The 57,671-nt window shown below is 45.6% G+C and carries 46 protein-coding genes (1 of these 46 only partly in view); 18 read left to right on the forward strand and 28 right to left on the reverse strand.

Going from position 1 to position 57,671, the window contains the following annotated elements; all coding sequences use genetic code 11:
• Positions 1–309: 309 nt before the first annotated feature.
• On the reverse strand, positions 310–1,101 hold the full coding sequence (locus tag HDC91_RS12570; protein ID WP_255476722.1) for a lytic transglycosylase domain-containing protein: 792 nt from the start codon (positions 1,099–1,101) through the stop codon (positions 310–312).
• Positions 1,102–1,322: 221 nt separating this feature from the next.
• On the opposite strand from HDC91_RS12570, the gene HDC91_RS12575 reads away from it, so the two are divergent.
• Together HDC91_RS12575 and HDC91_RS12580 are read left to right on the forward strand one after the other, a co-directional pair.
• A complete protein-coding gene (locus tag HDC91_RS12575; protein ID WP_183552668.1) occupies positions 1,323–2,738 on the forward strand; it encodes a pseudouridine synthase in 1,416 nt (471 codons plus the stop codon).
• A gap of 284 nt (positions 2,739–3,022) precedes the next feature.
• Positions 3,023–4,156, forward strand: a complete 1,134-nt coding sequence (locus HDC91_RS12580) for a lactonase family protein (protein WP_183552670.1) — start codon at positions 3,023–3,025, stop codon at positions 4,154–4,156.
• 83 nt (positions 4,157–4,239) lie between these two features.
• Here the strand turns inward: HDC91_RS12580 and HDC91_RS12585 are convergent, their stop codons facing one another.
• The 8 genes from HDC91_RS12585 to ileS form a co-directional block, all read right to left on the reverse strand.
• Entirely contained in the window at positions 4,240–4,734 is a 495-nt protein-coding gene (locus tag HDC91_RS12585; RefSeq protein WP_183552672.1) for a lipocalin family protein, read from the reverse strand.
• Between the two features lie 78 nt (positions 4,735–4,812).
• Positions 4,813–5,946 (reverse strand): N-acetyl-alpha-D-glucosaminyl L-malate synthase BshA, encoded by a 1,134-nt coding sequence (gene bshA / locus HDC91_RS12590; protein ID WP_183552674.1) that lies wholly within the window; start codon positions 5,944–5,946, stop codon positions 4,813–4,815.
• 181 nt (positions 5,947–6,127) lie between these two features.
• Positions 6,128–6,538, reverse strand: a complete 411-nt coding sequence (locus HDC91_RS12595) for a hypothetical protein (RefSeq protein ID WP_183552676.1) — start codon at positions 6,536–6,538, stop codon at positions 6,128–6,130.
• Between the two features lie 87 nt (positions 6,539–6,625).
• Positions 6,626–6,865, reverse strand: a complete 240-nt coding sequence (locus HDC91_RS12600; RefSeq protein ID WP_183552678.1) for a hypothetical protein — start codon at positions 6,863–6,865, stop codon at positions 6,626–6,628.
• 109 nt (positions 6,866–6,974) lie between these two features.
• Positions 6,975–7,667, reverse strand: a complete 693-nt coding sequence (locus HDC91_RS12605; RefSeq protein ID WP_183552680.1) for an SIMPL domain-containing protein — start codon at positions 7,665–7,667, stop codon at positions 6,975–6,977.
• Positions 7,668–8,464: 797 nt separating this feature from the next.
• Complete coding sequence (locus HDC91_RS12610) at positions 8,465–9,070, reverse strand: lipoprotein signal peptidase (protein ID WP_183552682.1); 606 nt, start codon at positions 9,068–9,070, stop codon at positions 8,465–8,467.
• Entirely contained in the window at positions 9,071–9,448 is a 378-nt protein-coding gene (locus tag HDC91_RS12615) for a TraR/DksA C4-type zinc finger protein (RefSeq protein ID WP_129878235.1), read from the reverse strand.
• Positions 9,449–12,832, reverse strand: coding sequence for an isoleucine--tRNA ligase (gene ileS, locus HDC91_RS12620; RefSeq protein WP_183553485.1), 3,384 nt, complete (start codon positions 12,830–12,832; stop codon positions 9,449–9,451).
• A 483-nt stretch (positions 12,833–13,315) separates the two neighbouring features.
• Here ileS and HDC91_RS12625 point away from each other — a divergent pair, with 483 nt between their 5' ends.
• Complete coding sequence (locus HDC91_RS12625; RefSeq protein ID WP_183552684.1) at positions 13,316–14,962, forward strand: M28 family metallopeptidase; 1,647 nt, start codon at positions 13,316–13,318, stop codon at positions 14,960–14,962.
• A gap of 114 nt (positions 14,963–15,076) precedes the next feature.
• Here HDC91_RS12625 and HDC91_RS12630 read toward each other — a convergent pair whose 3' ends face one another.
• The gene (locus HDC91_RS12630) at positions 15,077–15,694 is read right to left on the reverse strand and encodes an HAD family phosphatase (protein WP_183552686.1); all 618 of its coding nucleotides are present in this window, start codon (positions 15,692–15,694) and stop codon (positions 15,077–15,079) included.
• Positions 15,695–15,799: 105 nt separating this feature from the next.
• Between HDC91_RS12630 and HDC91_RS12635 the strand changes: the two genes are divergently transcribed.
• Together HDC91_RS12635 and HDC91_RS12640 are read left to right on the forward strand one after the other, a co-directional pair.
• A complete protein-coding gene (locus tag HDC91_RS12635; RefSeq protein WP_183552688.1) occupies positions 15,800–17,332 on the forward strand; it encodes a CotH kinase family protein in 1,533 nt (510 codons plus the stop codon).
• Between the two features lie 10 nt (positions 17,333–17,342).
• Complete coding sequence (locus HDC91_RS12640; RefSeq protein WP_162430701.1) at positions 17,343–17,537, forward strand: hypothetical protein; 195 nt, start codon at positions 17,343–17,345, stop codon at positions 17,535–17,537.
• Here the strand turns inward: HDC91_RS12640 and HDC91_RS12645 are convergent.
• On the reverse strand, positions 17,531–18,307 hold the full coding sequence (locus tag HDC91_RS12645) for an SDR family oxidoreductase (RefSeq protein ID WP_183552690.1): 777 nt from the start codon (positions 18,305–18,307) through the stop codon (positions 17,531–17,533). The two genes, HDC91_RS12640 and HDC91_RS12645, sit on opposite strands and share 7 nt — an antisense overlap.
• Before the next feature lie 125 nt (positions 18,308–18,432).
• Between HDC91_RS12645 and HDC91_RS12650 the strand changes: the two genes are divergently transcribed.
• Positions 18,433–18,618: a hypothetical protein gene (locus HDC91_RS12650; protein ID WP_183552692.1), complete on the forward strand. Its 186-nt coding sequence runs from the start codon at positions 18,433–18,435 to the stop codon at positions 18,616–18,618.
• A 27-nt stretch (positions 18,619–18,645) separates the two neighbouring features.
• Positions 18,646–19,371: a DNA repair protein RecO gene (gene recO / locus HDC91_RS12655; protein WP_183552694.1), complete on the forward strand. Its 726-nt coding sequence runs from the start codon at positions 18,646–18,648 to the stop codon at positions 19,369–19,371.
• An 11-nt stretch (positions 19,372–19,382) separates the two neighbouring features.
• Here the strand turns inward: recO and HDC91_RS12660 are convergent, their stop codons facing one another.
• Entirely contained in the window at positions 19,383–19,895 is a 513-nt protein-coding gene (locus HDC91_RS12660) for a hypothetical protein (RefSeq protein WP_183552696.1), read from the reverse strand.
• Positions 19,896–20,037: 142 nt separating this feature from the next.
• On the opposite strand from HDC91_RS12660, the gene HDC91_RS12665 reads away from it, so the two are divergent.
• Entirely contained in the window at positions 20,038–20,985 is a 948-nt protein-coding gene (locus tag HDC91_RS12665) for a hypothetical protein (RefSeq protein WP_183552698.1), read from the forward strand.
• Between the two features lie 26 nt (positions 20,986–21,011).
• On the opposite strand, the gene HDC91_RS12670 is transcribed toward HDC91_RS12665, so the two are convergent.
• The 8 genes from HDC91_RS12670 to HDC91_RS12705 all read right to left on the reverse strand — a co-directional run bounded on the left by HDC91_RS12670 (position 21,012) and on the right by HDC91_RS12705 (position 30,137).
• Positions 21,012–22,106 carry an AI-2E family transporter gene (locus tag HDC91_RS12670; protein WP_183552700.1) on the reverse strand — a complete coding sequence of 365 codons (1,095 nt, stop codon included), beginning with the start codon at positions 22,104–22,106 and terminating at the stop codon, positions 21,012–21,014.
• Positions 22,107–22,221: 115 nt separating this feature from the next.
• The gene (locus HDC91_RS12675; protein WP_162430694.1) at positions 22,222–22,464 is read right to left on the reverse strand and encodes a hypothetical protein; all 243 of its coding nucleotides are present in this window, start codon (positions 22,462–22,464) and stop codon (positions 22,222–22,224) included.
• Positions 22,465–22,703: 239 nt separating this feature from the next.
• Positions 22,704–23,624, reverse strand: coding sequence for a sugar transferase (locus tag HDC91_RS12680; protein WP_183552702.1), 921 nt, complete (start codon positions 23,622–23,624; stop codon positions 22,704–22,706).
• The gene (locus tag HDC91_RS12685) at positions 23,625–24,434 is read right to left on the reverse strand and encodes a class I SAM-dependent methyltransferase (protein WP_183552704.1); all 810 of its coding nucleotides are present in this window, start codon (positions 24,432–24,434) and stop codon (positions 23,625–23,627) included. It abuts the gene before it with no gap.
• 6 nt (positions 24,435–24,440) lie between these two features.
• Positions 24,441–25,094: an FkbM family methyltransferase gene (locus tag HDC91_RS12690; RefSeq protein ID WP_183552706.1), complete on the reverse strand. Its 654-nt coding sequence runs from the start codon at positions 25,092–25,094 to the stop codon at positions 24,441–24,443.
• Positions 25,091–26,422, reverse strand: coding sequence for a flippase (locus HDC91_RS12695; protein WP_183552708.1), 1,332 nt, complete (start codon positions 26,420–26,422; stop codon positions 25,091–25,093). Before HDC91_RS12695 ends, HDC91_RS12690 begins: the two co-directional genes overlap by 4 nt.
• A gap of 101 nt (positions 26,423–26,523) precedes the next feature.
• The gene (typA, locus tag HDC91_RS12700) at positions 26,524–28,335 is read right to left on the reverse strand and encodes a translational GTPase TypA (RefSeq protein WP_183552710.1); all 1,812 of its coding nucleotides are present in this window, start codon (positions 28,333–28,335) and stop codon (positions 26,524–26,526) included.
• Positions 28,336–28,508: 173 nt separating this feature from the next.
• On the reverse strand, positions 28,509–30,137 hold the full coding sequence (locus HDC91_RS12705; protein ID WP_183552716.1) for an SUMF1/EgtB/PvdO family nonheme iron enzyme: 1,629 nt from the start codon (positions 30,135–30,137) through the stop codon (positions 28,509–28,511).
• Positions 30,138–30,381: 244 nt separating this feature from the next.
• On the opposite strand from HDC91_RS12705, the gene porV reads away from it, so the two are divergent.
• A complete protein-coding gene (porV, locus tag HDC91_RS12710; protein ID WP_183552718.1) occupies positions 30,382–31,560 on the forward strand; it encodes a type IX secretion system outer membrane channel protein PorV in 1,179 nt (392 codons plus the stop codon).
• Entirely contained in the window at positions 31,561–32,043 is a 483-nt protein-coding gene (gene ispF, locus HDC91_RS12715; protein ID WP_183552720.1) for a 2-C-methyl-D-erythritol 2,4-cyclodiphosphate synthase, read from the forward strand.
• A gap of 136 nt (positions 32,044–32,179) precedes the next feature.
• Here the strand turns inward: ispF and HDC91_RS12720 are convergent, their stop codons facing one another.
• The 7 genes from HDC91_RS12720 to HDC91_RS12750 form a co-directional block, all read right to left on the reverse strand.
• Positions 32,180–35,626: a glycosyltransferase gene (locus HDC91_RS12720; protein WP_183552722.1), complete on the reverse strand. Its 3,447-nt coding sequence runs from the start codon at positions 35,624–35,626 to the stop codon at positions 32,180–32,182.
• A gap of 47 nt (positions 35,627–35,673) precedes the next feature.
• Positions 35,674–35,835 (reverse strand): FeoB-associated Cys-rich membrane protein, encoded by a 162-nt coding sequence (locus HDC91_RS12725; RefSeq protein ID WP_183552724.1) that lies wholly within the window; start codon positions 35,833–35,835, stop codon positions 35,674–35,676.
• Positions 35,836–35,889: 54 nt separating this feature from the next.
• The gene (locus HDC91_RS12730; RefSeq protein ID WP_183552726.1) at positions 35,890–37,083 is read right to left on the reverse strand and encodes a hypothetical protein; all 1,194 of its coding nucleotides are present in this window, start codon (positions 37,081–37,083) and stop codon (positions 35,890–35,892) included.
• Positions 37,084–37,351: 268 nt separating this feature from the next.
• Positions 37,352–38,185 carry a type 1 glutamine amidotransferase gene (locus HDC91_RS12735; RefSeq protein WP_183552728.1) on the reverse strand — a complete coding sequence of 278 codons (834 nt, stop codon included), beginning with the start codon at positions 38,183–38,185 and terminating at the stop codon, positions 37,352–37,354.
• A gap of 98 nt (positions 38,186–38,283) precedes the next feature.
• Entirely contained in the window at positions 38,284–39,381 is a 1,098-nt protein-coding gene (locus HDC91_RS12740; RefSeq protein ID WP_162430681.1) for a carboxylate-amine ligase, read from the reverse strand.
• 155 nt (positions 39,382–39,536) lie between these two features.
• Entirely contained in the window at positions 39,537–40,613 is a 1,077-nt protein-coding gene (locus tag HDC91_RS12745; RefSeq protein WP_183552729.1) for a RimK family alpha-L-glutamate ligase, read from the reverse strand.
• Positions 40,614–40,684: 71 nt separating this feature from the next.
• Positions 40,685–41,395 carry an esterase family protein gene (locus HDC91_RS12750; RefSeq protein ID WP_183552731.1) on the reverse strand — a complete coding sequence of 237 codons (711 nt, stop codon included), beginning with the start codon at positions 41,393–41,395 and terminating at the stop codon, positions 40,685–40,687.
• Between the two features lie 219 nt (positions 41,396–41,614).
• Here HDC91_RS12750 and HDC91_RS12755 point away from each other — a divergent pair, with 219 nt between their 5' ends.
• Complete coding sequence (locus tag HDC91_RS12755; RefSeq protein WP_183552733.1) at positions 41,615–42,427, forward strand: esterase family protein; 813 nt, start codon at positions 41,615–41,617, stop codon at positions 42,425–42,427.
• A gap of 10 nt (positions 42,428–42,437) precedes the next feature.
• On the opposite strand, the gene HDC91_RS12760 is transcribed toward HDC91_RS12755, so the two are convergent.
• Positions 42,438–46,361: a methylmalonyl-CoA mutase family protein gene (locus HDC91_RS12760; RefSeq protein WP_183552735.1), complete on the reverse strand. Its 3,924-nt coding sequence runs from the start codon at positions 46,359–46,361 to the stop codon at positions 42,438–42,440.
• A gap of 759 nt (positions 46,362–47,120) precedes the next feature.
• On the opposite strand from HDC91_RS12760, the gene HDC91_RS12765 reads away from it, so the two are divergent.
• The 7 genes from HDC91_RS12765 to HDC91_RS12795 form a co-directional block, all read left to right on the forward strand.
• The gene (locus HDC91_RS12765) at positions 47,121–50,288 is read left to right on the forward strand and encodes a SusC/RagA family TonB-linked outer membrane protein (RefSeq protein WP_183552737.1); all 3,168 of its coding nucleotides are present in this window, start codon (positions 47,121–47,123) and stop codon (positions 50,286–50,288) included.
• 14 nt (positions 50,289–50,302) lie between these two features.
• Positions 50,303–51,808, forward strand: coding sequence for a SusD/RagB family nutrient-binding outer membrane lipoprotein (locus HDC91_RS12770; protein WP_183552739.1), 1,506 nt, complete (start codon positions 50,303–50,305; stop codon positions 51,806–51,808).
• 548 nt (positions 51,809–52,356) lie between these two features.
• A complete protein-coding gene (locus HDC91_RS12775) occupies positions 52,357–53,412 on the forward strand; it encodes an AAA family ATPase (RefSeq protein WP_183552741.1) in 1,056 nt (351 codons plus the stop codon).
• 86 nt (positions 53,413–53,498) lie between these two features.
• Entirely contained in the window at positions 53,499–54,425 is a 927-nt protein-coding gene (locus HDC91_RS12780) for a DUF6371 domain-containing protein (RefSeq protein WP_183552743.1), read from the forward strand.
• Positions 54,426–54,597: 172 nt separating this feature from the next.
• Positions 54,598–55,383, forward strand: coding sequence for a hypothetical protein (locus HDC91_RS12785; RefSeq protein ID WP_183552744.1), 786 nt, complete (start codon positions 54,598–54,600; stop codon positions 55,381–55,383).
• A 967-nt stretch (positions 55,384–56,350) separates the two neighbouring features.
• A complete protein-coding gene (locus tag HDC91_RS12790) occupies positions 56,351–57,316 on the forward strand; it encodes a TIGR01212 family radical SAM protein (protein ID WP_183553487.1) in 966 nt (321 codons plus the stop codon).
• Between the two features lie 274 nt (positions 57,317–57,590).
• On the forward strand, positions 57,591–57,671 hold the 5' end (the start) of the coding sequence (locus tag HDC91_RS12795) for an acyltransferase (protein ID WP_183552747.1). Its footprint extends 1,155 nt past the window's final position; 81 of the gene's 1,236 nt are visible here — the first part of the coding sequence; the start codon lies at positions 57,591–57,593; its stop codon lies off the right edge, out of view.

A 57,671-nucleotide genomic window follows, 5' to 3' on the forward strand; every position in this document is an offset into this window, starting at 1 on the left:
AGACAGATACGGCTTAGTTTTTGGTTGGCCGCGTAATTACTAAAAAAGTTCGCAAATATACATAAAAGTGGCGGTGATTTAAAGGGTTAGCATGGTGATGGAGGTACCGGTTAATGTAAAAATTTCCACATCCATCAATCCGTTGGCGGGCCTTTTGACGCCTCGTTGCTGGCAACGGAGTGTTACTCTTTCTTTCGCTTTTTATCAAATGATAAAAGCTTTTCCCGTGTTCAGGTGAAGGTTTTATAACGTAAAAAAGCCACCCCGCCTGGGATGGCCTTTAAAAGTGCTCCGTAATATTAAATTACTTTAATTGTTGTATGCTACCGAATATGGCAGTGGCTTTTGCATATAGCTATAAAAGTTTTTATAGCCGTACTTTTCGGGGTTGTTGATGATCTCCTTCATCGCTATAAGTTTGTAAACGTACGATCCGGTTTCGCGGTTGAGGCTCATGCGGAAGTAGTTATCCTCATTTTGCCTGTCCATGGCCCTTTCCAGTTTAACCGAACCATTGTTGTAGGCTGCGGCCGCCAGCGTCCAGCTGTTAAATTCGCCGTAAAGCTCTTTAATGTATTTACAAGCGGCTATGGTTGATTTACGAACGTTCAAACGCTCATCTTTACCGTGCCCTACCTTTAAACCATATGAGCGCGCGGTGCCCGGCATAAACTGCCAGATGCCCCTTGCCCCTTTTGGCGATGTACCAGACTGTAAACCCGACTCTACCAGCGGTACGTACTTAAAATCTTCGGGGATACCGTAAAACTTTAAGATAGGCTCGATGATAGGGAAAAGCTTATCGGCTTTTGAATGCAGAACGTTCGACTGAACGTTTTTGTACCTGTGCTTCGCTATTGATTTTTTTAATTTAAAATCTACTTTTTTGTCGTTTACCGGTATGGCTTCGTCGGCAAAACTATAGGCTTCTTCAAAGTCGTCGGCGGGCTTGCTGAACAGTAAATTTGAAGGCGTGTAAGCGATATGTTTTGCAGGAAATACCGGGTTGGTACTGAAAATGTTAAGACTGGAAATGATAACCAGCACCAAGATTACGGAGCACGTAATTAAGTGTTTTTTAGTCATTTCAATTTTACTCATTAATTAAACATTTTGGTATGATGTGCCGCAAAGGTACGTTATATAAAGCAGATTATCAAACACTTATATTATACTTAGTGTTTCGGGCATTTTAAAACAGGCCGAAAATCGACGTTTAAAGCGCTTTAAACCTGCTTTTTGGACTTGATTAAAAAGTTGTTTTTTTGGTTAATTTGTAGTACTTTTGCCCCTCACGCTGCGAAAGCGCAAAACAAAAAAATATGGTATTTAAAAGACCAGCAGGTAGTCGCGACGACAAGCCCGACAAATCACAGGGCCGCTCAAAAAGTGGTGGCGAAAACACCAAAAGACCATCATTTTCCAGCACGGGAAAATCCTTTGGCGCAGGTCGCGCAGATGGCAAAAAAAATTTCTCTACAGATAAAAGAGGATCTGCCTATTCAAAACCCAATACCGGTAAACCAGATGCTGACGGCACCGAAAGGCCACGCAAAAGTTATGGACAAGCCTCGTCATTCGGCGGTGGCGACAAAAGATCATTTTCGCCAAAAGGCAAGCCTTACAGCGGCCGCCCAACAGATAGCGACCGCCCAAAACGCAGCTATGGCGATGCGCCACAAGGCGACCGTAAAACTTTTAGCCCACGCGATAAACCTTACAGCGGCCGCCCACAAACCGGCGACAGCGAAGGTGGCAGTTATAAAAAGCCAGGCTTAGGCCCGGCATCATACGGCCCTCGTAAAAATCCGTCATCGTTAGATAAGCCCTTTAACAGGCGCCCTGCCGGTACCGATGGGCCAAAGAAAAGCTTCGGTGAGAAGAAATTTGCAGGCACACGCGGCGGCAAAAAAGATTTTCCAAGCACATCTACAGGTTTCCGTAAGAGCGAAAACGATAATGCACCATCAAAACCTACCATGCGCGGGCGTAAGAACCCGGTGGTTAGGGCTAAGGATGATGGCCTGATACGCCTTAACCGTTACATTGCCAACGCAGGTATATGCAGCCGCCGCAAAGCCGATGAGCTGATAGCCGCGGGGGTAGTATCGGTAAACGGCGAAGTGATATCTGAACTGGGCCACAAGGTTGACCCGCTTAAGGACCTGGTGCGTTATAACGGCGAGGCTTTAAAACGCGAGAAAATGGTTTATGTATTGCTAAATAAGCCAAAAGATTATATCACCACAACCGACGACCCGCAGGAACGCCGCACGGTTATGCACCTGGTTGAGAAAGCCAGCAGAGAACGCATATACCCGGTGGGCCGACTTGACCGCAACACCACAGGCTTATTGTTGATGACCAACGACGGCGACCTGGCCGACAAACTATCGCACCCGCGTAACAGCGTGACCAAACTTTACCTGGTAGAGCTTAACAAGGCGCTTAGCCAGGGCGATCTTAACAAAATTGAGTTTGGCATTGAGTTGGAAGATGGCATAATAAAACCTGATAGCGTATCGTATGTTGCTGGCGGCACAAAAAAGGAAATAGGCATACAGATACATAGCGGTAAAAACCGCATTGTGCGCCGCATTTTCGAATCGCTGGGGTATGACGTGGTAAAGCTTGACCGGTCGGTTTACGCTAACCTTACCAAAAAAGACCTTCCGCGTGGCAGGTGGAGATACCTGGACGAAAAGGAAGTGATACAACTAAAGCATTTAATAAAATAACAACAGTAAAGGCATCATGTAAGTGATGCCTTTATTGTTGTAGGGCTTTGTGCAGCCCGATGTATATAGGCAGCTCATCCTAACGGTTGCCACACTATCCGCAACTACGGATTCGCTTTGATAAATGGCTATTAGCGCGATTGAGCAGACAAATCTTTATATTCCCCTTTTCAATGCATCATCCATTAAACCTATTCGTGCATCACCCTGTCTTACACATAATTAATAAGTAGTGTTATCTTTTTTAATCATTTTATTAACTTGCACTTATAAACCAATTACGAATGAAAAAATCTCTGTTGATGATAGCAATGCTTCTGCCTATAATAACATATGCTCAAAAAAAACCGGCATCGCCCAAAAGTTTCGACCTTATTGTGGGCGCTTATACCAGCGGTTCCAGTAAAGGGATTGCTGTTTACCGTTTTTATACCGAAACCGGCAGACTGGCCTACTTAAGCCAGATAGATGATGTAAGCAACCCATCGTACCTTACCGTATCAAATAACAATAAGTTTGTTTATGCTGTTAACGAGAACGATAACGGCGAGGTAAGCTCGTTCTCGTTTGAGCCAAAAACCGGTAAGCTAACATTTATCAATAAAGTATCTACCCTGGGTGGCGCGCCGTGCTATATTTCGGTAGACAAAGATCAGAAGAACCTTTTTGTAGCCAATTACTCGGGCGGTAACATTGCAGTGCTGCCTATAAACGAAGACGGATCTATTGCGCCCGCCGTACAAACTATTAAAGATGACGGCCATAGCGTTAATAAAGAGCGCCAGGAAAAAGCGCACGTACATACCGCGGTATTATCGCCCGATGAAAAATATGTATTGTATACCGATCTTGGTACCGATAAAATTAACATCACCAAATACAAAGGTGGCAAAAGCAACCCTATAGTACCTGCAAAGCCTGCCTTTGTAAGCGTAAAACCCGGCTACGGCCCGCGCCACCTGGCTTTTTCGAACAATAAAAAAACCATGTACCTGATAACCGAAATGGGCAGCACAGTGGTAGTATTTGATTATAATAACGGCAAACTAAAACAACGCCAGGACATAAGCCTGTTACCTGATGGTTTTAAGGGAGAGACCGGCGCTGCCGATATTCATGTTTCGCCAAACGGCAAATTCCTGTACGCTACAAATCGCGGCGATGCCAATGATATATCTGTATTTGCCATCAATCAGGAAAATGGCGAACTAACATTTATAGAGCGTAAGCCATCAGGCGGTAAAGGCCCGCGCAATTTTGTGATTGATCCTACAGGACAATACTTGTTAGTAGCCCATCAAAACAGCGATAACATTACCGTTTATAAGATAGATGAAAATACCGGTAGAATTACCAGCACCGTTGCACGCATTACCATTGGTAACCCTGTTTGTTTAAAGTTTGCCCCGGCGATGTAATTAAAAAATAAAATTTAGCCGATTAGCAAAGAAGCCGGAGGTGATTTACTTCCGGCTTCTTTTGTTTTTTATCTTTATACAGCTTACTGGGCTTTGGTAAACGAATAAATTATATAGCCATTACTGTTACCTATTGCTACAGGCGATCGCAGGGTCATGGTAGCGTTATCGATAACACCGATATCTAAACGATAACCTTCCTGTACGTTTTTGGCCTTATCGCCTTCGTAAAGTTTTTTAAATTGAAACTGCGTACCGGTGGCGCCGTTAAATACCGACCAAAAAATGGTTTGCGAGGTTCCGTTGGTTAATGTGTAAATACCATTACCACTGTTGGTAAATTTCCAGGTACTGCCTACAAATGCATCAGGCGATGCCTGGTCAAATACATTCTGCACAGCGCCGGGTACCAGGCCATCGTAAGTTACGTTGGTTAATGTCCAGGTGCCTACAAACTTCCCGCGTGATACATTAGCTGATGATGTTGCGCCCGAATTTGTGTTTTGAGGTGTTGAGCAAGCCGAGAAAATAAAGGTAAGGGCTAAAATTGCAATTGATGTTTGAAATATCTTTTTCATGGTTGATGGTATATGATATGTGTTTTAATTGGTATATAAACACAAATCAGGCCAAAAGGTTATGGTAATAATATAATATTACTGCTTGCTGCGCTCAATAACCTCCTGATAATAATTTTCATATAAAGGCATGATATTCGATAGTTCCAGCTCTTTGGCACGGGCAAGGGCATTATCCTTAAACTGGTTTAACCTGCCTTCGTCCTCCAATATATAAATAGCTTTTTCGGCCATGCCATCAACATCGCCTACATCCTTTAAAAAACCTGTAATACCTTCAAGGTTCAGTTCGGGTAAGCCACCTGCATTGCTGCTTATAACAGGCACCTTGCAAGCCATAGCCTCTAAAGCGGCAAGCCCGAAACTTTCAGACTGCGACGGCATCAGGAACAGGTCGGAGACGGAAAGGATCTCTTCAATAGCATCCTGCTTACCTAAAAAGCGTACGTGCTCGGCAATGCCCAGGTCGCGACTCAACTGTTCGCATACTGATCGCTCGCCGCCATCGCCCACCATTAATAATTTAGATGGTATCTTTTCTACCACTTTAGCAAACATCTTTATTACATCCTCGGTACGCTTTACCTTACGAAAGTTTGATGTATGCACCAGCACTTTTTCGCCGTTAGGCGCAATGGCCTTTTTAAAATGATCTTTAGCTTTTAGGCTAAAGCGTGTAAGGTCAATAAAATTTGGTATCACCTTAATATCCTGTTCAATATCAAAGTATTTGTAGGTATCTTGTTTCAGGTATTCTGATACCGCTGTTACCCCGTCAGATTTGTTTATTGAAAATGTTACCACCGGCTTATAGGTACTATCCTGCCCTACCAACGTAATATCAGTACCATGCAGCGTAGTTATAAACGGTATTGAAATGCCATAAGTAGCCAGTATTTGTTTGGCCATAAATGCCGCGGAGGCATGGGGTATGGCGTAATGTACGTGCAGCAGGTCGAGCTGTTCAAATCTTACCACGTCAACAAGCCGGCTGGCTAATGCCAGTTCATAAGGCGGGTAATCAAACAACGGATACTGTGACACCGACACTTCGTGATAAAAAAGGTTTTCCGAAAAAAAATCGAGGCGCGCGGGCTGGTTATAGGTAACAAAATGTATCTGATGCCCCCTGGCTGCAAGGGCTTTCCCTAATTCTGTAGCAACAACCCCGCTCCCGCCAAAGGTGGGATAACAAACTATTCCTATTTTCATTTTACTAAATGCGTTTTAGGCCTCAACAACGTTAATTTATTTAACACTGATAATCAGCATGCAAGTTTAACAGCTATTTATTGTAAAAGTGTTAGCCCTATGTAAAATGATTGAACGGTATGATGAAGAGGCAAAAGATGTAGAACAAAAGACAAACAGGTTGCTACCCCTGGTGCATCTGCTAAACTACACCCGCCATCAGCTTGATTAACGAGGCGTTCAGCAGGTTGTTTATAGCATTAAGGGCTGTGTTGCCTTTTGTCTCTTTTTGCAAATCGGCGTGATATATCATGTGGTGCACACCCAAAACTTTAAGGGTTGCATCTGCGGTAACACTCTCATTGCGTTTATAGCAGCAAATTTTGATGTGTTTATAAAACGGATTGGTTTGCAAACGACGCAGCACCCTTTCTATATGATGGGTCATGTGTGCATGGTGAAACAGGATGACGTCGGGCTTAAGTTCATGTATAGTCGGAAATATAGCGGTGATTACCGAAATGTGTTTCACGTTATCGTACTCGGCCAGCAACTGGTCGGGAAAAGCTTCCGGGGCCACCAAAAGCACTTTCTTTGAACGGGTACCTATCATGCTCAAACCGTTTGGGGGACACGAAGATAAAATGTATATTTTACAATATCAACCCCCATTGAGCAAAAAATAATATTTAATTACCTGTTAATGAACGGGTCGCGCGTTTGAAGTGTCGCTGGCCCCATGGCCCGCAGGGTCGGCATTACCGGCATTGGTACTATCCATTTTTGTAGAATCTGCCGCGTGGGTATTCCCCGGATCGCCCGTGCCGGCCTTTGCAACAGTATCCTGGGTACCGCCCAATGTGGCGTTACTACGATCTTTACAAGCGGTTACCGATGCCGTTAAAAGCGCTGCTATTGTTATATATTTTAAAGCTTTCATATTTGTATTTTTATTGGTAACATCCCCATAAATTAAATGTTTGGCAATAAACAAAAACAGCCCCCGCAATTATCGTTGCGAGGGCTGCTTATCCTATATAGCGGGTTGATTATTTTATCTCGAACACGGCGTTTATCTGAAAACTCAGTTTTATCTTTTTGAAATCGATATCCGACTCAGGCACCGCTGCATCAGCCGCGGCCGACTTGAACATCACGTTAGCGTACATACGGGGCTGAGGGAAACTGCTGTTATCGCTCTCGGTAATATTCAACGCGCTGCCCAGTTTATCGCCTAAACCGTTTACCAGGAACGCGGCTTTATCCCGTGCCGCAAGTAAGGCCTTCAGCTTCAGTTGGTTTTTTATCTCATTAATTTTTGAGTAATCGTAGCTATCAATATTGGTGCTTTGAATGCCCTTGGGGTCCAGTTTGCTCATGATCTGGTTAAACTTGTTTAAGTCGCGAAACTTAACGCCGTATTGCTTGCTGGCCAAAAAGTCGGGGTTCTTCTTCTTCTCAGTTTCATAATTCCATGATGAGAGGTTGTTAATGGTAAAGTCTTCCTTTGCAATACCGGCCTCGGCAATAGCTTTCTCCAACTGAGCCTCTAACTGGCTAATGGTAACCTTCTTTTTCCCGTTAAGATATTCTTTAAGAGCGATAGATACATTGATAATATCGGGGGTAACCTCCTGTTCGGCAATGCCGGTAACTTCAATTTTGCGGCGCATGTCGGCGTTTTGTGCAAATGCTCCAAATGTGGTGGCGAATAAAGCGGCTAATAAAAATAACTTTTTCATAAGTATTAAATAAGTATATAGTGTGTAGAGTTAATTACGTATCAAAAGTTTAATTTGAAACATACATAAAGACATAATGTGTAACCTGTATCGGCACGGTGTGTTTTAATAAGTTGATAATAAAGGTATAAGGGCTGAAATATTTAATAATTGCACAAACCCATTCCTAACGAAGAACTGGCCAGTGCCTCAATGCACGCTAGTCCGCTCATTGCCGCGGAAGGCTACTTGTTTTTCGCTGTTGTTTGTTTTTTTAAGGTGCTCAAGAGGGCTTCGCCGTTTTGTCTTGAAACAAAAGAAGCAAAAATTCAAGTCAGAGCGATGCTTCAGCCCGCCCTGCCGGTTCTTAACGCTTTGTTCTCGATTGTTCGCTGTGCTCCAATCCATTGAGAAAAGCTAAACCGTCATTCCCACTATACACCCGGCCCGCTCACTCTGACAGGAGGCCCTCCGCTCAAAAACGAGCCCGACAAACCTAACATAACTCAAAATGCGGCATTGGCCTGTTCGGGTAGTACAGGCATTGCTAAAGCACTACCTTTCACAGAACAGGGCGCAGCCGCGACTTTTCTTTGGTTACTTTCTTTTGAGAGAAAAGAAAGTAACATCCACTGACGATCATATAACACAAACACATTCCTAACGAAGAACAAAACGTATCGATTCACCGCGTTCCCTCCCAACCCTGGCCTTTAAGCACATGGTTTGATAAATAGTTTGTATTTGCTTTATACATATTTACTATAAAGCAAAAAGCCTCCCGTTTACCGGAAGGCTTTAAATATTATTAGAAGGTGTTACTCCTCCACCATTTCGCTATTAGGATTGCTTTCTTCGGGCACCTGCTGTTTAAAGTAGCGCTTTTGATTTAGCAGTATCATGATAACACCAATGGATATTGATGCATCGGCCAGGTTAAATACCGGCCGGAAGAAAATGTACTCCTGCCCACCCCACACCGGCACCCAATGCGGGAATTGCCCTGTTAACAGCGGGAAGTAAAACATATCAACAACACGCCCATGAAACAAGCTTGCGTAGTTATAAATTACGCCATAAAAGGTAGAATCAATGATATTACCTAGCGCGCCTGCCAGTATCAGGGCTACCATCATAATTAAACCACGATGATATTTATGCTTTATCAGGAACACAAGCGCATAACCAATGCCACAAACGGCCACAATACGGAATAGCGTTAAAGCCAGTTTGCCGAACTCGCCGCCCAGCTCCATGCCAAAGGCCATACCGTTATTTTCGGTATAGTGCAACATGCCCCGGTTACCTAAAAAGCGTATCTCTTCGCCCAAGAACATATGGCCCCTAACCCAGATCTTGATGATCTGGTCGAGTAAAATGATAAATGCTGCGGTTAAAAAAGGTTTTGTATAAGCAGCCTTCATTTATTGCTTTAATTTAGCTTCCATAGTAAGCGTTGTGTGCGGAACAGCACGCAGGCGCTCTTTTGGAATAAGCTTACCGGTTTCGCGGCAAATGCCATAGGTTTTGTTTTCGATACGAACCAAAGCGGCTTCTAACTGCTCAATAAATTTCTTCTGGCGGGCAGCCAATTGGTTTATCTGTTCTTTCTCCAACGTCGCAGATCCATCCTCCAGCGTTTTATAAGTACCGGCAGTATCATCCGTACCGTTCGCGTTAGGCGAACTTAATGAAGTAGCCAGTGCGCTCAACTCTTCTTTAGAGCTGCGTAATTTTTCAAGTAATAGGTCCTTGAATTCTTTTAATTCCGAATCAGAATACCTTGTTTTTTCGTTTTCCATTTAACTTTTACTTATAGCGATCAAAATTTCATTCTCATCAATCACGACCTTAACGCCTTCAGATAGCTGATTATCAAGCACAAGGCTGTCTGCTAAAATTTCGGCGCAAATATATGATAAATTATTTTCCAGTGCTTTCCAGATACCGGGGCCGCAACTCACACTTACGTTTATGCGGTCGGTTACTTCTAATCCTTTATCCTTACGGTTATTTTGTATACGGTTTACAAATTCCCTTGCAATACCCTCCTCTTTCAACTCATCGGTTATCGTAACATCTAAAGCCACGGTTAGTTTTCCTAAATTTGCAACCTGCCATCCGGGTACGTCTTCTGCTATAATTTCCACGTCCGAAAGTAGTATCGAGTGTTTAGCATCAAGTATCAGGATAGAGCCGTTTGTTTCCAATTCGGTTATCTGTTCCTGATCAAACCCAGTAATAGCAGTGGCCACATCTTTCATATCCTTTCCTACCTTGGCGCCCAAAGCTTTAAAGTTGGGTTTTATCTTTTTCTTGATAAAACCGGCAGCATCAGTAATATATTCAATATCCTTAATGTTGGTTTCTGATAGGATCAGCTCCTTCACCTTCTCTATCTGTGCTTTAAATTTCTTATCCAGTATCGGCAATAAAATCTTGCTCAACGGCCGGCGCACAGGCACCTCTATTTTTTTACGAAGCGATAACACCAGTGATGAAATATCCTGCGCTAATTGCATACGTTCTTCAAGGGCGGTATCCACCAGATCGTTATGATACTCGGGATAGTAAGCCAGGTGTACCGATTCAAATTCCTCTTTGCCGGTAACACTGTTCAGGTCGGTATATAAACGCTCGGCAAAGAATGGGGCTATGGGCGACATTAATTTGCTGATGGTGATCAGACAGGTATAAAGCGTTTGGTACGCCGAGAGCTTATCTTCAGAGTTATCTGACCGCCAGAAACGGCGGCGACTTAGCCTGATGTACCAGTTGCTAAAGTGAGCGTCAACAAATTCTTGTATGGCACGGGCCGCTTTGGTTGGTTCAAAATCGGCGTAATAGCCATCAACCTCTTTGCTAAGGGTGTTTAACAGCGATATTATCCAGCGGTCAAGTTCGGGGCGGTCCGCTATCGCTATTTCCGCTTCTTCATACTTAAACTTATCGATGTTGGCATAAAGCACAAAGAACGAGTAAGTATTGTACAACGTACCAAAAAACTTACGGCGAACCTCGTCCAGCCCTTCGATATTAAATTTCAGGTTATCCCATGGGGCCGCGTTGCTGATCATGTACCAGCGGGCAGCGTCGGCGCCAAACTGCTCGATGGTCTCAAACGGATCTACGCCATTGCCCAAACGTTTTGACATTTTGTTGCCGTTCTTGTCAAGCACCAAACCGTTTGATACCACGTTCTTGAAAGCTACACCTTTGTTGCCTACCTGCTCGTTAATGGCTTTTACTTCGTTGCTTGCTTCGCTCAGCATCACCGCAATGGCATGCAGCGTAAAGAACCAGCCACGGGTTTGGTCGACCCCTTCAGCAATAAAATCTGCCGGATAGGCATTTTTAAATTCTTCTTTATTTTCAAACGGAAAGTGCCATTGTGCGTAAGGCATGGCGCCGCTGTCAAACCAAACGTCAATCAGGTCGGGTTCGCGTAGCATGCGTTTGCCTGTGGATGATGTTAATATTACATCGTCCACATAAGGGCGGTGCATGTCTTCCAGTTTAAAGCCCGCAGGCATTAAACCGGCCTCAATCGATCTTTGTATTTCGGCCTTCAGTTCTTCTATCGAACCAATGCACTTTTCTTCTTTGCCATCTTCTTCGCGCCAGATAGGCAGCGGGGTGCCCCAGTAGCGCGAGCGCGACAGGTTCCAGTCCACCAGGTTCTCAAGCCAGTTACCAAAACGGCCTGTACCGGTACTTTCGGGTTTCCAGTTAATGGTTTTGTTCAACGCAACCATTTTTTCTTTCACCGCAGTGGTACGGATAAACCAGCTATCTAAGGGATAGTAAAGTATAGGTTCATCAGAGCGCCACGAATGGGGGTAGCTGTGCTCGTATTTTTTAACGTCGAACGCTTTGTTCTCGGTTTTTAGCTTGATGGAGATCAGTACATCAGTCGGTTTAAATCCTTCCGCTGCACGGTCTTCGTTGGAATAGTATTCTTCTTTTACGTAACGACCGGCAAAATCGGTAACCTCTTCCACAAAGCGGCCCTGTTTATCCACCAAAGGCACATCCTTACCGTTCTCGTCCTTCACCATTACCGATGGCACGTTGTTTTCCTTACATGCCCTAAAGTCATCCGCACCAAAAACAGATGCAGTGTGTACTATACCCGTACCATCCTCGGTAGTAACAAAATCGGCAGGTATCACACGGAAAGCGTTTTCCTCCAATTCAGCATTGGTTACGTACGGCATTAGCTGCTCGTAGTGAATGCCCAGCAGGTCAGTTCCTTTAAACTCGCGGGTCAATGTCCAGGGTATAATTTTATCGCCGCCTTTATAATCTTCGAAAGATGCGTTCTCCCCTTCGGCCTTAAAATATTTTTTCACCAGGTCCTTAGCCAACACCACGCTGATGGGTTCGTAGGTATAAGGATTAAAGGTGCTTATTTGCACATAATTGATGCTTTCGCCAACAGCCAATGCGCAGTTTGACGGCAATGTCCATGGGGTGGTCGTCCAGGCCAGTATAAAAACATCACTGCTAACACCTTCAAATAAAAAGGCGGAATCGTTATCATTCTTTACCTTAAACTGGGCGACAATGGTAGTGTCTTTTACCATTTTGTAGGTGCCCGGCTGGTTCAACTCGTGCGAGCTAAGGCCGGTACCCGATTTTGGTGAGTACGGTTGTACGGTGTAACCCTTGTAAAGCATATCTTTATTGTAAAGCTGCTTTAGTATCCACCAAAGGGTTTCAATGTATTCGTTCTCGTAGGTAATGTACGGGTTTTCAAGATCAACCCAATACCCCATCTTTTCGGTAAGATCATTCCAGATATCGGTATAGCGCATCACCTCCTTGCGGCAGGCATCGTTATATTCCTTTACCGATATTTTTTTACCAATATCATCTTTAGTGATGCCCAAAGCTTTTTCAACAGCAAGTTCAATAGGCAGGCCATGGGTATCCCAGCCGCCTTTGCGTTTAACCTGGTATCCCTTAAGGGTTTTATAACGGCAAAAAATATCTTTGATAGAGCGGGCCATTACGTGGTGAATACCCGGCATACCATTAGCGCTTGGCGGCCCTTCATAAAAGGTATACGGCTTGCTTGCCGGCCTGCTGCTGATACTTTTTGCGAATATGCCGTTCTGTTTCCAGAAATCCAGCACTTCTTTACCTGTTTGCGATAGATTTAACTGCTTATATTCCTTGTACATCAATATGTTCGCCTCGAATTTTAAAGGTTGCAAAAATACGGATTTTTATTATTAAATGATAGTTAATAGGGTAATTATGACGGAGAGATTTTGATAGAATGGGGATTTATCCGGACACGCATGCCGTATACCCTACTTTGCCGGGCTGACTCACCCCCGCCCCCTCTCTGCTGCGCAAAGAGGGGGTATAAACCCTCCTCACCCTCTTTACGCAGTAGAAAGGGTCGCGGGGTGAGCCGCCTTAACGCCGGCACATCGCTTTGCTATTTGCTCACCCGGCCGTTGCTTCGCCCGACCACCCTCTCTCCGCAAGCGGAAAGAGGGTAAGCCTATTTTCTTTTCCACCCTCTTTGCGCAGCAGAGAGGGTCGACCAGCGTAGCGCAGTCGGGGTGAGTTAATCGCCCGTGTAACCAAGCCTTTACCATTAGCACCTGCAAACAATCCAAAGCTTTCCTATATTTGATCTACAAACATTCTGAACCATGAAATTAAACTTCATAAGCTTTTTGGCCGTTGCCACCCTCCTGGCCGGTTGTGCAGGTAACGAAAAGAAAACAACCATCGTTACAACCCCGGATACGGGCATGGCGGCTGATATACGCCAGCATATTGCTGTTTTGGCCAATGACAGTTTATTAGGCCGTAAACCGTTTACCCGGGGTGAGGATAAAACCATTGCCTATATAGCCCGGGAATTCAAAAAGCTGGGGCTTGAGCCGGGCAACAATGGCACTTACTTTCAGGAGGTACCACTGGTTGAGATAACCTCTGCCTCGCAGGAAATGAAGATAAGCGGGGCGGCAACAACCTCCCTTAAACCGGGTGTTGACTTTGTAGCATCGACCCGCCGCGAGGTGGATAGCCTGAGCTTGAAGAATTCGCCTCTGATATTTGCGGGCTTTGGCGTGGTTGCGCCAGAATATGGCTGGAACGATTATAAAGGCCTTGATGTGAAGGGTAAAACGGTTATTGTTTTGGTTAACGACCCGGGCTTTAAAGCCAAAGAAAAGCTTTTTAAGGGCGATACCATGACTTACTACGGTCGTTGGACCTACAAGTATGAAGAGGCAGCCCGCCAGGGTGCTGCGGGTGTTATCATCGTTCATCAAACCGAGCCTGCAAGCTACGGCTGGCAGGTAATTCAAAACAGCTTTACCGGATCAAAACTTTACCTGCAGCAGGCAGATAAACACATGAACCGCTGCATGGTTGAAGGCTGGATGAGTGAAGAGGCTGCCACAAAATTGCTATCCGCAGCGGGCATCAATGGCGATATCCGCGAGTATGCCCGTAAAAAAGATTTTAAAGCAGTACCGTTAAAAAGCACCGTATCATTAAGTTTAAAAAATACGCTCAATTACTCTAAATCGCACAACGTAATAGCCCGTTTAACAGGATCCGCGCGGCCGGACGAAACCATTTTATATACCGCACATTGGGACCATTTTGGCATTGGCAAGCCTGATGCAAAAGGCGACAGCGTTTATAATGGCGCGGTTGATAATGCCAGTGGCGTAGCTGCTGTTTTAGCCGTTGCCAAAAAGTTCACACAGCAAAAAACCAAACCGAAACGTTCCATCGTTTTCCTTGCGGTTACTGCCGAGGAACAGGGCTTATTAGGGTCGGAATATTATGCTACCCACCCCATCTATCCCCTAAATAAAACTGTTGCCAACCTTAATATTGACGCCCTATCAGACTTTGGCGAAACCAGCAACTTTTCTATCACCGGCAAAGGGCAGAACGATCTGGACGACTATGTAATAGCACTCACCAAACCAAAAGGCTGGGATGTTGTGGGCGATGAAAATCCCGGCTCAGGCAGCTACTACCGGTCAGATCATTTTAACTTCGCTAAGATGGGCGTTCCTGCCTTAGACTTGCACAATGGCTCAAAAAGCATCCAGCGCGGCGAAGAATTTGGCAAGGAAAAAGCTAAGGAATACAACGAACAACATTATCACCAACCATCAGACGAGTACAGCGAAGCTATGGACACCAAGGGCATGGCCCAAACCGCAAACCTGATGTACCAATTAGGTGTAAAGTTAAGCAATGAAACCACCTTCCCCGGCTGGAAAAAAGGCTCGGAGTTTAAGGCGATCAGGGATAAAATGATGGCGAAATAATTCGCGTGACAGATCGGTCCATAAACGGCAGATACTCTTATCTGCCGTTTTTTGTCGTTTTTAGGTCGAGCTAAGGTCGTTTTTTGGCTGTAATTTGTCCTCTTTTGCCAGAAATTATACCTTATCAATTCTAATCCACTGCATTCCGGCTGCTTCGGCTGCTTGTACGCCGGGTTCACCATCTTCGAAAACCAGGCAGTGGCGAGGCTCAACACCCAACTGTTCGGCAGCGGCTAAAAACGGATCGGCAAAGGGCTTTCCGCGTTCGGTTTCGCCTGCGCATATCAGCACTTCAACCAGATCGTAAATGCCCAGCACCTGCAGCGTTTTAGTTACCGAATTACGGCTGCCGCCCGATACCACTCCGATTTTAACCTTTCCCGCATGGCTCTTTAAATGGTTCACCACATACTCTATAGGTTGGGTTTGCTCAATATACTCGTTAAAAAATATTTTGTGCTTACGGGCTGCAAAATCGGCAGGTTCAAAGGTGGTGTTGTAACGTTTGTTTATTTCGTCAACAACATTAAGTATAGGCAAGCCGGCAAATTCGTCAATAATATCTCCGTCTATCACTACGCCGTCATCAGCAGCTACCCGTATGTAGCTGTTTTTATGCGCGCCCATGTTATCTGCAAGGGTGCCGTCGCAATCGTATAAAAAGGCCTGGTAATCGCCGGCAGCAAGCTTTGTTAAAGCTTTATACTTTTGAGCTGATAATGTTTTATCCATCTGTGCAAGTATAAATAACCTGCAAACATTTTTCAACACCTGCGGGTGTATCTTAACGCGCAGTTGCATCTTTTTTTAATATCTTGCAGATTATAAACGCGTTAAATGAAGAGACACATTACCTCAGTTTGCTTTCTGTTATTAGTTTTTGGGTGTAAAAAAGATTCGGTGATCATTCCGCCGGTTATCGAACCCGTAGTAAGCAAGTTTGAATTTAAAATAGAAGCTGCTAAAAACCCGGACCAGATTTTCACCGACGTTATTTTAACTATAGAGGGTACCAGGATAAAAGGGTACACCCCCGGTACAAAATCCCTGCACCAGTTGATATTATCCTACAAGCTAAAAGATAATGCATCGATAGTGAAGGTTAATGGCGTGGTACAAAAAAGCGGTGTAACATCAAACGATTTTAGCAAACCGGTGATTTACTCTATAACCGACTCTAAAGGCAGCACTACCGATTATACGGTTAGCATATTTAACTTTACCGGCCTGCCCATATTTAACCTTACAACATCGGGCCCGGTAGTATCAAAAGACGACTATGTTACCGGCACACTTAATATAAACACCAACGGGATTTACGAACAGGAAACAAACGATATTGCACTACAAATAAAGGGCCGGGGTAACTCTACCTGGGTTTTACACCCCAAAAAGCCATATCGCTTAAAATTCAATTCGAAGGCAAAAGTGCTGGGCTTGCCCGCTGCTAAAAACTGGGTACTACTTGCCAACTATTCTGATAAAACACTTATGCGTAACTACATTGCCGATGGTGTAGCGCAAAGCCTTAACGGCGATTTTACCCCGCACGGGATATTTGTTGAAGTGGTAATGAATGGTACCTACGTGGGTAATTATATGCTAACTGAGCAGGTAGAAGTAAACCCAGGACGCGTTAACATCACCGAAATAAAAAGCGGAGATAACGCCGATCCTAACATTACAGGCGGCTATTTATTAGAGCTTGACCAGCGGCAGGAAGATGAAAACCGGTTTACAACAAATGCAAAACTGCCTTTTACGGTAAAGGAGCCCGGAAGCATTACTCCGGCCCAAATGGCTTATATTAAAACCTATATTCAGGATACCGAAAATGCCATATTTGCACCAAACTTCGCCGATCCTGTAAATGGCTATGCCAGGTACATCAATACCGACTCGTTCATCAACTGGTTCCTGGTCAACGAATTATTTAAGAACCAGGACGCGGCAAACTTTAGCAGTATGTTTTATTATAAAGACAGGGGCGGCAAATTGGGTATGGGTCCCGCCTGGGATTTTGACCTGGGAGCTGGAAATGTTGATTATAGCGATGCTACTAAACCCGATGGTTGGTGGGTGCGTACCGGGCCGTGGTTTAGCCGCCTGTTTCAGGACGCTGCGTTTGCGGCAAAAGTGAAAGCACGCTGGCAATTCTTAAAAGCTAACGGCATACCGGCCATGTATAAGAACATTGACCAAACCCAGGCTTATTTAACCTTATCTGCACACGAAAATTTTTCTACATGGAATATCCTGGATACATACGTTTGGCCTAACCCGGTTGTTTTAGGCTCATACCCCAGGGAAGTTGCGCAATTAAAAGCCTGGCTTACACAACGCGTAGCATGGCTGGATAGTAATTTGTAATTTTGCAGTTATGAATTTTAAGATATTTGTGGTGGTATTTGCAGGTGTGCTCATTATACTGTTTGCCATCTTCAGCCTGTATGCTGTTGGCGCACAAAACCAGCAATGGAAAAATGTATTGATAGGCGCCGCTATAGGCTGTGTGCTTGCAATTGGTTTCCGTGCTATGAAAAAGAAGAGGCTGGACGGTAAAAAACCTCAATAAATATTACGCCCCGCCCCACCATCAACCTGTATGGTTTGCCCGCTTATATAGGCCGCTTGTTCTGATGCCAGGAACGCCACCAGCGCGGCCAGTTCTTCGGGTTTGCCAATACGGCCAAGCGGGATGGTTTTGGCCTTTTCGGCCAGCGCCGCATCCGGGTCGGCACTTTTTGGCAGCGTATGTTTTATACGGTCGGTAAGGATAAGGCCTGGCGCTACGTTATTTACCGTAATGTTATAGGGGCCGAATTCATCGGCCATCAATTTTGCCATACCCACAACGCCCATGCGCATAGCGGTTGATAACACAGAATTACCCAGCACCGATTTAACCGATCCGCTTATAATATTAATGATGCGCCCACTGCCTGTTTTTTGCAGGTGAGGTAATACCAGGCGGCTGGTGCGCGCCATACTCATTAAATTAAGTTCAAATGCCTTTTGCCATTGGCTATCGTCAAAATTTTCAAACTTGTCAAAGGGCGGGCCGCCGGCGTTATTTAACAAAATATCTATACGGCCAAAGGCATCAGCGGCCTTGCTTATAAAATCGGTTACCTGTGCAGCGTCGGAAACATCAACCGGGATGGCTATCACATCGTTACCAGTGGTCTGCTTAATTTTCGCAGCGGTTTTGTTCAGTGCGGCTTCATCGCGCGAGCCAATGATAACCTTTGCGCCTTCGGCAGATAATGCCATTGCAATAGCCTTGCCTAAGCCCTTGCTGGCCGCAAGCACAATTGCCACCTTGTTGTTCAGTTTCAGATCCATCTTACAATAACATATAATTTTGATACTTGTTGGTTTACCTGTGTCCGTTTGCTAACATAAATAAAATATCTTTGTGATGGTTAAACAAGCCTAAATGGCTTAATTTAAACGTAATTCAAAAAGGGATGAAAAACCAGGTTGCCCGTACCTTTTTACTGTTAGGCACAGCACTTATACTTTTTGCCTCGGCCGAGTTGTTTATACCACCCGGAACCTACCGTGATATTTGTAACGGCGCTTCGGCAGGCTTGGGGCTGGCCGGCTGCATAAGCTTTGTGATACTACTCATCGAGAACTTTAAAAAGCGCTAACCGGTATGAAAATATTATTGCTTTGCCATGCTGCATAAAACCCGCGGCATTGTTTTTAAAACTACCGACTACAGCGAGAGTAGTGTTGTGGTACAGATATTTACCGAAAAATTCGGGCTGCAATCGTACATCATAAATGGAGCAAAAAAGCCAAAGGCCAAAATAGGCCGCAATATGCTTCAGCCGCTGCACCTGGTCGATATGGTGGTATATCACAAAAGCAATGGCAACGTGCAGCGTATAGCCGAATTAAAGAACGCGCCTGCCCTTCATACCATCCCATACGACGTGGTTAAAAGCTGTATTGCCATGTTCCTGAACGAGGTATTGTATAAAGCTGTAAAGCAGCAAACGCCCGACGGAAACATATTTGATTTTATCTTTAATGCCATCGAACTGCTTGATCATAAAACCCGCGGGCTGGCAAACTTTCACTTGGTATTTTTAACTCAGCTAACGCGGTACCTGGGCTTTTACCCGCACGGCGGCAATATGGCTACGGCCAATTATTTTGATATGAGGGATGGCGTTTTTAGCAATTATAAGCCGGATAGCCTAAACTACCTGTCGCCGCCGCATACCAAAAATTTTTATGTTTTGCTGCAAAGTAGCTTTGCCAATGTAGATGAAGTTAAGTTAAGCAACGACGAGCGCCGTTACCTGATCAATAAACTACTGGAATATTACGCTATGCATATCGAGGGTTTTGGCAATATCCGGTCGCACGAGGTACTAGAAGAGGTTTTGGGATAGATCTTGCTTATTTAGGGTTTGTACTGAAAATCTACCCCGCCCATAATAGTTTCCGCTTCAAATCTGGCTTTTAACAGTTCGGCAATAGTAATTTCTTTGGTTTTGTATCGCGAGAAGGCATAATCAAGATAACGCCATGCCGCACGGCAATTATTAGCCTTTGCACCTAAATTAAATGCGGTTATTAACGTTAACGACGCCGTTGAGGCAAATGAAACATAGGGTAAATATTCGGAAGAATACTTTGCGGTATCGCTGGCTATAAATGTTGTTACAAAAACCGATGAGATAATAGCTATACACCCTAACAATACGTAAGTAAGGTGCAACTGCGTGGCCATGCCATCATAGGTATTCAGGGTATCAACTATGCTGATCTCGATATCTTTAGACACATCGTTTGAAGATATTTTGGTTATGGGCTTTTGTTTATTAAAAAACTTAAATATTAAAGTTACGCCTCCTGTTGTTATTAATAACCCAATTACAAGTTTAACGATAAGGGCTGGTGATAAAGCTGTCATATACAAACACTTGGTTATATTAAAGATAGCAAAAAAACAATAAGCCAAACAATAATGCCAAGCCAAATATCGGCTATAAATTACCCGATAATGTTACTATGTGTTTTCCTTGCAACTAAAACAATTTTTATATTTTAGCATCATGCCCGCCATCTATCAAAAAGCAATAAAACCAGCAGTAATTTTAATATCATCATTTATCTTTTTTACCGGCTGTGGCCCTAAAAAGAAAGAAAAATTTAAAATATCTTTTAAAGACGTAGAAGGCATTACATTTTTAGAGGTATCGCGCAAGCAAAATAATGGGCTATCGTTTAACGAGTATGGCTTTCACCTGGTGCCCGACTGGAGGCTTCGGTTTGTATCGGCAGACTCTGCTGCCCTGTATAGCCCCGTAAAAAAACAATTCTTCAACTTCCCGCTGGCTTTGGGTACCGACTCTGTTTTTAATATTGCCCACGCATTTTTAAAAATGAAAACAATGAGTAAGGATAGCCTCGTGTTTGCCCTGCTCGAAACAGATGGCGACTCGATGAACCTTAATAAGTCGCGTGTGACGATGAAGCTTTATTCCGAGGATTTTATAAAAAACAAATTACACACCGATGTTGCGTTACTGCAGCGCCCCGGCAAACAGGATACCGTTTTTATTCGCGGTTTGGTAAACAAGGCCAACGCTGACATTAAGAAAGCATTTGCCGCATCGCAACCGGTGCAGCTTATCAGTAAAAACCCCAATGTTACGGTTGAAAAGAAGAAAGCAGTACCCAGTCTTTTAGATAATAAATACAGTACGGATGATGATTATTTGAACCCGGTTTACAATATAGTTATTAATAAAGCTTACCAGGATTTTGACTATTCGTTCGAGGCCGTGGTAGATTCGGCCGGTGTATGGCATTACAGTAAACCGCTGGTAGTTTTTTTGGGCGATAAAAAAGCCGAGGCAAACTTCATAAAAGTTTCTACCGCCATCATGAACACGTACCTTAAACTGTTTTTAACAACCATCCCCGGCGAAACACTTGGTATGAAGCATGCCAGCATCATATCGGTAAATGTAAAAGGTATTACTGCCGCCAAAAAATAAATACCGCGCTGTCGAACGTCCGATCGTTATTTTGCGCGCTTGAATAAACGTGTTATAAAATTACCCTGTTCTCCTTTTTTCTCTTTAGGCGGGGCAATTAAAAAGGCGTAATCATTTAATGGTTCGCAATGGTCGCAAACTATTTTAAATATCCCCAGCAGCGGCACAGCCAGTATCATGCCGGGGATACCCCACACGGCTTCGCCCACCACTATTATGAGGATAGTAAACAGCGGATTAATGTTAAGCCTGTCGCCAACAACCAGGGGTTCAAGCACATAAGTTTGTATAAATTGTACCAGTCCATAGGTTATCAATACCCCTGCTACAACCCGGGTATCACCGCTCTGCGCCAAAGCCATTAAAACGGTAATGGATGTGCCGGTGATATTACCTGCAAAAGGCACCAGCTCGAGTATGCCACACAATACGGCAAAAAACAGCGCGTTGTTAACGCCGGCAATGGTAAACCCAATGCCATACATAACCCAAAGCATTACAATCATCAGGCCCAAGCCACCTAAATAGTTTTGGGTAACCGCGCCTGCGCTGGTAAGTACAGTTTCGGCGTCTTTACGGTTATCTGGCTTAAACAAACGCAGTATAAACTTTTTAAAATGAACGCGATAGAACATGAACAGGAAGGTATATACCACTACCAGCACGGAATCTATAATTATCCCAACCAACGAGCCTGCAAGCGTGGTTACCATACCAGCAACCTTACCCATACCGCCGCTTTGCTGTTCCTTTATTATCTTAGTCTGTTCGCGGTGCGATATGCCAAAATGTTGATTTACATAATCTTTAACGCCCGCAACAAGGCTTCCTACCCGTTCTTCGATCTTTGAAAGATCGTCCGTCAGATCGCTCAGTTGGTATTGCAACAGTGTAATAATACCACCTATAACTACAAGCAGCGCTAATACACTTAAAACAGATGCGAAACCGTTACTCATTCCTTTACTTTGCAGCCAGTGGCACAATGGTAAAAGCAACATGGATAATACTGCCCCAAAGGTAAGCGGTATCAAAACGGCCGATGCAAAATACAAGGCGCCAAACACCAAAATAAATAATAAAAGGATGCGGAGAGTTTGATTAAGGTAAGTAACGTTCACAGGGATAACATTTTAAAGGCGGGAATAACAAAGGGTACTGGGTTTAGCGGCAATAACCATATTAACAAGATATCTATCGCCACACCCGGTACCCTTTAATGATGGTTACAGGCCGTTAGCCAAATATGCGTTTTTTGATATAATCAACAGCCGAATCGGGAAGTTCGGTTCCGCCGGTCTGCACAAGGCAACCGTCATCCTGAACGGTTAGTTCGGCCTCGATATTTTTATCTATACATACATCAAGCTTGTTTTGTTCCTTTTGAACACGGCATGGTACTTCTCGACCAGAGTAATGCATTTCAAACTCGTATTTACCATCTTTATAAGCGGGGCTGGTATCTTTCTCTTCTATCATGGCTTAGTTATTTTTAGGTATAACACCACAGAGTGTACCAATGTTTTAAAACCAAAAAAGAGAAAATTTTTGGTTTTCTCTTTTTGTGTTTTTACTGACCTCATTATATCATAAAGAACAATTGGTTGGGTAGGATATATAATAATTACCCAAATATAATATCTATATACTTAGTAGACAATATTAAATAACTTTTTTTTATCAACAACTTGCATTTTATTTGGAAATATGTTGATAAGTCACCCCCTTTTTAGCACATATTTCGCCCGGAGTTGTTTGACAAAACGTATGCCCCGCTGCAAAAAGCCACCTTTCCGGTTTCTTAAAAAATGCTTAACAGCATGGTAAGCCTTTGCGTTTTCTTCTATTTTATCCGGGTAAAAACATACGGGCTGCTGCGCCACCTGTACACTGTACATGTGCTCGATATTAGAGTGAACGCCGGTGCCGTCATGCCCTATATTGTGTATAAGCGATTTGCTCGGGTTTAAGGTGAGTCCGTTCTTTAAAAACACCGATGCATACCATCGTATTGCCCATGAATTGTTTTTACGGGCCTTAAACTCCTGCATCTGTTTCCAGAAGTTCATGGTGCCATCTATCGAGAAGCGGCGGATTTTTTCTGCGTCGAACTGCGCCATCAGCGTATCGATATCGGGCTCAAAGTTTTTCCAGGCGCGCGCCCATGTAGCCCACCCCCAACTGGTAGCGGCTCTAAAAAAAAAGGTTTCGGGCAACGATTTGTCCTGCAGGTGAAACATATATGCTCCAATATGCATTACCTGATCCTGGTTAGCGTAACGTATTAACGCATCGTTAAAATATTGCAGTGTATAGGGTGATGATATCAAATCATCTTCAAATACAATTACGCTGCCATATTGGTTAACCAATTGCGTAACCCCGCTGATGATGGAATTGGCAAGCCCCATATTTTGATCACGCTCGATAACTTTAACCGATTTAAAACCCGATGCTCCCGCTGCTACAAGCCTAACGGCTTCTACACTGGCCTTATCAGCCAAGGTTTTAGCCCCGTCCGAAAATATATATAAAGGCGACTCCGCCGCCAATAAATTTTTTTGCAAATAACTCAGTGTCTGGTCGGTATGATACGGCCTGTTATATACAAAAAGCGCTATAGGTGCTATGGCTTTCAATTAATAAATAGGTATTGATGAATTTTGAGACTCTGTTGGTGTTTGATTGAATATACCGGGTTGATTGCCGGCTGTAGTACATAACACCGTATAAGCATTGGCCAGTCGCTCCCGGAAGGAATCGCTAAGTTCAACTATCGTATTTTTTATGGCATAGGCTGCCAGTATCTTAAACCTATCGATAAACTTTCCGGGTTTCTTTTGATTGATAAAAGTGTTATAGCGCGTAACTTCGGGCCATATAATAGAATACATATCTGTTTTGATCTTATAGCCTTCGGTCTGCAATAAATATCTTAAAGTTGTTGGTGTATAAATATTGATAAGCCCATACGACAAAAAATGCTCTATGCGTTTATCGGCCTTTGTCTTGTAATCAACCGAAACCTCTATCACAACATGCTTGCTTAAGCGTTTGATCTCGCGCAGCAAGATGCGCTCATGTTCTGCATGCTCCAATACGTGCGACAAGATCACCAGATCAAAGCTATTGTCTGCAAAGGGCAGCTGGTACCCTTCAACAACCTGTACCGATATCAGGTTTTTGATATTCCGTGCGCGGGTGTATGCTACCGCACTTTCAGAGACATCTACCGCATGATATTCAGACCCGAAATTATATTCCGATAATTTTTTTAACACACTGCCATCGCCCGAGCCAACTTCCAGTATCTTATTAAACGTTTGGCCTTTGCATACAGTAATAATATGATGTGCCTTATACTTTGCACCAAGCATCCGCCACGCCTCGTCATGGTCCTGGTATAGATCGTTGTACGCCTTTTTCAGGTTGTGGCTGATGCTTTCCATTGTTCATTATATATCCAAACAATTATCAGCTTTATAAAAAACCGATGTTGATTTACGGTAAAAAAGTCCCGGAGATATCCCACTCAGTAATAAGTGCTTAAATCCTTTACTTATCAAAAAGTCTATACCTTCCTGGTAAACGTCGCGTTCAGAATCGTCCAATACCATAACGCCGTTTGGCGATAACGCCTCGACCCCCTGCATGCAGCAATTTACCCTATCACGGCCATCAACAATAATAATATCAAACTTTTTGTTTAGCTTAACAGGCATGCGACAATAATCGCCCCCTTTTATCAGTTCGCTATATATCAGTTCTGCATTAGCCGGTTTATTTCCAGATCGGTCTATTTTGTCAAACCACTCCTTATCGTGCTCAACAGACACTACCGAACCAGCATATTTGGCGTAAAAGTATGTTGAATTACCCGAACCAAACTCAAACACCATGTGACCTTTATTAAGCCTGGTTTTTATAAAGTCAATAAAAGAATAGGTAACCCACGGAATTGGATTGCCATCATTATCAACGGGCGACCGGGTATCAAAGGCTTTAAACCAGCCAATATCATTCAGATACCCTTTTTTATCAAACGATAACAGCGCACGCAGGTGCGACGGATTGGTTAATACTTTTATTAATGATGAAAATGTACTCAACGTTTTACAATCTTTTGAAAAAGTGAAATCAAAAATAACGATTTTAACATCATAACCCCCTGCCCTCTTGTTTTGGGGATAAACAATATAAAAAACGTTGCTGCCGCATAGGCTATTAGAGTGGCATAAGCCGCGCCAATAATGCCATAACGCGGAATAAAAAATAAATTAAGGATGATATTTATTATAGCGCCAACACCGGTACGCAACATCGACAGTTTAAAATACCCTTCGGCTATCAGATATTGGCCGCTGGCGCTGCCTAAAAACACGAACACACCAGCCCAAACATGTACAGCTAATACAGGCGCCCCGGGCCAGTATGCGGGCTTGTACAATAGGTGATAAATTAAATTTGAGCCCAAACTCATAACAATTGCAATGCCCAGGCTTAACACCACCATCAAATCGTACAGGTTTTGCAATCGTTTATAGTATCGCTCTATTTCGGTTTTACGTGCATGCATAATGGCCGGAAATATTGAGGTTACTATGGCTACAGGAATAAAATACCAGTTTTCGCTGAGACTGGCTGCCGTATTGTAAATACCAAGCTGGCTCGCATTTTCATACATAGGTATCATAACCTGGTCTATCTTCATGTAAACGGTTACCAGTATGGCCGAAAAAGCAAGCGGCCACGAATGCCTGAGCAGATAGCCTGTTATGCGCTTATCATACGTCCAATTACTTATGCGTTCTCCATTCTGTCTGTAAAGGATGATATACCCCACCGCCAATAAAGCCGTATCGAGCACCAACGAATAAACGAACCATATAAGCGGCAGCTGCAATACTATAAACAGCAATTTGATAACTGCCGATGCAATATTACCCGATACTTGTACCAGCATAATACTTTTCCCCTGCACCTTCGACTGAAAAAAGCTGTCGATAATGTTTACAGATTGCACCACCGATGTACAGGCGACTATTAAAACATAACTAAACGGAGTTTCTAACGGCTTGGCTAACGACAGCAGTGTATAAACTCCGTAAACCAAAGGTAAAGTTAATATACCTGCCGCAAGCCGGAGCCAAAACGCCGTGCCCAGCAAAGCGTTTTTCCTTTCGGGATGCGTAAGCAACTCGCGGGTGATAAAGCCATCCAAACCAAGCGCAGCTATAGCCATGGTAAAAGTAACAATGGCCATAGGGTAATTTAAAACACCAAACTGTTCGGTACTAAGGTATCGCGATAGCAGCACACTGTTAATTAAAAACTTAACTATCATGCTGCCAACCCGGGCTATTAAAAGCCAGCCGGTATTTTTAAAATACTTTTCAAAGGCCTGCTGGTCAAATCCGGGGATGCTGGGTATGCGCATATATAGCGCAAATATATAAAAAGCAAAGGGCTCTCCGTTAGGAAAGCCCTTTGCTTTTTATTAGCTTCAAGATCGGTCAAGGCGCCTTACCTTTAACACAGTTACTGGCTCTGAAACTTCTTGGCGTTTATCCTTCTTTCGTTCTCGTTCAGGAATATTTTACGCATGCGGATACTTTGCGGGGTAACCTCGATATATTCATCAGCTTGTATATATTCCATTGATTCTTCCAACGAGAATTTGATAGCAGGCGCTATACGTACGTTGGTATCGCTACCCGATGCACGCATGTTTGTTAATTGCTTGCCTTTTGTAAGGTTAATAACCAAATCGTTATCGCGTATGTGCTCGCCTAATATCTGGCCTTCGTAAATATCAACACCCGGATCGATAAAGAAACGGCCGCGGTCTTGCAATTTATCAATGGCAAAAGCGGTGGTTTTGCCGGTATCCATAGATACTAAAACGCCGCTTAAACGTCCGGGGATGTTACCTTTCCATGGCTCGTAAGCCTTAAAGCGGTGCGCCATTATAGCCTCGCCACCGGTGGCTGTTAACACGTTATTACGCAAGCCGATAATACCGCGAGCAGGTATATCAAACTCAAGGTGTTGTAAGTCGCCTTTAGGCTCCATCACCAACAGGTCTCCTTTGCGCTGTGTAACCAATTCAATAACTTTACCTGCAACATCTGCCGGTACATCTACTATAAGGGTTTCAACCGGCTCGCATTTCACACCGTCAATTTCCTTTACAATAACCTGCGGCTGGCCTACTTGTAACTCGTAACCTTCGCGGCGCATGGTTTCTATCAATACTGATAAATGGAGGATACCGCGGCCGTACACCAGGTATGAATCGGGCGATTCAGTTTCAACAACTTTAAGCGCCAGGTTTTTTTCCATCTCTTTATACAAACGGTCGCGCAGGTGGCGCGATGTTACAAACTTGCCCTCTTTACCAAAAAACGGAGATGTGTTGATGGTGAAGAGCATGTTCATGGTAGGCTCATCAATTTTGATTACCTCCAGTTGCTCCGGACTTTCAAAATCAGCAATAGTATCGCCAATATCAAAACCTTCGATACCCACAACGGCGCAAATATCACCGGCGTTAACCGATGTGGCTTTAACCTTTCCTAATCCCTCAAAAGTATAAAGTTCCTTGATACGCGATTTCTGAATAGTACCATCGCGTTTAACCAATGATACCGGCATATTTTCTTTAATGGTACCACGTGCCACACGACCGATAGCGATACGACCAACGAAAGATGAATAATCTAATGACGTGATCTGCATTTGCAGCGAACCTTCGTTGATAGGCGCCGGCGGTATATTTGCCAAAATGGCATCCATTAACGGAAAAATATCTTCAGTTGGTGTTTTGTAGTCGGTGCTCATCCAACCTTGTTTAGACGAACCATAGATAACCGGGAAATCCAGTTGTTCTTCGGTAGCCTCAAGGTTAAAAAACAGTTCAAATATCTGTTCGTAAACTTCTTCAGGGCGGCAGTTCTCTTTATCTACTTTGTTCACAACCACAATTGGCTTTAAGCCCAGGGCCAAAGCTTTTTGGGTTACAAAACGGGTTTGGGGCATAGCTCCTTCAAAGGCATCGCAAAGCAGCAAAACGCCGTCGGCCATTTTTAGCACACGTTCAACCTCGCCGCCAAAGTCGGCGTGACCAGGGGTATCAATAATGTTTATCTTAACATCTTTATACATTACCGAAACGTTTTTTGATACGATGGTAATACCACGCTCGCGTTCCAGGTCGTTATTGTCTAATATCAGTTCACCGGTCTCCTGTCCTTCACGGAAGATGGCGCAGCTGTGTAAAATCTTATCAACCAATGTGGTTTTACCGTGGTCAACGTGTGCGATAATCGCAATATTTCTTATTTTTTGCATGAAATGCGGCCTTATAAATTTGGCGCAAAGATACGCTTAATATATGGCATTTGAAAGAGCGTTAGCCATTTTACAATTATCTGATAACTAAGCCGCATGGCGGCGTGTTGTATACAAATAAAAAGTCCCTGCCGGTTAACCGTCAGGGACTTAAAGTTTTGCTTTTACACCTATTAGCGTGCTTTATAGTTTTTTGGCCTTTTTACAGGGTAATGCGGTTTGCCTTCAGGGTGTATCTCAGGCGCGCCCACCATGGTCATTGCGCATCGGAAACCAATTTCGGCGCTGGTGCTTTCCTGATCGGCAAAACGGCGGGTTGCCGGGTTAAGCCAGTAAGCCATGTCGTTCCACGACCCGCCTTTGTACACCTTCGAGTGGTCGTTCACTAAGGTGGTGGTACCGTACAAACTGGTATTTACGGAGTCGCCATAACCCCTGTAGTCCGAAGTGTAAGGTTTACCCGCCAGCGGATCTGCGTTTGCTGTAACAGCAGGTTGTGCGCCGTTATTTGCAGCACCGGCAGCCTGTGCCTGTTGCTGTGCTATCATATCGGCGTATTTCAATTTTTTATTTGAGCGGGCCGGGTCTTTAATAGGGCGGCCATATTTATCTTTTGCGTAAAGGCCCTTTGCAGGGTCGGCAAGGCGTTTATTGGTAAACTGGTTACCACGGAAAGGGTTAAGGTCGTCTACTTCTTCAAAGGATGTTTGGCGATAAGTATCGGCTACCCACTCGTTAACGTTACCGGCCATGTTATACAAACCAAAATCATTTGGCTGGTACGAACGCACAGGCGCTGTTATAATGGCCTTGTCATTCAAGCCACCCGCAACTCCCGCGTTATCGCCGGCGCCGCGTTTAAAGTTGGCCAATATCAAACCACGCGTAGTCTTTTTAGGCGAACGCACACCAAGGCCATCCCATGGATATACACGGCCATCATTTATGTTTTCGAACTGGGTGTTACCTGCAAGTGCCAAAGCGGCATATTCCCATTCAGCTTCTGACGGCAAACGGTAACCCTGCTTTAATATGCCATCCTCTAAACGCACAGGCCTCACCGGACGACCGTTTTTACCTGTACCTGTTGCAGGGGCATTAGGGTTAAGGTCAACTATCATTTTTTTACCATCAATACCCTGGCCTTTATATTGGCCATTTAAATATATGTCGGTGTTAAACGGTTCTTTTAACGCATTATTAGGCGTTGCCCCGTTTTTTCCGCCGGCGGCGTCTTTCCAGGTTACCAGGTTACCGCGTTCGCGTAAAATGTTTTCGTTGGTACGGTCGGTGCGCCACACGCAATAATCCTGGGCCTGCTCCCAGGTAACACCAACTACGGGGTAATCCTGAAACGCCGGGTGGCGCAGGTAATTATCTACATAAGGTTCGTTGTATGATAAAGGTCTGCGCCATACCAGTGTATCCGGCAGGGCGTTATAATACAACTCGTTATCGTTGGGGAAGGTAATATTTATCCAGTGCAGGTAATCCAGCCAGTCCTGGTTAGATACCTCTGTTTCATCCATGTAAAACGACGGTACAGTTACCCTGCGGCGCATATTGTTATACTCGTAGGTAACATCCTGGTCGGCGCTGCCGCCTAAAACAAAAGTTCCGCCCTCAATTGGTACAAGGCCCGGGCCCGGGGTAGGGTGGCTTTGCTGAAAGCGTAAATAGCCGCCGTTTGTAGGATCGTTGTAAGCTAAGCCTGTTTTTTGTGATTGCTGACGTTTACTGCAGCTGCTAAGCATAACACCTAACGCCCCCAACACCAAAGCAGTATTAGTAAGTACTTTCATATTTTGCAAAATATATTCAGAGGTAAATTTAGAAAAAATCAATTATAAAAATGTGTCTGTAACAAGTTTATCCCTAAAACTTTGTTAAACGGATATTTTATAGACGGAGTTACAATAATTTAAATCATAGCCAGTTTATACCACATTGCATATAAAGTATTGCGGTAATATTGCATATAAAGTATTGCGGTAATAACGTTAGCATATTTTTATTATTTTTAAATAATAAGACTAAATTGCACCAATGAAGTTCTTGAACACCAGAAACCTTGCTTTAGCTATACTACTCGCCTTGCCCGCGCTGGCTAGGGCACAAAACGGCAACCCGGGCTCGGATGGTAGTTCGTCAAACGCCATACCCACAGCTGTACCGTTCCTGAATATATCGCCCGATTCACGCTCAGGAGCTATGGGCGAAGCGGGGGTTGCGTTATCGCCAGATGTTAATGCCAATTACTGGAACCCGGCAAAGCTTGCCTTTCTTGAAAACAATAACGATATCGCTTTATCATATAGCCCATGGTTAAGGCACCTGGTGCCCGATGTTAACCTGGCTTATTTAAGTTATGCCCATAAAATTGACGACAGGAATACCTTTGGCGCTTCGCTGCGCTATTTTAACCTGGGCTCGATACAGTTGATAGATGACAATCAAACTGATCAGGGGGTTTATAAACCTAACGAATTTTCGATAGATGCTTCGTTCGCCCGTAAATTTGGCGAAAACCTGTCGTTAGGGCTAACATTTCGTTATATCTATTCTAATTTCAGCAATGGGGCATTTGTATCGGGCTCGTCACAGCAAAGCAAGGCCGGCAACGCGGTATCGGCAGGCGTATCGTTATTTTATAATAAACCTTACGGCGATAACTCCATATTTGCTTTTGGAGCCAATATTTCAAACATCGGCAATAAAATAAGCTATGCCACAACCGGTCAAAGTTACTTTTTGCCGGCCAATTTAAAGTTGGGCGTAGCCAATACCTGGAATGTGGACGACATGAGCAGGTTTACAATCGCTTTTGATATCAATAAGCTGTTGGTGCCAACGCCACCAATACGCGACAACGATGGCAATATCATCAAGGGCAAAAATGATGATGTATCGGTACCGGCCGGAATTTTTGGTTCGTTTGCTGATGCCCCCGGAGGATTTAGCGAAGAGTTAAAGGAAATTACGCTATCGCCGGGGGTAGAGTATACCTATAACAACCTTTTCGCGCTAAGGGCGGGTTACTTTTACGAAAACCCCAGTAAAGGCGGCAGGCATTACGCTACGGCGGGCTTCGGGCTGAAATATGATGTATTCGCCTTCGATTTTTCTTACCTGATAGCCAGCCAGCAAAACAGTCCGCTGGCAAACACACTACGTTTTACTTTGTCGGCCGGGTTTGGCGGCACCAATAATGCTTCTAAAAAATAAATGGCTAAAATTAAAGTAGGTTTTGGTTTTGATGTACATCAGCTAAAACAACAACACCCTTTTATACTGGGCGGCGTAAACCTTGAACACACCGCCGGCGCTTACGGGCACTCTGATGCCGACGTGCTGCTGCACGCCATATGCGACGCCCTGTTGGGCGCTGCTAACCTGCGCGATATTGGCTTCCATTTCTCTAATAAAGACGATAGATGGAAAGGCATTAGCAGCCTGATATTATTACAACATGTAGTGGCTTTGCTGGCCGAAAAAAACTGGCAGATAGGCAATATTGACGCCATGGTTTGCCTGGAGGCGCCCAAAATAAACCCTCATATACCTGCCATGCAGGCCAATATTGCCAAAGCTGCGGGTATCGATATCGAAGATATATCGATAAAAGCCACCACTAACGAACAGCTTGGTTTTATAGGCCGCGAAGAAGGCGTGGTTGCCTATGCCGTATGTTTAATAGAGCGCGTGTAGTTTATTAAAATTCTCCGGTTTTGTTGAGTAATTGAAAAGAAAGCAAACCACTGCTATCGTTGTTAGCGGTGCCCTTACAAACCGCCGCGCGCAAACTCACGTTTTAAATTGAACTGATGCCCGGCGGACCGCCGTATTACCTGTTGCTGATATATGTGTACAAAAAGTAAACAGCTGCCGCGATTATAAAAACAAGTATGGCTATTACTACCGGTTTTGTTTTCTTTTCCTCTGCGTTCACCTTTACATTCCCGGTACGTTTAAGTACGCCCCAGGTGCTCAATTCGCCTTTTAAAGCCTTGCGGATAGATTTGAACAGAATATAATACATCAATTGGCGCCATATAAAGCGCTGTGGTATAATATAAACCAGTTTGCGGTAATCTTCCTTTTCCATCCTGAAGGCCAGTATGCCCACCAGGAAATCGATCAATACAAAAACCGCATAATAGGTAAGCATCTTTTCCGGGTGGCTGCCAAAAAGCCCCAGTATCATGATCAGATCGGCCAAGGGCGAAAATAACGGCAATATGATCTGGAAGATAAGGATGTTGGGCATCCCCACCATACCAAAATACCTGAATTTTTTATTGAACAGCGCGTCGCGGTTTTTCCAGAAACTTTGCATTACCCCAAAACTCCAACGAAAGCGCTGCTTTAGCAGCGCATTTATCGTTTCTGGCGCCTCGGTATAGGCAACTGCTTCGGCGCAATTTTTTACCACATAACCCTGCTTTAAAATACGCATGGTAAGATCGCAATCCTCGGCCAGCGTATCATAAGTAAAGCCTCCGGCCCTGAACAATGCAGACTTGCGGAACGCCCCGATGGCCCCCGGCACCACCGTAATGCTATTGATGATATCAAACGCCCGGCGGTCCATATTTTGGGCGGTGATATATTCTATCGACTGCCATTTGGTGATGATATTATTTTCGTTTCCAACTTTTACAGTACCCGCAACAGCGCCAATTTCTTCATCGGTAAAATAAGCCATTAAGTGGTAAATGGCGTCGGTTTTCAACTGCGTGTCGGCATCAATACAAACCACAAAATCATGTTCGGCATGGGTGATGCCAAAGTTAAGCGCCGATGCTTTGCCCCCGTTTGGCTTAGTTAACACTGTTACCAGCGGATGGTTGGCATATGCCTCTGAAACCACCTCAAAGGTCCTGTCCTTTGATCCGTCGTCAACAAAAATGATATTAAAGTTGGGGTACTCCGTCTTTAAAAGGCTTTGTATGGTTTTAATAGCGGTAATCTCTTCGTTATATGCAGGTACAATAATGCTTACAGGCGGCTGAGGATGCGGGGCAGCATCAATTTTTTTGTTAAGCGAAAACTGCCGCGCCGCTAAAACGCCGATCAGTATTATACGGCCCATAGCCAAAAATATCGCCGACAGGAACAGGTAAAAAAGAAATTTATTCCCTAAAAAGAACCCTACTACAACAATGTCGTAATATTTACCCCAAAAACTTTTGCTTTCCTTTTCAGCCGGTGGCATCAGGTCGTCTTTGGTTTTTCCCAAAACATCAGCAATGGTAGTAAACTCGTAACCGTTCTTCTTAAAAAAATGAATGATGGCCGGTAATGCCTTTACCGTTTCTTCCCGGGTATCGCCGCCGGCATCATGCAGCAGTATCATACTGCCGTTATCCTTTTGTTTAATGGTGCGGGCAATAATGCTATCGGCAGTTACACCGGGCTGCCAGTCCCACGGATCTATAGACTCGCCTATCGTAATATAGCTTTGCCTGCGGCTTTCGGCCACGGGTATAACCTCGGCAAGGGTTTGCGGTTCGGCATCCGCGTTAAACGGCGGGCGAAACAATATGGTGCTTCGGCCGGTGATGGATTCGATAAGCTTACGGGTGGAGTTCAACTCCAGGTTAACCCTGTCTAAACTTATGGTGGAGATATCCGGATGAAAAAACGTGTGGTTACCAATTTCGTAACCTTCGTCGTAAATACGTTTAAGGATTGGGATATTCTTTTCTACCATAGAGCCTACCACAAAAAACGATGCGGGGACTTTTTCACGTTTTAGTATGTCGAGTATCCGGGGTGTAAATTCCGGATCGGGGCCATCGTCAAAAGTTAAAACAACCTTGCCGGGCTTATAACCATATCGGCGTATAACATATTTTGTAGGCAGCTTTATGTATTTTTGATTGGTGATGGTGTACGTGGATGTATCCATCTTAACATCGATGTGGCCTGTAGTAGGCGTAGTGATCAGGTCGAGCACCTCGCCACCTTCACCGGCGTAATCAATCTTGTTATTTAAACCAACAGTAGTAAAGTGCTTAATATCCACACCGGTTTTCTTCAACGAATCAATCGAAAGGTTTTTCTGGAAGAATGTCCACAGGCGCGGGTCTTCCGCACCCATACGCCATAAAGCTACTCCGCCTGTAGCCCAGTCGTCGGCCATGCGGATGATATTAAAATTGGTAGCGGCGTCGGCAAAGTAAACCGTATGGTTAAGGCTATCGGTACCCAGGTAGTTGTAATGCAGGTTAGCCGATTCCGGGTCGTAAGCTATGTTCTTGTTATTTTCTTTTGCGGTGCTTACGGCCTGCGGGTAGCCAATGGGCGTACCAATGCTTCCCTCGCGCCAGTCGTAGCCGCCGCCGGCAATAGTCAGTATAACCTTCTCGCTGGGTATTTGTGAGCAAACCTCATCCAGTATTTCCTCAACCCAATGCTGGTGCGATATATCGCCCGGGTTGCTCATGTCTGAATGCTGATCGATAGCCATTACAAATAAAAAGTCGTTAATGTGCTGCAGGCGCTTCAGGTCAAACTCTTCGTCGTGCGGGATAACGTTGGTTGTTACAAGCAGTTTTTGGGCGTGAAATATGGTGTAGAGATCGTTCTGGAAGGCAATCATCTCTTTACCATTCCGGTCGGGCAGGTCTTCTATATCAATATTGATCCCGTTAAATTTATAACGCTGAAGCGCAGCTGCCATGCTGTTGATAAATGCCACACGCAGCTTTTTACTTTTAAATACGCGAAGCACATCTTTAACATCATAACCACCCCTTACGTTATCATAGTTAACATAATTGGATAGTGTTACCAGTACCTGCTTCTTATACTTTTTGTTTAGGTTAATAAGGCCTGTATCAATACTAACTTTTAACGTATCGGCCCCTGGCGAGAAAGCGAAGCCCTCAGTTACCACCATATCCAACCTGGCCATATGATCAACAAGCGAATTATAGGCCTGCGCTTCCCAGGCCTTGTAAAAGCCCGCGTTTATACGGTTTTCGTTATTAGGGTGTTTTAGCTGATGCAGGCGCCGGGCCTTATCCAGCACCTCTATTTCGGCCTTTTCTATCTTAAAATCGGCATATCGCTTTGATTTTTTCAAGGCTTCGAGCTCGGCTTTAGAAAGCTTTTTGGGCGCAGGGTTAAGGTCGGGGATTATAGGGTATTCTGTTGAGGTAACAGTAACCACCGCCGCTACAACACCCACTACAAATACCACTAATAAAATACGGCTGATCCATTTAAAACGGTTCCACCTGCCGGGATTATCAGCCTGAAATATCTGCTTGTTATTAGAAGACATGAACGGGATTTAAACGATAAATAGTGACAAGGAAAAATAAATACAAATTATTTAGCCTGTTTAATAGCCTCGATATCAGAAAAATCGACACCGCATTTGCAATTGCTACCACAGTCTTTTTTGACGAATACGCTCTTATACAGCAACCGGCCAACGTAAAATACTGCAGCAACAAACAATACGATGATAATAATTAACTGTATGTTCATGTCGCAAAATTAATACTTTATTATATACGTACGGATGTAAAAAATAGTATAAGCTTACTTATGCATAAAAGCTACCGTGCCGCCCACCCAGTCAAAATCCTTATTATACCTAACGCCTATCATTTTGCCCTTGCTAAGCCTTGCCAGATTAATGGCAAGGGTAGGCTTAGCATCGCCATCGGGCCACAGGTACATCAGCCTAATTTCGATCTTAACACCTCCGTCCGGCGATTTCAAAACCGGCTCGTAGGTTACCTTTTCCTGTAGTATCCAGTTTTCGGGGTCTTTTATCTTCTCAATGTCGCCCTCCATAATATCAATAATAACTCCCTGTCCCGCAAAACTAAACAGTGGTTTAAGCACATAATTTTGCAGGTCGGGCGGTGTTTCTTTAAGCTCGTGCAAAAACTGCGTTTTCGGTATATAATCCCCTTGCAGCAAAGGCATGGTAAACTTACTGATACGGTAAAACCAGCTGGGGTGCGCCACCCATTCCACATCAAGCGGCTGGCGTATATCTACTACTTTATCGAATATTTCCGGGTCGCTTTCTATCTCGTCAAATATCAGGCGGTTGTAAATACGGCGGATGCGTTTCTTTTCGCCGTGGTGCACGTAAAAAAGCTGGTTGCCTTGCTGTATAAGATCGGCAAGAGAAACTACCGGCGTGCCTATGTATCCTTCAGTGAGGTAAAAATCAACTGCGGTTTTTTGGTTCGGCGCATCTACGTCCATTATCACCACTTCGTCCGGCTGGTAGGGGCCAAGTATGGTTTTGCGCAACAGATCAAGGTAACTGCTTTTATTAAGGCCATTAAAAAATATGGTTTGATTGCCGTGGATATTAAACGCGTGGCGGTAGTTTTCGGCCAGGTGCACCTGGAACCCGTATAATGAGGGGAAACCCTGCAATTCTATCAGCTTAGGCACAATATTGCCCGCTGCATCCTTACACACCCCAAAATCAAGTGTAATGAAATGCGGGTGGGCATTTTCGTTGGTTATGCGCCAGGCTCCGGGGATAGCGCGTTCAGTTAGATCTTTAAAACCGGGTTTTAATATGGTGGCTACTATATCATCGCCGGCCTTTATCAGTTTATCCCTGAAATCATCGGTTAAAAAAACCGGCGTTTCTGCAATGCGAAACTCTATGGGGCTTTTAACCCCGGCGTTAAGATCTACCAGAAAATCAGCGTACTTTTCTTCGGTAAAGTTTTGGTTGAAGGTTGTCCTGATAGATGGGTTCATAGTTTACTTTTTAACCTTTGTCATCCTGAGCGATAGCGAAGGATCTATTAGGGAACTTTGCAATCGCTGATCAGATGCTTTGGTATTGTTCAACATGTCAAATCTTTCATCGGTGGCCACTCCATAATCTCGCTATTTAAAAAAGTCCAATTCGGATTCTCCTGTAATTGGTAAGGATATATGTGTAATAATTGTGCTGTTTCATATATCGATTCATTACTGAGCGGCGATCAGATGCTTCACTATTGTTCAGCATGACAACCGTTTTTTAGTATGATAACGTCTTCAAAATTGCTTCATCCAAAAAATTAGGAATGATGGTATTTTGCGTATGCGCTATTTTGTCCGGATCGTCCAGGCGTTCCAGCATTTCGCGGTATTTAGCTTCGCCGTGCTCGCTTATTACCTCTTCTTTTTTATCCTCGCGCATCAGCATTATCTTCATCCCGTGGGGGTCGGCCTCGGGATGAAACTGTGTGGCAAAAAAGTACTCGTTAAAACGTATAGCCATTAACGCACGAGGCAGGTCAACATACGGGCGTTCTTTTTCGAGCGCCAATATTTCCATACCCAGTTCGTCAAAGCGCTCCATGTTTGGGTTGATCACCTGCCAGCTGCGCGAATCTACCGTGTAAAACGGGTCGGCAAGGCCTTCAAAAACCTGTTCGGCAGCCCCTGCTTCGGTCAAATGTACCGGCAATATCCCAAATGACGGCGAACGCCTCGTGTTGATCTCGCCCAAACCGTACCTGCGGCACATCAGCTGAAACGAATGACAAACAAACAGCACATGCTTTTTTTGCGGATCATCGCTTTTATTATGCCTTTCCAGCTTATCTATCAGTCGAAAGTATTTCTTTTCCCATTCGGTACCCTCGCTATCCAGCGGACTGCCCGGCCCGCCGCTTGATATGTATACGTCAAAGCCGGTATCGGGCACCTGCGCTTTACGACGCACATCAAAAATCTCATAAGTAAGGTCAAGCCCGTGCTTCGCCTTATAACGGTCCAGTATATCCCGGAAACCACGCATCCCTTCGTTAGCCACCCCATTGTACAGGTCTAATATGGCTACTCTTACTTCCGGTTTATCTGTGTTCATTGTTCTATTCTAATCTTTTTGCACCTAAATTCTTCCAAAGAAGATGATTTAAAACTTCTATTTAAAAGCCTCTCCTTTGGCGAGGGAATGGTGAGGCGTTATATTCCCTTTAACGTTTGCGATGTAATGTAGTCCACCACATCTGCAAAGTTATTGTTTTGGTTGTAAATAGCCAGCTGCCTGTCGGCGCCGGTACCATTTTCTAATATCTTGTGTACATATTGCAGATCGTCGCGGCAACCCAGATCGTCAACTACATCATCAATAAAATCCAACAGTTCCAGTATCAGGGCGCGTGTGTTCACTTCAAGCTCCTTGCCAAAATCTATCATCTTACCGTCGATGCCGTAGCGTGCTGCGCGCCATTTATTCTCGTTGATCAAAGCCCGGTTGTAGGTAATAAACTTCATGTTTTGCTGCCTCAACTTATACAGCTTTGCGCATATGCACTGAAAAAGAGCAACAAAGGTCATGGTCTCATCTATCAGCATGGGGCAATCGCACACACGAAACTCAATGGTTTCGAAGAAGGGATGTACCCGAAGGTCCCACCATATTTTTTTTGCGTTATCAATGCAATTGGTTTTTACCAGTAGCTTTATATAATTGTCGTAATCTTCAATGCTGGCAAAATAATCAGGAATACCCGTCCTCGGGAACTTATCAAACACCTTTGTACGGAATGATTTATAACCGGTGTTCCTGCCTTCCCAAAAAGGCGAGTTGGTTGACAGTGCGTACACATGCGGCAAAAAATAGCGCGCCTGGTTGGCAATATGTATAGCCATATCGCGGCTCTGGATGCCTACGTGCACGTGCAGCCCAAAGATCAGGTTTGAGCGTGCCGCCTCCTGCAATTCGTCAACTATTTCAAAATACCTGGGGTGGTCGGTTATCAGCTGGTGCTGCCAGTGCGAAAACGGGTGTGTACCCGCCGCGCCAATACGCAACCCGATATCGCCGGCCAGCTGGGCTACTGTTGTGCGCAGCTTGCCTACCTCCCTGCGGGCTTCTTCGGTATTACGGCATATATGGGTACCCACTTCCACAACAGCCTGGTGCATTTCGGCCTTTACCTGGTCTTCATGTATCTTTTGCGCGCTGTCGACAATTTTCTGGTCGTGCGATTGCAGCTCCCGGGTCACCGGGTCAATCACCATAAATTCTTCTTCAACACCTAAGGTAAACTCGTTCATAATCGGTAGCGGTTATTGTACTTTTTTTCATCGTAGTTTATTTACCCCGACTACGCTTCGCTGGTCGACCCTCTCTGCTGCGCAAAGAGGGTTAGCTGCAATCATTTCCAAACCCCCTCTTTGCGAAGCAGGGAGGAGAAACGGGGTGAGTCAACTTATTTCTTTGCTGCCTTCTTAGGTGCAGCCGCTTTCTTTTTTGGTTTTGCCTCATCTGTTATCGCGTGGTCAACTTTACCAGCGCTTACATCTGCTTTGGCGGGTTTTGCAGCCGCCGCACCCATCAGCGGTTTACCCGCCGCGCCGGTTTTAACATACTCGCCCCAGGTGAGGTTGTCCCGGTTGTCCTTTTGTGCTTTGGCCCGTTCTATAGCGTAACTTGCAGCGGTTTCTACTACCCACTCAAAGTTATCCTCACCAACGCTGGTTACTTCGGCATCGGGTGCGGGGTTGCAAAAATCAATGGCGTAAGGTATGCCATCGCGCACAGCAAACTCAACTGTATTAAAATCATAGCCCAGGTATTTGTTCAACTGCAAAACGTATTTGGTAATGGTATCCAGCATTTTTTTTGATGCCGGGGCCTTGCCGTGCTCATAACGCAGGTGGTGCGGGTTACGCGGCTCGTACTGCATAATGCGCACGTGTTTGCCGCCAATGCAATAACAGCGAAAGTAATCGTCGAAGATAATTTCTTCCTGCAGCAGCATCACCAGTTGACCGGTTTGCGCAAACTTATCCCACAGATCGTCCTTGTCGCTTATTTTGTAAACATCGCGCCAGCCGCCGCCGTCAAACGGTTTCATGTACGCCGGGAAACCAACGTAATCGAAAATAGCGTCCCAGTCAAGCGGGAAAGCCAAGTTGCGAAAGGAGCGATCGGTGGTGCTTGCGGGATGGTCTTTTGAGGGAAGCAGCACCGTTTTTGGTACCGGCACACCCAGTTTTACGGCCAAGGCATTGTTAAAAAACTTCTCGTCGGCGCTCCACCAAAACGGGTTATTGATAACCGCCGTACCGGTGATGGCCGCGTTTTTTAATGATGCCCGGTAAAATGGTACATCCTGCGAGATACGGTCTACAATTACCGAGTAGCCTAATGGTTCGCCCTGCATCATTTTATCGATGCGTACAAATTCGGCGCTGATATTTTTTTCAGCTTTCTCGTTTATCCTGTCAACAAACGCCTGCGGAAATGAATTTTCCTGCCCGAATAAGATGCCTATTTTTTTCATGGTATGATGTTTTAATTCTAATTGCTTAATCTTACATAAGACCCGATCTCAAATCTCTTGTCTCAAATTTCCTATCTATTTATTGTGCTTAAATAATGCGGGAACATCTCCTTCCATATCGGCCAGTCGTGCTCGGCAAACGGGCGGATATCCAGCCAGTGGTTAATGTTTTTTGCGTTCAAAATGTTCGACATCCGGATGTTATAATCCTTGCACATATCGTGTTCTGAAGTCCCCAGTATGATATTCATTTGCCAAAGCCCGGGCTTGTTGCTGCCGGGTAAAAAATCTACCGGGTTGTTGTAAAACACATTATCATCGTAGTAGCCGTCGGTAAACATTTTTACATCAAAAGCACCGCTCATGGTAAAAAGGTGCCCCACCATTTCGGGGTGCTTAAACGCGAAGTTTGCCGCATGGTACCCACCAAAACTACAGCCGGCCGCAACCACTTTATTTACACCTGTTTCGTGCATGGCCCAGGGGGCAAGTTCATCAACCAGCATCTTATCGTACCAGGCGTAATTGCGGGCACGATCAGCGGGGTGTATACCTTTGTCGTACCAGCTGCGCTCGTCAATTGTATCGGGGCAGTAAATTTTCACCAGGCCTTCATCAACAAACCACCGTACGCTGTCTATCAGCCCAAAATCTTTGTTCTGGTGGTAGCGCCCCTTGGTTGTGGGGAAAAGTATCACGGGGTAACCTCTGTCGCCAAATACAAGCATTTCCATATCCAGGTTCAGATTTGGGGAATGCCAGCGGTGATATTGCTCAGTCAAGTTATTGTGTTTAAGACGGTAATATAACAGGATTGTACGTAAATGTCAACAGCGTGCCAAATAATTATGTTTTGAGGATTTTTTAAAACTATAACGGTATTTTTGCCCTTTTACTGACTTAATGCCCCGCTCTGTCGTATTTAAACAGAGGTTTCGGAAAGGAACTTTAGATCCACTCGTTTAGAAGAGGATTTAGATGAGGTTAATAATTTTACCACTATGTACTATAGTACAGATTTTGAAATGAAGATAGCACAGGAGCAATTTACCATAACATCAAAAATACTTGACCGGGATGTTACCTGTACTTTGCTGATACCCGAAGACGGCGCTGTGGCCGAACCACTTAACTTGCTCTTACTAAATGATGGCCAGGAACTGGAAAATCTTAAACTGGTTGATACCCTTGAAAATTTATACGAGCGCAATTGCTTAAAGCCCCTGCTTACCGTAGCTATACATGCTGGCGAAGGCCGCCTGCAGGAATACGGCGTTGCCGGCAAGCCCGATTTTAAAAAACGCGGCGCCAAGGCAGGCCTCTATACTCAATTTGTAAAAACCGAATTACTGCCTTTTATCCAGGAGCACACGGGTATAGATCATTTTGAAACGACCGCTTTTGCAGGATGCTCGCTTGGCGGATTAACCGCCATGGATGTTGCCTGGAATAACCCGGACCTGTTTGATATTGTCGGCGCTTTTTCGGCCTCGTTTTGGTGGCGGAGCAAGGACCTGGCTAAAGGTTACACCAATGACGACCGGATCATGCATAACGTCATCAAAAATACCGCCGGCAAGCCCGAATTGAAATTTTGGCTGCAAACCGGCACTAAGGATGAAACTGCCGACCGCAATAAAAATGGCATTATCGATTCGATTGACGATACCATCGATATTATTAAGGAGTTACTTGCCAAAGGTTATCAGCGCCCTGCCGACATCCAATACCTGGAGGTTTTAGGCGGCACCCACGATACCGAAACGTGGGGCAAAGCTATGCCCAAGTTTTTGACATGGGCATTTGGTAAGTAAGTTATTCAAACTACATATTCCTTCGGTACTGCCCCCCTACCGCGTAAAGTGCGTTACTTATTTGCCCTAAGCTGCAATACTTACACGCCTGCATTAAAGCTTCGAAGATGTTATCGCTGGCTATGGCGCGCTGCTGCAGTTCTTTTAACAGGGCCGGCGCATGCTCCGCGTTACGCTGCTGAAAAAGATGCAGGGCTTCTATTTGGAACTGCTTCTCTTCCTCGGTGGCGCGTATCACTTCTGAGGGTACAATAGTAGGCGACCCTTTTTTGTTCAAAAAGGTATTTACCCCGATGATAGGGTATTCGCCTGTATGCTTCAAAGTTTCGTAGTAAAGTGATTCCTCCTGGATCTTGCTGCGCTGGTACATGGTTTCCATAGCGCCTAATACGCCGCCGCGGTCATTTATGGCTTTAAACTCAGTTAATACGGCTTGCTCTACCAGGTCAGTTAGTTCTTCGATGATGAAGGCTCCCTGTATGGGATTTTCGTTCTTAGCCAAGCCCAGTTCGCGGTTAATAATAAGCTGTATAGCCATCGCACGGCGTACTGATTCTTCGGTTGGGGTGGTAATCGCTTCGTCGTATGCGTTTGTGTGTAACGAATTACAGTTATCGTAAATAGCGTACAAAGCCTGCAGCGTGGTACGAATGTCGTTAAAGTCGATCTCCTGCGCATGCAGCGACCGCCCGCTGGTTTGGATATGATACTTCAGCTTCTGCGACCTGTCGTTACCCTTGTATTTGTTTTTGATGGCCTTGGCCCAGATGCGCCTTGCTACGCGGCCGATCACCGAATATTCAGGGTCGATACCGTTGCTGAAAAAGAAGGACAAGTTAGGAGCGAAATCATCAATGTGCATACCCCTGCTTAGGTAATACTCTACATAAGTAAAACCGTTGCTTAAGGTAAAAGCCAGTTGGGTGATAGGGTTGGCACCAGCCTCGGCAATGTGGTAACCCGATATCGATACCGAATAAAAATTCCGAACCTTTTCCCTGATGAAGTATTGCTGGATATCGCCCATCATCCGCAGGGCAAACTCTGTACTGAAGATACAGGTGTTTTGCGCCTGGTCTTCCTTCAAAATATCGGCCTGAACCGTACCACGCACGGTGGCAATGGCATAAGCTCTTATCTTCTCGTATACATCCGCAGGTAAAACCTGGTCGCCGGTAAGGCCTAAAAGCATTAACCCAAGGCCGTTGTTGCCTGCAGGTAAAGAAGCCCCCTCTAAATCTCCTCCGATAGAAGCCTCACCTAAATCCTCTCCAAAGGAGAGGACTTTCCTGTCTGGCTGTTTATGAAGGACTTGTTTAATATGGTCAATTACGTTTTGCGTGTCCTGTAATACGTCCTCATTACTAAAGCGTATAATATCAAACCCCTCGTCCTTTAATACGCGGGTTCGTATATCGTCCTCTTCTTTTATGAAATCGTGATATCCACCATCAATCTCAATTACCAAGCCTTTTGGTAAGCAAACAAAATCTGCAATGTAACCATCAATCGCATGTTGTCTTCTTATCTTATAGCCAATTTGGTTGTTTCTTAATAATTGCCATAGCAAGCCTTCGGCTTCTGTCGGGTTTTGTCGGTTATCTTTAGAATTTTCTTTCAGTATATCCCAAATTTTTAAGTCAGCCGTTTCAAACCCCAACCTCTTAACCCCCTCTCCTTTGGAGAGGGTTGGGGTGAGGCCTCCTTTGGATAGGGCCGGTTGAGGCTTCAACGCGCCCTGATACTTCGGCCTTTCCAATCCCTTATCATCATAAACCCTTTTATAGGCCGCCTCTACCAGGTGCTCCAGCTTATGCTCGGTGATATATTTTTCGCATTGCTGATCTATGGCGGCATTCATAAAAAACCCTAAAAGCATGGGCGCGGGGCCGTTAATGGTCATGGATACGGAGGTTGAGGCATGACAAAGGTCGAACCCTGAGTAGAGCTTTTTAGCGTCATCCAGCGTGGCTATGCTTACACCCGAGTTACCTATTTTACCGTAAATGTCGGGCCGCTCGTGCGGGTCTTCGCCGTACAAGGTAACCGAATCGAACGCGGTTGATAACCTGTGCGCGGGCTGACCAAGCGATACATAATGGAAACGTTTGTTCGTCCGTTCGGGGCCACCCTCGCCTGCAAACATACGGGTTGGATCTTCGCCCTCGCGTTTCAGCGGGAACACCCCTGCCGCGTACGGGAACTCGCCCGGTACGTTCTCGGTAAGCAGCCAGCGCAGTATATCGCCCCAGGCCTCGTACTTTGGTAAGGCTATCTTGGGCACCTTTAACTGCGACAGCGAGGTGTAGTACAACGGCTGTTTTATCTCCTTATCGCGTACCTTATAAATGAAGTTCTCGGCTTTGTATTTGGCTACGGTTTCGGGCCATTCTTTTAGCAGGCGCTTGCAATCGGCGTGCAGATGGTCTTCCAGGTGATTGTAAATGTCTTGTAAAGCCTCACCTAAATCCTCTCCAAAGGATAGGACTTTATCTTGCAGGGCTTTACTTCCCCCTCCTTTGGAGAGGGCCAGGGTGAGGCTTCCCTTCACCTGGAACATCTGCTGCGCAATCCTGCACTGCTCGTTCACCCAATCGGTATAAGCGGCGCTGCTCTCGGCTATCTCGGCCAAATAACGGATACGGTCGGGCGGGATGATATAGATCTTCTCCGATTCGCCCTCTTGATTCTTGCCTCTTGATTCTTGATTCCCTAACAGGTCAACCCCCGTCTTGTCCTTAACGGTTTTCATTAGGGCGGCAAACAGGGTGTTCATGCCGGGATCGTTAAACTGCGAGGCCATGGTGCCGTAAACGGGCAGGTCATCGTCCTTGGCATCAAAAAGCATATGGTTGCGCTTGTACTGCTTGCGCACATCGCGTATAGCATCTAAAGCGCCGCGTTTATCAAATTTATTAAGGGCCACCAGGTCGGCAAAATCAAGCATGTCAATTTTTTCCAGTTGAGTAGCCGCGCCAAACTCAGGCGTCATTACGTAAAGCGACAAATCGCAGTAGTCGGTTATCATCGTATCCGACTGCCCGATGCCGCTTGTTTCCACTATCACCAGGTCGTACCCCGCAGCTTTGCAAATATCAATAGCTTCCTGCACGTGCTTGCTTAGGGCAAGGTTGGCCTGCCTGGTTGCCAGCGACCGCATATACACCCGCGGACTATTTATAGCGTTCATGCGGATCCGGTCGCCAAGCAGCGCACCGCCCGTTTTACGCTTGCTGGGATCTACCGAAATTATGGCCAGGGTTTTATCGGTCTCCATCAAAAAGCGTCTAACGATCTCGTCCACCAAACTCGATTTCCCCGATCCGCCCGTGCCGGTGATGCCAAGGACAGGAGTCTTTAGTCTTGAGTCTTTAGTCTTAAGTTCAATCGGGCTTCCCAACTCCGCGGCGGTTATCAGCCGGGCTATTGCTCCTTTGTCCATCATGGGCTTAACTCCCTCTCCTTCAGAGAGGGTTGGGGTGAAGCTTCCCGGCGTCAAAAAATCGCACTCCTGCATCATGTGGTTTATCATGCCTTGCAGGCCCATGGTACGGCCATCGTCGGGCGAGTATATTTTGGTGATGCCGTAGGCCTGCAGCTCCTCAATTTCGTGCGGAAGGAACACCCCGCCCCCACCGCCGAATATTTTGATATGGCCTGCGCCGCGCTCGGCCAGCAGGTCGTGCATGTATTTAAAGTACTCTACGTGGCCGCCCTGGTAACTGGTAAGGGCAATACCCTGTACATCTTCCTGTATGGCGCAGTTCACCACCTCATCAACACTGCGGTTGTGGCCCAGGTGAATAACCTCGGCACCGGTGCTTTGCAAAATGCGGCGCATAATGTTAATGGTAGCATCGTGCCCGTCGAACAACGAGGCGGCGGTTACAAAGCGTATTTTGTGTTGCGACTTATAAGGAGCAATGCTTTCCATGCAGGCGTATAATGGTTAAGCGGCAAAATTAATGATTTTAGATAACTATGCATGCATAATAAGTTGATGATGGTGATAGTTCAATGGCTCATAGCTGAAAAGCAGATGCGGTTTCCTCGGCAAGAAGGTCAAGGTTATGTTAATGTGCAATCCTGATAGCTTGCGGGATCAGGTGTCCATTTAACGTGCTATTCCTTATTCAGACGCGTAAATTGATGTCAATTTACCCGGGTATTGTAAAAATCAGGTTACTAATCAGTGTGCTTACCAAAGTATGCTTATAAAGCATAGAGACAAAAAGTGCATTTCCGGATTATATTATCCCATATAGTGCGGTATTATTCATAAATGGCACTCACTTTCTGCATTTATATTAAATATTAACCTAAGAATTAATAGATCGAATAATATTCGTTTTTAATTAACCTTAAATCATCTCATTTAATCAAAAATTAATATGTTTGCATCGTCAACTATCGCTGGCACCGGTGCGGCATCTCATACGCACCAATAATCATTGCCTCCCTAATTATCTGTATTTAAACTTAGCGGTTAATGTCGCTGGTATACCAACCATGCTAAACCGGCTTTATTGCCGATAAAATATTACATACGCTGTTTGTTCTTTATAAGATCAGTTAATTAGGAAAGCGTCCCCCTCGGCGTAGGGGTCGCTTTTGGTTTAATATTAAAGTGAATTGAATGTTTTTTTATGAAAAGGAGTAGTGGAATATGAATAGAGTATTATTACTAATTATCTTGATTTTTAATGCTGCCATGGTATCGGCCCAAACCAAAACGATAACCGGTACAGTTACCGCGCAGCAAGATAAAGGCACCCTGCCTGGCGTTAGTGTGCGGGTAAAGGGTGGCCAGGGAGGTACAGTTACCGACGGGAACGGAAGGTATTCTATCAATGTGCCTGATAACAACGCCACCCTGGTATTTTCGTTTATTGGCTTTACAACCAAAGAAGTGCCGGTTGCCGGCCAAACCGTTATTGATGTAGCGCTTAGCGAAAGCAGTCAGCAGCTGGGCGAGGTTGTGGTAACCGCATTAGGTATATCGCGCCAGGAGAAATCACTGGGTTATGCCGCGCAGCAAATAAAGGGCGAGAACCTGACCATGACGCGGCAGCAGGATCTGAATACCTCGTTGGCCGGTAAGGTATCGGGTGTGCAGATATTAGGCGGCTCGGGCGCGCGCTTTGGCGCATCAACCATTCGTATCCGTGGCATCAACTCGTTACAGGGTGGTAACCCAATTTACGTGGTGAATGGTGTTATAACCGACCCTAATGCCGTCAATAACGATGATGTGGAATCGTTAACGGTGCTTAAAGGCCCGGCGGCAACCGCGCTATACGGGCAGCGTGCCTCGGAGGGTGCAGTTGTTATCACGCTTAAAAAAGGTTCGGCAAAAGGTTTAGGAATATCTGTAAACCAAACCACAACCTTAGAGCGCGTTTCAACATTACCGCAATATCAAAACGAGTATGGCGGCGGCACCAGCCAAACCTGGAACATTTATAATTACAAACCAGGCGACCCGGAATACCTGAAAAACTTTAGCGGCGTTAAATATTACAACTACTCGGTAGACGAAAGCTGGGGCCCGCGCATGGATGGCACTATGTACGCCCCCTGGTATTTCTGGGACCCCTCGGACCCTGAGTTTGGTAAGCTTAAGCCATTTGTGGCGCAGCCGAATAACGTACGCGATTTTTACCGAACAGGTGTTACCACCAACAACAACGTAGCTTTTTCAAAAGCCGGCGATAATTACAACACCCGTATATCGTACACCAACCTGAACCGTACCGGTGTTAGCCCAAATACCAACCAAACGCGTAATAACGTAAGCGTAAACGGCGAAATTAAGCTAACGCCTAAATTAACCGTTAGCGCCAATGTCAATATTTTTCAGGAAAATTTGAAGAATGTTCCGGCGGAGGGTTACGGAACGCAAACATCGGGCTCGTTTAACCAGTGGTTTCACCGCGACCTGGAGATGAATAAACTAAAAAACTATCGCAGGCCCGATGGTACCTACACTACCTGGAACATCACCAGCCCAACCAACCTTTCGCCAAAATACTGGGATAACCCTTACACCGAGGCGTATGTAAACACGTCCGAGGCAAACAACAATCGTTTATATGGTAACTTAACGGCATCCTATAATTTCAGGAAGGACCTTAAACTATCTGTAATTGCCAGGGGCGATTATTTAAACCGCGATGCAAACAGCCGGGTTGGTTCGTACACCATTAACCCCGATGCCTACGCCGAAAGCAGCTACCAGTATAAAGAGTATGATTATGTGGCCTCGTTAGAGTACGACCATTACTTTGGCACCGATCTTTCGTTCCGTGCGGGCGCTTATGCCGAATCGAGGGAAGATGTTGCCAAATATTTAACAGCCGGCACAAACGGCGGTTTGGCCATCCCGGGGCTTTACACGGTAAACAACTCGTTAGACAGGCCGAGCAACAGTTCGTTCCATAGCACCAAGGTGGTGAACAGCATGTACGGTTACACCTCGTTTGGGTACAAGCAGTTTTTGTATCTCGACCTAAATATACGCAACGATAAGTCGTCTGCCCTGCCATCAAATAACAACTCGTACTGGTACGGCGGTGCATCCACTTCGTTCGTGTTTACCGAATCGGGCCTTGTGCCAAAAAACAATTTCCTTACGTTTGGTAAATTAAGGGCATCGGTAGCTAAGGTGGGCTCAGATATCGACCCATACCAAACCGGGCAAACTTTTAACTTAAGTACTGTGCCTTATGGCAGCAGCCCTATACAGTTTTTACCAAACAGTTTGCCAAACCCCAACCTTAAGCCTACCCTGTCAACCGCGTACGAATTGGGTACCGAATTGCACTTCTTAAAAGGCGACCGCATCCGGTTTGATTTTAACTACTATCACCGCAACACCAAAGACCAGATACTTAACCTGCCGGTTAACGGAACCACCGGCTACTCAAGCATCATTATAAACGCGGGCTCCATTGTTAACCATGGTATCGAACTATCGTTAGGTGGTACCCCCGTTAAAAACAGTACCCTTACTTACGATGCCAACTTTAACATAGCCTTTAACCGCAATAAGGTGGTATCGCTTTATCCGGGCTTTAACACCCTGCGCTCATCGCCCGAGGGTGGCGGCGGTGCAACCCTTTCGGGTTACCAGGGTGCAGGCGCCACAGGTTTCGGCTTTGTGGGGTCGCCGTCCTTCTCGGTTAACAGTGTAGTTGGCGAGCCGTACGGGCAATTAATAGGCTCCGGGTTCCGCAGGGATGCATCAAATAATATTATTGTAGATGCAGACGGTTTTCCCGAACGGGACGATAATGTAACCCTGGGAAACATCCTGCCCGATTTTACCGGTGGTTTTACCAACAGCATAACCTACAAAGGCTTTAATCTTGGCTTTTCTATCGATTACCAGTACGGCGGCAAGTTTGTATCGGTAACACAGCAAAACCTTGCCGGTTCGGGCCTTGCGCTATCAACCGTGGGCAATAACGAAAACGGCGTGCCCCGCCGCGACGACCCATCGGCCGGTGGCGGTACGCTGGTTAAAGGTGTGCATGAAGATGGCACCCCAAACACCACCTATGTTGATACCCGCGACCTTAACGAAGGTTACTACAGCACCATTTGGGAGCAGTACACCTACGATGCTACTTACATTAAATTAAGAGAGGTGAGCCTGGGGTATAATATCCCTAAAAGCTGGTTTGGGCGCATTCCGCTGCAATCGGCACGCTTCTCAATTGTGGCGCAAAACCCTTGGCTCATCTATACAAAAGCCAGGGTTAAGGGTATTGACCCATCGCAGCTGCAAACATCGTTTTACGAGGGCGGGCAATTACCTGCAACACGCACCATTGGCTTTAACCTTAATTTAAACTTTTAACTATTTGAAGTTTTATGAAAAAGTTCTTAAATAAATTTCTGGTTGTTTTTTTAGCGGTAACGGCATTTACGTCGTGCAAAAAAATAACCGACGATATAAACGTGAACCCCAACCAGCCGTCGGTATTATCAACCGGGTACGCCTTTAACGGCGCCCTGCAATACCTTGGCGGCACCGGCGGCGGCGGCGCTACCACCAATATAAACAGCTTTGCAGGCGAGCTATACTCGCAATACCTGTCAGAAACGTTTTACACCAACGAATCGAGGTTCGCGCTGGCGCAGTACGATTACCAGGGCTATTATACCGGCCCCATTGCCGATCTTAACCAGGTGATACGGTTTAACACCGACCCTGCTTATAAAGATCAGGTAACCACTACCAACTTTGGCTCAAACGCAAACCAAATTGCGGCGGCCCGTATACTAAGGGCGTTTATCTTCCTAACCATAACCGACCGCTGGGGCGATATCCCCTACAGCCAGGCTTTACAAGGGCTTAACACGCTTAACCCAAAGTTTGATGCGCAAAAGGACATCTACACCGACCTGTTTAAGGAACTAACCGAAGCACAGGCGCAGTTTGATGGCGGCGGCTTTTTTAACGACCTGCTGTTTGATGGCGATGTTACTAAATGGAAACGCTGGGCAAACTCGTTGCGCGCCGTTATGGCCCTGCGCTTAAGCGAGGTTGACCCAAACACCGGCAGCGCCGAGTTTAAAAAAGCGGTTGCCGACGGCTTGATGACCTCTAACGACGATAATGCCGCCTACAAATACGCCGCCGAGCAAAATAACGAAAACCCATACTTTGGCAACTACCGCAACCGCTATGATTACGCGGTGAGCGACCAACTGGTTGACAGGCTAAAGGCCCTTAACGACCCCCGCCTGCCGGTATACGCCGAGCTTGCCGATAACGGCGAATATGTTGGCCTGCCCTATGCTACCGCCGGCGACGACCTTGACCAGTACAGCATTGGCAACCGCGACGTAGCCGCTAACACCATCGACCCGGGGAACGTTTCGCAGATTGGCCGCGCCTACTCGTCGCAGTCATCGCCTGCGGTATGGACAAGCTACGCCCAAATACTGTTTGCCCAGGCCGAAGCCGCCCACCGCGGCTGGATACCCGGTGGCAACGCCGCAGCGGCAACGTTTTACACGCAGGGCATCACCGCTTCGCTGCAGCAAAATGGTGTATCGGCAGGTAATATAACCACTTACCTGGCGCAGCCGGGTGTAACCTTTAACGCCGGCAACGCCCTCGAGCAAATCATCACCCAAAAATGGATAGCCAACTACCTGGGCAACGGCTGGGAATCATGGGCCGAGTACCGCCGCACCGGTTACCCCAACCTGGTAGACCCTGTGCCTACCGCGCTGAACGCCGATAAGCATATCCCCCGCAGGCAGCAGTACCCGCAATCAGAAAACGACCTTAATAAGCAAAACTACAACGAAGTTATTGCAAGGCAAGGCCCCGACGCCCTGTCTACCCACGTATGGTGGGATAAATAACCACATACATAACCCGCTAAAAAGGGCAACCCGCAAACATGCAGGTTGCCCTTTTTTATTGCCCGCGCAGCTCCCCCCCTTGAGCGGGGTTGGGGTGTGTGGGCGGATGTGGTAAAGGTACTGCTGTAGCGTTCGGTTACCGTAGCCCCGTTATCCGCTCATACGCCTGCAGGCCTTAAACACAAGGGCCGGTATACGCTGCTACCGGGTTTAGGGGTGTCCGTCCGCTTACCTGAGCGGACATGCCGAACACACAACGGACAAAATTTAAATAAATTCTTTATTAATACAGAATTATCTGTATATTTGTAATGAACATACATCCCCCGACGGTATTTACCTTCAAATTTGTTCTTGTCCGCTTTCTGTTCTTTTAATTCCGCATCTGTTTGCGGACGGACACCCACTCTTTTAGCATACGGCCCTATCGGGCAAATTAAAGCCTGTTATTAAATAGGTTATTGGGGATCTATTATTAAAAAAACAGGTTTTTTAAACCTATGGCTATCGCCATTTACCGCGTAACTTTTTATTTATCCATACCAAACATGACAAAGACCAACAGCATGCACATACATGCCGATGATTTGCAGCGCGATACCATGCTGCAATTTAACCAACCCCAGCAAACTACCGATAGCGTTTTAATGGTACGCGGTGCCAACTACTGGCTGCAGCAGGCCAGCAAGGCAGCTGTACCTAAAATGCTTTTTGGCAAATTTTGGCACGAAGGCGAAGTATGCATCCTTTTTGCCGATAGCAACCTGGGCAAAAGCATACTGGCCGTACAAATTGCCGATGCCATAAGCAAGGGCCATGGCAAATACCCGTTTGATGTAGAAGCACCTGCACAACCGGTTATATACTGCGATTTTGAGCTTACCGATAAGCAATTTGAAGCACGCTACTCGGTTGATTATGCCAACCACTACGATTTTAATACCAACTTTTTGCGTGGCAGGATAAACAGCGATATTGAACTGCCAAACGGTTTTGACCATTTTGACGATTACCTTAACCACGACCTGGAACGAACCGTTGTTGAAACAGGTGCACGCATACTGATAATTGATAACATTACCTACCTGCGTAACGAAACCGAGCAGGCCAAAGGGGCATTGCCTTTAATGAAGCACCTTAAAAGCCTGAAGAACAAGTACGACCTGAGCATACTGGTACTGGCACATACCCCAAAGCGCGACCTTACCCAACCCATTACCCGTAACGACCTTGGCGGAAGTAAAATGCTGATGAACTTTTGCGATAGCGCCTTTACCATTGGCGAAAGCAGCGAAGATACCGGCCTGCGTTACCTTAAGCAGATAAAGCAGCGCAATACCGAGCAATTGTATGGCGATAGCAACGTGTGCCTTTGCCTTATTGATAAGCCGCATAACTTTTTGCAATACCAGTTTATAGCGTTTAGCCAGGAGTGGAAACAGCTTGCCCGTAAGCGTAGCGATAAAGCGCAAAATCCCCACCTTGCCAAAGTGCTGGAGTTAAAGGCCCTTAACTGGTCGCTTAGGGAAATTGGCGACGAACTGGGCATATCCTTCCAAAAGGTCGACCGTATGATAAGGGCCGCAGCTAATAAAGCCGACTGATGTTTTGTCTGTCCGTCCGTCCGTTTCCGTAAGCGGAACCTTGCGGACGGACGGACACCCCCTTAACCTCCACTAACACTGAACCAATGAACTACCAATACCATTTACAGCCTTACAGCGGCAAGCCATCGCGCTACCGCTGCCCTGCCTGCAACCAGCCACGCAAAACCTTTACACGCTACATAGATGCCGATACAGGGCAGGCCATAGCCCCCCACGTTGGCCTTTGCGACAGGGTTGACAGCTGCGGCTACCACTTTACCCCCAAACAGTTTTTTGAGCAGGCAGGGCGCATACAGCTATCGGTACAGCGCAGGCCACCTGCCCGGCGCAAACCGCAGCCGCAGCTTTTTATAAACCCCTATTACGTAAACGAAAGCTTTGCCAACTACCACGCCAACCACTTTGTGCAATACCTTATAACCCGCTTTGGCCATAACCTTGCCGATAGGCTGGTGGGCATGTACCGCATAGGCACCAGCGGCTACTGGCCGGGCGCAACCATATTTTGGCAGCTTGATGCAGGCGGCAACGTGCGCAGCGGCAAAATAATGCTGTACAACCCTACAACGGGCAAACGGGTAAAGCAGCCCTTTAGCCATATTACCTGGGCGCATACCGTACTGGCGCGGCAGCATAGCGCAACCGAAGCCTTTACCCTTAAGCAGTGCCTGTTTGGCGAACACCTGCTGCCCACATCGGTTTATAAGCCGGTGGCCATTGTAGAAAGCGAAAAGACAGCCATAATAGCCGCCGCCATGATGCCCGCCTTTTTTTGGCTGGCCTGCGGCAGCCTCAACGGGCTAAATGCCGATAAATGCAAGGCGCTGCAAGGCAGGCAGGTAATGCTGTTCCCGGATGTTAACGGTTACCAGCTGTGGCAGCAAAAAGCCACCGAGCTGCGCCGCGCCATGCCCGGCACCCGTATTGAAGTATCGAACCTGTTAGAGCGCCGCGCCACCGATGCCGACCGCAAGAATGGCGCGGATATAGCCGATGTAGTATTCAGGTAAAGGGTGTCCGCAAGTGTTTGAGGCGTTCGGGTAGGTTGACGGACGGACGGAATTGTTAGCCACAAGTGAGGATGGTTGCGGTAGCGGGGTGAATAGCATGGCGGCACGATTGTGCCAGCGAAAAGATTATTTGTTAAATTTTTTTATCTATTTTTACATATAACCTTATCATATGCCAGACGCTGATTTAATTTGGAGAATCTTTACACCTATTGCTACTTTATTTGGTGGTATTGCTATTGAAAGATTCAAAAACAGAACCATAGTTCTCGAAAAAACCGTAAATTTTCAAAGGATAGCATTTGCAGCTAACGATAACGATTTTGGGAGTATTGAAATAACTTATAACGGTGGGCCTTCTCAAAATTTATATTCTGGTTACATTGAGATAGAAAACAACAGTTCAAAAAGTATTAAAGATTTTATTTTAGATATTTCCGTAGATGAAGGTTTTTTTATTTATAAAGATAAAGGTTTACTTATACAGCGAGAATTGACGAAGACACTATTTAATACAACCGAATATATTACAAGGAGAGAAAACGTATTTTCTAATATGGAAAACGAAAATAAACCTGATGACTATAATGATGATTTAGATTATATAGTCAGACATCGACAATATATAATCCCCGTATTAAATAGTAAAAGTCGAATTGGGGTCAATTTATTGATTGATGGCGCGCACAACTTAAATATGATAAATGTTGGAGTGTTTGAAGAAAATGTCGATTTGATTTTTAAAATCGATAATGAAACAATGCAGAAGAATAGAAAAGCTATTATAGCAATACTTGCGGGTGTGGTTTTTATATTGAGCGCATTTCCAACAATAACTTATGCTCCTACAATAAAAATAGCAGTTTGGATTGTAGTAATAAATTCGGTCACCTGCTACTTAGTGGCTTGGGCTATATACCTTCTTTTTGTTTTTTTTCGTAGCTTTTTTAAGCGTTAGTCACCCCATACTCCCTGCAGGCGCACGCGTGTCGCGTGTGTCTCACCGTCCGCCATGTCCGCCCCCCTTTGCGGACGAACGGAATTAGCCGGTTTGTCATCCTGAACTTGTTTCAGGAACCCACAGGGCAGGCGGGCTACCATGCAGGTGAGATGCCGAAATAAATCCGGCATGACAGGTTGTTTTTTGTCCAAACCTCAATTTATTCACCACCCGTCATCCTGAACTTGTTTCAGGAACCCACAGGACAGTCGGGCTACCATGCAGGTGAGATGCCGAAATAAATCCGGCATGACAGGTTGTTTTTTGTCCAAACCTCAATTTATTCACCACCCGTCATCCTGAACTTGTTTCAGGAACCCACAGGACAGTCGGGCTACCTTGCAGGTGGGATGCCGAAATAAATCCGGCATGACAGGTTGTTTTTTGTCCAAACCTCAATTTATTCACCACCCGTCATCCTGAACTTGTTTCAGGAACCCACAGGACAGTCGGGCTACCTTGCAGGTGGGATGCCGAAATAAATCCGGCATGACAGGTTGTTTTTTGTCCAAACCTCAATTTATTCACCACCCGTCATCCTGAACTTGTTTCAGGAACCCACAGGACAGTCGGGCTACCTTGCAGGTGGGATGCCGAAATAAATCCGGCATGACAGGTTGTTTTTTGTCCAAACCTCGATTTACTCACCACCCGTCATCCTGAACTTGTTTCAGGAACCCACAGTGCAGGCGGGCTACCATGCAGGTGAGATGCCGAAATAAATCCGGCATGACAGGTTGGTCCGTCTGAGCCTGTCGAAGACCTATACGAGCGGCGAATGGTTCGACAAGCTCACCATTACAATCTGCACATCCGCACATCTGCATATCTGCACATCTGCACATCTGCACATCTGCACATCCGCACATCTGCACATCTGCACATCCGCACACCTGCACATTTAAAAATCCGTATCTTTGCGCCAATGCAATCAGTGGAAACAATAACGCAACCGGTAGAACCGAGGTGGGAGAAGGGCTATAACAACTATGGCCCCTGGCTTAAAGAAAAATACAAGGGGCACCGGGTGTTTAAGGTTATTGTTGATGGCGGCTTTACCTGCCCCAACCGCGATGGCAGCAAAGGCTACGGCGGCTGCACGTATTGCAATGTAGATTCGTTTACGCCCTCGGTAAGCCGCAACGCCCCTACCGTGCGCCAGCAGGTGATAGAGGGGATGGAGCGCGCCCGCAAGGGCAACAAGGCCGATAAGTTCATCATTTACTTTCAGCCCAACACCAATACCTACGCGCCCGCGCATTACCTAAAAATGATGTACGACGAGGCGCTGAGCTACGGCACCGAGGATATTGTGGGCCTTAGCGTAGGTACCCGCCCCGACTGTATCGACGCCGAAAAGATAGCCCTGCTTGAAAGCTACACCGACCGTTTTGACGTTGACCTGGAGATGGGCATGGAGAGCATTTACAACGATACGCTTAACCAGATAAACCGTGGCTGCAGTCACGAAGAGCTGATACGGGCGCTTGCCTTAACCGAGAACACTAAACTGGATATTTGCGTGCACACCATTTTCGGTTTCCCCTGGGAAACTAAGGAGATGATGCTGAAGTACGCCGACGAGATAAACCGCCATGCGCAGATAAAATTTGTAAAATTCCATCACCTGCATATTGTAGAGGGCAGCGTGATGGGCGTTAAGTACAAGCGCGAGCCTTTTAAACTGTTCAGTATTGACGAGTACGCCGACTTTTTGTGCGAACTGCTGCCGCTGGTACGGCCGGATATCATCATCCAGCGCCTCTTCGGCCTCAGCGACCGCGAACTCCTCATCGCCCCAAACTGGGGACTGAAGAAAAGCGAGATACAGTACTACATCGACCAGCGGATCTTAAGCCGTGGTGTGGTGCAGGGAAGTAGCCTCACCTAAATCCTCTCCAAAGGAGAGGACTTTAAAGGATGTGCGCTTAGCTCCCTCTCCTTTGGAGAGGCTCTACGCTCGTATAAGATTTCTCCTCGTACCTCGTTCGAAATGACAGGGTGGTGGTAAGTGCTTAACCCTCTCTCCTTTGGACAGGGCCGGGGTGAGGCTTCCTTTGGACAGGGCCGGGGTGGGGCTAAATTCGGCAGTGCTTACAAGTGGTACTTGCTTTGCATAACCATAGGCGATAATTACGGGTTAAACACAAATTTAAAATACAGTTTTGGCGCAAAAACCTTTACAAAATTACATTCCGGCCCTAACAGGCGTGCGTGCAATGGCAGCTTACCTGGTATTTATATCG

Source organism: Mucilaginibacter sp. AK015 (genome assembly GCF_014200785.1).
GTDB lineage: Bacteria > Bacteroidota > Bacteroidia > Sphingobacteriales > Sphingobacteriaceae > Mucilaginibacter.

What these genes read in the sequence shown, in the direction of transcription:
- HDC91_RS12570 (WP_255476722.1), bottom strand. Translation starts at nt 1,101, where the DNA reads ATGAGTAAAATTGAAATGACTAAAAAACACTTAATTACGTGCTCCGTA.
- HDC91_RS12575 (WP_183552668.1), top strand. Translation starts at nt 1,323, where the DNA reads ATGGTATTTAAAAGACCAGCAGGTAGTCGCGACGACAAGCCCGACAAA.
- HDC91_RS12580 (WP_183552670.1), top strand. Translation starts at nt 3,023, where the DNA reads ATGAAAAAATCTCTGTTGATGATAGCAATGCTTCTGCCTATAATAACA.
- HDC91_RS12585 (WP_183552672.1), bottom strand. Translation starts at nt 4,734, where the DNA reads ATGAAAAAGATATTTCAAACATCAATTGCAATTTTAGCCCTTACCTTT.
- bshA (WP_183552674.1), bottom strand. Translation starts at nt 5,946, where the DNA reads ATGAAAATAGGAATAGTTTGTTATCCCACCTTTGGCGGGAGCGGGGTT.
- HDC91_RS12595 (WP_183552676.1), bottom strand. Translation starts at nt 6,538, where the DNA reads ATGATAGGTACCCGTTCAAAGAAAGTGCTTTTGGTGGCCCCGGAAGCT.
- HDC91_RS12600 (WP_183552678.1), bottom strand. Translation starts at nt 6,865, where the DNA reads ATGAAAGCTTTAAAATATATAACAATAGCAGCGCTTTTAACGGCATCG.
- HDC91_RS12605 (WP_183552680.1), bottom strand. Translation starts at nt 7,667, where the DNA reads ATGAAAAAGTTATTTTTATTAGCCGCTTTATTCGCCACCACATTTGGA.
- HDC91_RS12610 (WP_183552682.1), bottom strand. Translation starts at nt 9,070, where the DNA reads ATGAAGGCTGCTTATACAAAACCTTTTTTAACCGCAGCATTTATCATT.
- HDC91_RS12615 (WP_129878235.1), bottom strand. Translation starts at nt 9,448, where the DNA reads ATGGAAAACGAAAAAACAAGGTATTCTGATTCGGAATTAAAAGAATTC.
- ileS (WP_183553485.1), bottom strand. Translation starts at nt 12,832, where the DNA reads ATGTACAAGGAATATAAGCAGTTAAATCTATCGCAAACAGGTAAAGAA.
- HDC91_RS12625 (WP_183552684.1), top strand. Translation starts at nt 13,316, where the DNA reads ATGAAATTAAACTTCATAAGCTTTTTGGCCGTTGCCACCCTCCTGGCC.
- HDC91_RS12630 (WP_183552686.1), bottom strand. Translation starts at nt 15,694, where the DNA reads ATGGATAAAACATTATCAGCTCAAAAGTATAAAGCTTTAACAAAGCTT.
- HDC91_RS12635 (WP_183552688.1), top strand. Translation starts at nt 15,800, where the DNA reads ATGAAGAGACACATTACCTCAGTTTGCTTTCTGTTATTAGTTTTTGGG.
- HDC91_RS12640 (WP_162430701.1), top strand. Translation starts at nt 17,343, where the DNA reads ATGAATTTTAAGATATTTGTGGTGGTATTTGCAGGTGTGCTCATTATA.
- HDC91_RS12645 (WP_183552690.1), bottom strand. Translation starts at nt 18,307, where the DNA reads ATGGATCTGAAACTGAACAACAAGGTGGCAATTGTGCTTGCGGCCAGC.
- HDC91_RS12650 (WP_183552692.1), top strand. Translation starts at nt 18,433, where the DNA reads ATGAAAAACCAGGTTGCCCGTACCTTTTTACTGTTAGGCACAGCACTT.
- recO (WP_183552694.1), top strand. Translation starts at nt 18,646, where the DNA reads ATGCTGCATAAAACCCGCGGCATTGTTTTTAAAACTACCGACTACAGC.
- HDC91_RS12660 (WP_183552696.1), bottom strand. Translation starts at nt 19,895, where the DNA reads ATGACAGCTTTATCACCAGCCCTTATCGTTAAACTTGTAATTGGGTTA.
- HDC91_RS12665 (WP_183552698.1), top strand. Translation starts at nt 20,038, where the DNA reads ATGCCCGCCATCTATCAAAAAGCAATAAAACCAGCAGTAATTTTAATA.
- HDC91_RS12675 (WP_162430694.1), bottom strand. Translation starts at nt 22,464, where the DNA reads ATGATAGAAGAGAAAGATACCAGCCCCGCTTATAAAGATGGTAAATAC.
- HDC91_RS12685 (WP_183552704.1), bottom strand. Translation starts at nt 24,434, where the DNA reads ATGGAAAGCATCAGCCACAACCTGAAAAAGGCGTACAACGATCTATAC.
- HDC91_RS12695 (WP_183552708.1), bottom strand. Translation starts at nt 26,422, where the DNA reads ATGCGCATACCCAGCATCCCCGGATTTGACCAGCAGGCCTTTGAAAAG.
- typA (WP_183552710.1), bottom strand. Translation starts at nt 28,335, where the DNA reads ATGCAAAAAATAAGAAATATTGCGATTATCGCACACGTTGACCACGGT.
- HDC91_RS12705 (WP_183552716.1), bottom strand. Translation starts at nt 30,137, where the DNA reads ATGAAAGTACTTACTAATACTGCTTTGGTGTTGGGGGCGTTAGGTGTT.
- porV (WP_183552718.1), top strand. Translation starts at nt 30,382, where the DNA reads ATGAAGTTCTTGAACACCAGAAACCTTGCTTTAGCTATACTACTCGCC.
- ispF (WP_183552720.1), top strand. Translation starts at nt 31,561, where the DNA reads ATGGCTAAAATTAAAGTAGGTTTTGGTTTTGATGTACATCAGCTAAAA.
- HDC91_RS12720 (WP_183552722.1), bottom strand. Translation starts at nt 35,626, where the DNA reads ATGTCTTCTAATAACAAGCAGATATTTCAGGCTGATAATCCCGGCAGG.
- HDC91_RS12725 (WP_183552724.1), bottom strand. Translation starts at nt 35,835, where the DNA reads ATGAACATACAGTTAATTATTATCATCGTATTGTTTGTTGCTGCAGTA.
- HDC91_RS12730 (WP_183552726.1), bottom strand. Translation starts at nt 37,083, where the DNA reads ATGAACCCATCTATCAGGACAACCTTCAACCAAAACTTTACCGAAGAA.
- HDC91_RS12735 (WP_183552728.1), bottom strand. Translation starts at nt 38,185, where the DNA reads ATGAACACAGATAAACCGGAAGTAAGAGTAGCCATATTAGACCTGTAC.
- HDC91_RS12740 (WP_162430681.1), bottom strand. Translation starts at nt 39,381, where the DNA reads ATGAACGAGTTTACCTTAGGTGTTGAAGAAGAATTTATGGTGATTGAC.
- HDC91_RS12745 (WP_183552729.1), bottom strand. Translation starts at nt 40,613, where the DNA reads ATGAAAAAAATAGGCATCTTATTCGGGCAGGAAAATTCATTTCCGCAG.
- HDC91_RS12755 (WP_183552733.1), top strand. Translation starts at nt 41,615, where the DNA reads ATGTACTATAGTACAGATTTTGAAATGAAGATAGCACAGGAGCAATTT.
- HDC91_RS12760 (WP_183552735.1), bottom strand. Translation starts at nt 46,361, where the DNA reads ATGGAAAGCATTGCTCCTTATAAGTCGCAACACAAAATACGCTTTGTA.
- HDC91_RS12770 (WP_183552739.1), top strand. Translation starts at nt 50,303, where the DNA reads ATGAAAAAGTTCTTAAATAAATTTCTGGTTGTTTTTTTAGCGGTAACG.
- HDC91_RS12775 (WP_183552741.1), top strand. Translation starts at nt 52,357, where the DNA reads ATGACAAAGACCAACAGCATGCACATACATGCCGATGATTTGCAGCGC.
- HDC91_RS12780 (WP_183552743.1), top strand. Translation starts at nt 53,499, where the DNA reads ATGAACTACCAATACCATTTACAGCCTTACAGCGGCAAGCCATCGCGC.
- HDC91_RS12785 (WP_183552744.1), top strand. Translation starts at nt 54,598, where the DNA reads ATGCCAGACGCTGATTTAATTTGGAGAATCTTTACACCTATTGCTACT.
- HDC91_RS12790 (WP_183553487.1), top strand. Translation starts at nt 56,351, where the DNA reads ATGCAATCAGTGGAAACAATAACGCAACCGGTAGAACCGAGGTGGGAG.